Raw genomic sequence first — 57,671 nt, 5'->3', positions numbered from 1 at the left:
TTCGCGATGCTGGTGGGATCAGCGATCGTGGTCTTCGCCGCCACCCGGTCGGCGACGGTCGGCCGCTCGGTGGCCGCCGACCTCCTCACCGTCGGCGAGGACACCACGGTCCGCGTGCGGCTGGAGCTGCGCACGAACCTCGGCGCCCCGGTCGGACGCTGGCACGACGTGCTCCCGCGCGCGGTGCACGGGGATCCCGCGGGTCGTTTCCCTCCGGACACCGTCGAATCCGTTCCGGGCGGGGTCGCGATGAGCATGACGTACCCGATCGAGGGGGCCCGCCGCGGTCTCGCGGCGCTCGGACCGCTCCGGCTGGTCACCTCCGACCCCTTCGGCCTGTACCGGCGCATCGACGAGCTCGGGGATCCGACCCCGATCACGATCGTTCCCCCCGTGCTGCCCCTTCCCCGGCTCGCGGATCGGACGGGGAGGGCCGGGGGCACCGCGCAGACCTCCTCGCACCGCCTCGGACAGGGCGCGGATAACCTCGCGCCGCGGCGCTACGTGCCCGGCGACTCGATGCGACGGATCCACTGGCGCGCGACCGCGCATCGCGGCGACCTCATGGTGCGGCAGGAGGAGCAGGAGTCCAGCCCCGACGCGCTCGTCGTCCTCGATCGCGCGGGCACCCGCTGGCCGAGCCGCGCCGCATCCTCGGGAGCGTCCGGATCCGCGCGGGACGGCGGATCCCCGGCGGCCCCGGACGAGGACGGCGGCTTCGACCGCGCCGTCACCGCGTGCGCCTCCGTGGCACTGCACCTGGTGGACCAGGGCTTCGCCGTCGACGTCGTCGATGCGACCGGAGTGCTCCTCGGCCGGCTGCGCGGCGCGGAGGACGAGCGCGAGGGGCTGCTCGTCACGCTCGCCGGGATCTCGCCGCGCCTCGGCGAGCGCGACGCGGGGCTTCCCGCGGCGGGCGAGGGCCACACGGTCGGGCCGCTCGTCATGATCACGGGGATGCTGGACGCCGGGGACGCCGCCGCACTGCCGCACGGCGGCGCGGGCACGCCGATCCTGCTGGCCACGGCGACCAGCCCCGCATCGCTGGCGGCCGCGGCCGAGCGCGGCTGGCGCACGGCCGCGCTCGGCGACGACCCCGCCGAGTCCTGGGCGACGGCCGCCCCCGAGGAACCGGGATCCGCCGCGACGTCGGCCGGTTCGGAGGGCGCCGGGTATGCCGACCGCTGAGCAGAGCCCTTTCGCCGGGCCGGAGCGCGCGCGGCGCACGTCGTCCGGACCTGTCGCGGCCGCGCTGCTCTGCGGACTCGGCGTGCTCGTCGCGGTCTGGCCCCTGAGCAGCGTGGTCGAGCCCGGCTCGTGGAGTACCGGCGCGTTCACCACGGCGAGCGCGGTGATCCTCGCCGGGCTCGTCGTCCGGGCGATGCTGCGCGGCCGCGGGGGCTGGCTGGCGATTCCCGCCGTTCCGATCGCGCAGTTCGTCGTCGGCGCCGTCGCGCTCGTCCTCTTCGCCCAGCGTCAGGTCGGAGAAGGCGGTCTGCTGCCGAGGCCGGAGGCGCTGTCCCTCGTCGACGGGATGCTCTCGGCCGCGGTCGCGGAGATCCGGGGCGGCGTCGCCCCGCTCGCCGCTACCCCGGCGATCGCGGTGTCGGCCGCGCTCGCGACCGGATTGCTCGCGCTCGTGCTCGACCTCGTCCTCGTGACCCTGCGCGCCTCCCTCGTCGCGGCCGTGATCGTCGCCGGCGTGTCCGCCGTGCCGACGGCCGTCGTGCACGATGCAGCGAACCCCGTCGCCTTCGTGGCATTGGCGGTCGTCATCCTGCTCTTCCTGCACGTCCGCTTCGCTCGCCCCGGCGGAGGCGAAGCGCATCGCGTCGACGAGCGCACGGTGCCGCGCAGCCGCCCCGTCACGACGCTCGTCGTGGGTGCGGTCGCGGTGGTCGCGGCCCTCGTGATCTCGCCGCTGCTGCCGCTGTCCGCCTCCGGCATCTCGGCAGGCGGAGGATCCACCCGCCTGAGCGCGACGCTCGACCTCGGTCGCGATCTGCGCCGCCCCTCCCCCGTCACGGCGCTCACGCTCATCTCCGAGGACGGCGTGGCGCCGTATCTGCGCATCGCGACCCTGTCGAGCTTCGACGGGAGCACCTGGCAGCCCGACAAACCGCCCGCGCTGCCCCTCGGCCAGGGCCTCGGCCCTGTCCGCCCGCCGGACGGCGTCGCCACCCGCAGCACCCGTACGACGATCCGCTCCGCCGCCGTGTCCGGGCCGTGGCTCCCCGTGCCCTATCAGGCGACGTCGGTGCGGGGCGTCGACGGGACCTGGGACGCCGCGGCCGACAACCGCACGGTCGTCGCCGCGAACGGCGACGCCGCCGAGCAGAACTACACCGTCGACAGCACCGCGCTCGCCCCGACCCTGGCGCAGATCCGCTCCTCGACCGCGAGCGGCTCGGACGCCCCCGCCGCCCTGCGCGCGCTCCCGAAGGACCTGCCCGCGGTCGTCGCGCAGGATGCGGCCACGGTCGCGGGCGGCGCCGACACCGACTACGACAAGCTGATCGCGCTGCAGACGTGGTTCCGCGCCGGGTTCCGCTACTCGCTCTTGACGCCCGTCGAGGACGGCTTCGACGGGACGAACGTGCAGGCCGTGGCCCGGTTCCTCAGCGTGCGGGAGGGCTACTGCGTGCACTTCGCCGGTGCCTTCGCCCTCATGGCGCGCTCGCTCGGCATGCCGACGCGCATCGTCGTCGGCTACCTGCCCGGCACGGCGACGGATCGGCGGTCCACGGATGGCAGGGTCGTCTTCGAGGTCGGCACCGACGAACTGCACTCGTGGCCCGAGGTCTACTTCTCCGGGATCGGCTGGGTGCCGTTCGAGCCCACGGCGACGCGCGGCACGCCCACCGCGTTCGCCGACGTGGCGGCCGGCGGATCCGGAGACACGACCCCGACGGCGGGCGTGACTCCGCAGCCCACGACGAGCCAGGCCGCGCGGGACCCCAACCGCCCGGACGTCCCGGACGCCGGTGCCGCTCAGGGGCCGTCGACCCGGCCGTGGAACGCCGCACCGGTGGCCGGGGTGGCGCTGGGCGTCGTCGCGCTGCTGCTCGTTCCGGCGGCGCTCCGACGCCTCCTCTCCGCGCGACGGCGGCGCAGGGCGGCGCGTGGCGACGCTCTGGCCGCCTGGGACGAGCTGCGCGCGACGCTGCAGGATCTGGGCCTGCCGGCCTCCGCGGCGGAGTCCCCGCGGGCGCGCGGCGAGCGCCTGGTCCGCGACCGGGGCGTCGACCGCGAGGCCGTCGCGGCGCTCGTGCACGCCGTCGAGCGTGCGAGCTACGCCCGTCCGGGTGTCGGGAGCCCGGATCCGTCGCGCACGGGCGTCCCCACGCCGGATCCGCGCACGCCGGACCCGCGCACGGCGGGCACGCGCACCGAGGATCTGCGCCGCGCGCTGGACACCGTCGACAGGGAGCTGCGCCGCGGATCCGCCCGCCGCGATCGGATCGCCGCGATCCTCATGCCGCGGTCCCTGGCGGGGGCGCGGCTCGCTCCCGCGTCGACCGCGTGACGCGCGTCGGACCGCCTGGCGCCGTATCCGGATCCGACCCCGGACGTGCGGGCTCCTCGTCGCCCCGCCGACGGTGCCACCAGCGCAGCACGTGATCAATCCCGAACCCGAGGAGCACGGCGAAGACGACGGCGATGCCGACGCCGAGCAGCGGATTGTCGTGCACCCACTGCCCCGCAAGCACGCCGATCGCGATCGCGTAGCCGACCCAGGTGAGGCAGGCCAGCGCGTCGTAGAGGAGGAACCGCCGGTGCGGGTAGCCCGTCTGCCCTGCCATGTAGTTGACGGCCACCCTGCCCCACGGGATGTACCGGGCCGTGAAGATGAGCGTGGCCCCGCGTCGGTCCAGCTCATACCGCGCCCACGCGAACGAGCGCTGCACGCGCGGCCGCCGCATCCACGCCCAGCGCTCGGTCCCGATCGTGCGCCCCAGCAGGTAGGCCATGTTGTCCCCGGCGATCGCGCCGACGAGCGCCGTGAGACCGAGCGCGACGAGGTTCGGCTGCCCGCCGTGCAGCGAGAGCGCCGCGAGCGCGACGAGCGCCGTCTCGCTCGGCAGGATCGTCGCGAATCCGTCGACGAAGAAGAAGACGAGCAGCACGGGGAAGAGCCAGAGCTGCCCGGCGGCATGCAGCAGCCAGGCGTTCAACAGGTCCATCGGCGCTCCCGGGTGTGCGGATCGCTCTCACGCTACGGCGCGAGGAGCCGCGGCGCGTCATCCCGGAGAGGGATGTTCCGCACTGTTCACCTGCGCGGTTCGCCCTGTCGTGCCCCTCGGCTCCGGGCTCTCGGGCGTCAGGCGGGGACGGCGTGCTCCACGCAGCGCACCGCGACGCACGCCGCGCAGACGACGTCCTGGTGACGGCACGACGGATCGGGGCAGTTCGCGGTGCGGCGGGTGGGCGTGCCGCACCCCGCGCACACGCCGACGACGGCGGCGTGATCCGAGAAGTCCACGGAACCGCGACCGTCGAACACGTAGAGCGAGCCCTCCCAGAGACCGTCGTCGCCGAACTGCTGCCCGTACCGGACGATGCCGCCGTCGAGCTGGTACACCTCGCCGAAGCCGCGCGCACGCATCAGGCTCGACAGCACCTCGCACCGGATCCCGCCGGTGCAGTAGGTGACGACGGGCCGCCCCTTGAGGTCGTCGTACGCCCCCGAGTCGAGCAGGCCCACGAACTCACGGGTGGTCTCCACCGGCGGGACCACGGCTCCGGCGAAGCGTCCGATCGCCGCCTCGAGGGCGTTGCGACCGTCGAAGAAGACGACGTCCTCGCCCTTCTCCGCGACGAGGGCGTGCAGCGCATCCGGGGACAGGCGGGTGCCGCCGCCGATCACGCCGTGCTCGTCGACGCGCAGTTCGTCCGGGGCGCCGAAGGACACGATCTCCGCGCGCACCTTCACGCTGAGCTTCGGGAAGTCGGCGCTGAAGCCCTCCGCGTCCACGGCCGTCCCCTCGCTCCATTTCACGTCGGCGTCCGCGAACGGCGCGTAGGAGCGGAAGGAGCGCAGCCACGTCTTGAGCGCGGGGAGATCGCCGCCGAGGGTCCCGTTGATCCCGTCCGCGGAGATCAGGATCCGGCCGCGCAGGTTCAAGGACGCGCACAGGTCGCGCTGCCAGAGGCGGATCGCCTCCGGATCGGGGAGCGGCGCGAAGGCGTAGAACAGCACGATCTTCGGGGTGGGCATCCGAAGATCCTAACCGTCCGTCCCGTCCTCGGAGCGTGCCGTCCCCGTGGCGGAGCCCGCCGCGCGAGCGGCATCCTTCTCCGGCCGCGACCTGCGCCGCGCCCACGCCCCCGCCGCGTCGCTCGACAGTGCCAACAGAGCAAGGCACTGCAGGGACGCCGAGAGGAGCGTGCCGTTGAACCCGAGCACGGCTTGCCCGTCGAGATAGTCGATCGCGGTGGAGACGATCCCGATCGCGAGCAGCACCATGAGGAGGGCCCGTGATCGCCGTCCGCGACGCAGGACGAACCAGGCCATCACGAGCTGCGCCGCGGAGACCGCGGTCGCGAACGCGAGCAGCAGGAACAGCGAGATCCGCACCTCCGCCGCCCCGTCCGCGACGATCCTCCGGATCTCCGGATCGGTCGCGGCACCGAAGAACAGGGCGGCGAGGTCGAGGAGTCCTCCGAGCACCACGACGGCGACACCGAAGACCGTGGCGAGGGGTGCGCGATGCAGCGAGCGATCCGCTGTCGTGCGCAGCGACTCCCCGTGACCCTCGACGTCGGCCGGGGCGGTCGGCTCCGCCTCCTGCTCGACCGGGACGTCCGAGACGTCGATGATCGGCAGATCTCCGTCGGTGATGAAGCGATCGCCCCCGCCGTTGCGCGAGTGATAGCCGGTGGTGAAATCGTGCAGCTCGCGTACCCGCACCGCCGGATCGGCGTCGCGCGCGCTGCGCACGACGAAGTCCCGCTCAACGTCGGTGTTCTCGTCGATGCGGTGGGTCACCTGCAGGGTGAACAGGCTCAGCCCCACGTCGGTGTCGTAGGTCGCGGCACCGAGCCAGTCGGTCTTCGCGCCTCCGGGCAGCAGCCATCCGGGCGGACAGTGCCAGAAGCGCACGTGATGACGCTGCTTCGGATTGCCCGCGACCTCCTGCTGGTAGGCCACGTCGTGGCGTCGCCCGAACAGCATGAGCGGCGAGACGGGAGCGGTCGGATAACTGCGCCGCGTGAGGGTCGAGACGATGATGCCCCAGGTCGATGCGGCCGTGATCTCGTCGGCGCGATGCCAGCCCGCACCGGTCATCACCGCGTCGAGCTGCGCGGCGGAACCGTCGACCCCCAGATTCACGGGATCGCCGAGCAGCCCGTCGGCCGTGCGCGTGCGTCCGAAGAAGTAGTCCGGAACGTACAGGTCGCTGAGCATCCGGTGCAGGCGCGGCAGGACGAGATACGCCATGATCGCCCACACGGGGATGAACAGCAGCACCGACCAGGGGTACCGGAATCCCTGGATCGCGATGATGACGGCGAGCCAGACGGCGGAGGCCGTGGCGAGCAGGAACGCGATCCGGTCGACGACCGTCGCGGCGGGCAGCGGCTGCTGCATCTGAAGGGCCCAGCGACGGCGGGACGGATGCGACTCTTCCCCAGGCACGCGCACCTCCTTGACTCGCTCTCATCCTGGCACGGTGTCGGCGCGGAGGAGGAGCCTCGACGGATGCGGTGTCCTGATGCCCTCTTCGGATCCGTTAGACTGGTCCGGTTGTCCTCCTGGTGACGTGTCCGAGCGGCCGAAGGAGCACGCTTGGAAAGCGTGTGTTGTGCAAGCAACCGCGGGTTCGAATCCCGCCGTCACCGCCACCAGCGAAGCGCCGCCCCGATCACGGGTGCGGCGCTTCGTCCTTCCCCGGGCATGTCGTTCTCCGGGCACGTCGTTCGCCGATGCCGTCGGCCCCCACGCCGCCGATCCGTCAGCGCGACCGGCCCGCCGGCGTGGCGATCCCGTACGTCGTGCTGCCGTCGCCGCTCGCGAGCTCCTGGAAGCCTAGTCGCTCGTAGAACGCTCCGGCCGGGGCGTTGTCGGCGTTCATGGCGAGGTGCAGAGCGGGAACGCCCCGTCGGCCGAGCTCGGCGAGCAGCGTCTCGATGAGCCGGCGTCCGAGGCCCTGACCCTGGGTCTCCGGCAGCAGGTCGATGTGCAGATGGGCGGGGTAGTCCCGCGGGATCGCGTCCTCGCTCGGAGCGACGCGCTCGCCGTAGGCGAGGAAACGGTCCTGAGCGGTGGGCTCCGCGGACCCGGATCCTCGGTAGAGGCCCTTTCGGGACGGCCACCAGGTGTCGCGGAACCAGGTCGAGAACGCATTGGTGTCGTCCGTGGCGACGACATAGCCGATCACCCGCCCATCGTCGGACTCGACGACCCAGCACAGGTCAGGGTGGCGCTCGGCGTACGGCACCGCGAACAGATCGCCCCACAGGCGGTCGTCCTCGAGCATCCCCGTCGCGTCCTTGCCGACGTCGGCGGTGCGCAGGCACACGTCGTACAGGCCGGGAATGTCCTCAGGACGGAACGGGCGGATGCGGGACACGGGACCCCCTCGATCGCGGGCGGGTGGATGCCCTCAGCCTAGCGAGCGGGGCGGAGGCGACACCGCGTCCCCGGAGGGGGCGTGCGCGCGGTCGGCGCGGCCGGCGCCGCCGCGCGCCCAGCTCCAGAGAACGGCGGCGGTCAGCAGCGCCATGCCCGCGCCCAGCAGCGCGCCGCCGACCGTGTCGCTGAACCAGTGCACGCTGAGCACGGTCCGGGAGAAGCCCATCGCCACCGTCCACACGAACCCGCCGACGGCCACGCCGATCGACGGGAACAGGAACCACAGCACGACCCCGAGGGTCGCGGCGTTCGCCGTGTGTCCGGACGGGAAGGATCCGAAGTCGGAGGCGATGAGCAGATCCTGGGGTCGTGCGCGCCCCAGGGCGTTCTTCACGATCTGCACCGCCCCGGCGCTGACGACGAAGGCGATCAGCACGAACGCCCCGCCGCGCCACCCTCGCCGCATCGCGCCGAGCGCGGCGACGACGAGCGGGGTGACGAAGGTCGCCACCCACCCCCCGCCGAGGAAGTTCATGCCGAGTGCGCCGCCGACGAGCGGCGGCCAAGAGCGCCACTCCCCCATCTCGAGGTTCCATGCCTCGTCGAGTCCGGCGATCCATCCCGGATGCACCGCGATGATGGCGCCGGTTCCCGCCGCGATCGCCACGAACACGAGGCCGAGCAGGAGAGCGGTGCGACGGGTCATCCCGCCATTCTGCCGTGACGTCCGAGGGAGAACCCGTGAGCGGGCCCGCCCTCGGACGCCGACGGGTCAGCCCTTCGTCGCTCCGGCCAGCAGGCCGCGGACGAAGAAGCGCTGCAAGGCGAAGAACACGACGAGCGGGACGATGATCGAGATGAACGTTCCCGCGGACTGCAGGAACCACTTGTCGCCCCACGACCCCGACAGCGAGTTCAACGTCTGCGTCAGCGGCAACGAGGTGTCCGGGGCGAAGATCGTCGCCACGAGCAGATCGTTCCAGACCCAGAGGAACTGGAAGATCCCGAACGACGCGATCGCGGGCATCGCGAGCGGCAGGATGATGCGGAAGAAGATCTGCCCGTGCCCTGCCCCGTCGACCCGCGCCGCCTCGACGACCTCGCCGGGGATCTCGGCGATGAAGTTGTGCAGCATGAAGATCGCGAGAGGCATCGCGAAGATCGCGTGCGCGATCCAGACCGTCGCGAAGCTGTGATCCACGTCGCGCAGGGTGAAGCCGGGGAAGATCTGCGTGCCGAACAGCGTGAGCCCGCGCGAAAACAGCGACAGCAGGGGCACGAGAGCCATCTGGATCGGCACGATCTGCAGGGCGAACACGAACACGAACACGAGGTTGCGCCCCTTGAAGTTCATCCACGCGAAGCCGTAGGCGGCCAGGGACGCGATGAAGATCGGGATCACCGTGGCCGGGATCGTGATGGCGAGCGAGTTGATGAACGACGCACCCAGCGTCAGCGCCGTGCCTCCGGAACTGAGCGCGTCCGCGTAGTTGCTGAGCGTGAACGAGGGGTTCACGAACACCGTCCACCACCCGGTGCTGTTGGAATCGGCACCGGGACGGAACGAGGTGACGAACAGCCCGAAGGTCGGGATCGTCCAGAAGATCGCGATGACGACCGCCGCGATCGTGGCGCCCTTCGACGTGAGCCGCTTCTGCGCGGTCGCCTCGTTGCGGCGGGTGTCCCGCGCCACCTGGCGCTTGGTGCGGTTGTCGGTGACGACGGCCTGTGTGGCGCTCATCAGCGGATCTCCCTCTGCTTGGCCATCTGCCGGGCGTTGTAGACGATCAGCGGCAGCACGAACAGGAACAGCACGACGGCGAGCGCCGAGGAGTGCCCGTAGCTCTGGAACCGCTGCTGCTGGTTCACCATCTCGAAGCCCAGCACCGTGCTGTTCGCACGGCCTCCGGTCATGACGGCGACGATGTCGTAGACCTTGAGCGAGGCGATCGTGATGGTCGTCAGCACGACGATGAGGGAGGAGCGGATCCCGGGGACCGTGACGTTGCGGAACCGATCCCAGGCGTTCGCGCCGTCGAGCGCGGCCGCCTCGAGCTGCTCGGTCGGCACGGCCTTGATCGCCGCCGACAGGATCACCATCGCGAAGCCGGTCTGCGTCCAGATGAACACGACGAGCAGGCAGATCGTGTTGACCAGCGGCGTCGTGTCGAGCCAACCGATCGGCTTCGCCCCGAACATCGTGACGATCGCGTTGAGCAGGCCGATCTGGTCGCCCTGGCGGTAGTCGTAGATGAACTTCCAGATGATGCCGGCGCCGACGAACGAGATCGCGACCGGCATGAACACGAAGACCTTGAGGATCTTCTCGCCGCGCGCCCTGTCGATGAACACGGCGTAGGCGAGGCCGAAGATCGTCGAGACGATCGGTGCGATCAACGCCCAGATCAGCGTGTTGATGACCGACCAGAAGCCCTCCGGGTTCGTGAACACCCACTGGTAGTTCTCGAAGGCGACGAAGTCCTTCCCGGTCTTGTCGAAGAACGACTGGATCACGGTGCTCACGGCCGGGTAGATGAGGCCGATGAACAGCAGCAGAACGGCCGGCGCCATGAACAGCGTGAGCTGGAACAGGTAGCCGGAGCCCTCGCGCGCGCGGTAGTCGGCGAAGAACAGCAGCCCTCCCGCGACCAGGGCGATGATCATGACGTAGACGACCGCGTTCTGATACGGACGCAGCAGCATGAACGCCAGCACCGGGATGGCGAAGCAGGCCACGAGGCGCAGCCAGAAGTAGCCCTTGCCGTGCCGGGGCGCGTACTCGATGAGCACCAGCAGCACGCCGGCGACGATGCCGAAGACGATCAGCACGAGCGGGATCTGCAGAAGCGGGTTCAGGCCGCCCAGCCAGATGAAGAACGAGTTCAGCGAGAAGCCGAGTGAGGTCGGCTTCGGGCTCTCCGCCGGGCCGCCGGCGATGAGAGCGATGAAGACCCCGACGATCACCACGGCGCCGACGATGTAGGCGCCGATCGTGACCGATCGGGAAGCGGTGGTGCGTCCGGAGCGCGGTGACTCGATCGTGCGATCGGATCTCGCGGTCTCGGTCGCTGTGGACTGCGACATGGTGGAGCCCCTTCCGGGTTCGACGGTGAACGCTGGCAGGATCGGCCGGTGACGACTGCGGGGCCGTCCGCGGATGACGCGGACAGGCCCCGCAGCACCACAGGGTGGTGGCCAGACTAGTTCTTGTAACCGGCCTGGATGTCGCTCAGCACCTGATCGGTCGACTTTCCGTCGATCCAGCTGACCATGCCCTTCCAGAAGGATCCCGAGCCGACGGTGGACGGCATCAGGTCGCTCGCGTCGAAGCGGAGCGTGGTGTTCGGGTCCTGGACCGTCTTCATCGCGTCCTGCAGGAACTCGCTCGACGCCAGCGAGGCGTCCGCGTTCTTGTTCGCGGAGATGACGCCGCCCAGCTTCACGCGTGCGTTGGCGAAGTCGGCGGAGGACATGAACTCGAGGACCTTCTTGGTCGCCGCGCTGTCGCTGAACCCAGCGACGAACTCGCCACCGCCCTCGATCGCGTTCTCGCCTTCCTTGATGCCCGGGAGCACGAATGCGTAGACGTCGCCGTCAGGGGCGACCTTCGGCGCCGCGCCCGCCTTCGTCTTCACGTCGAGGAAGTTCGACGAGAGGAAGGAGGCCTGGTGGGTCAGCGCGCAGGAGCCGTCTGCGACCTTGGCCGCGACATCGGCGAACGCCGTGGAGTTGATGCTCTTCACGTCGCCGAAGCCGGCGTTGACGTACTTCGGGTCGAGGAGGATCTGGCCGACGGCGTCGAAGGCCTCCTTGATCTGCGGGTCGGTGAACTTCACCTTGTTCTCGACCCACTGGTCGTAGACGTCCGGGCCGCTCTGACGCAGCACGAGGTCCTCGATCCAGTCGGTGCCCGGCCAGCCGGACGCGTCACCGGAGGCGAAGCCCGCGCACCACGGCGCCTGCCCCGTCTTCTCCTGGATCGTCTTGGTCAGCGTGAGCAGCTCGTCCCAGGTCTTGGGGACCTCGACGCCGAGCTCCTTGAACTTCGCCGGGGAGTACCAGACGTAGCCCTTGACGTTGGCGAGCATCGGAGCGGCGTAGAACTTGCCGTCGAACGTGCCGTACTTCTTCCAGTCCTTGGACCAGTTCTTGTCGACGTTGGCCTCGACCTCGCTGGGCGCGGTCTTGACGTCGCCCGTGTCGACGAGGCTCTTGAGCAGACCCGGCTGCGGCACGATCGCGATGTCGGGGGCGCTGCCACCCTGCACCTTGGTGACGATGTTGCCCTCGAAGCTCTTGTCGCCCGTGTAGACGACCTTGATGCCCGTGTCCTTCGTGAACTGGTCGAAGGACTTGTTCAGCAGGTCGGCCTCGGATCCCGTGATGCCGCCGGAGATCTTGACGGTCTCCCCCTTGCCGGACGAGTCCCCCGACGAGCTGCCGCCCTCGGCGCAGCCGGCGAGGGCGAGGCCCGAGACGGCGAGCAGAGCCAGCGGCACCACCAGACGACGTCGCTGAGACATTCCCATACGTTTCTCCTTTGAATCGCGCGAAGACGGGTTTCCCCGCGCTGGGGGCTCCTCCCAGGAACCGTTTCCAGGCGACACTAACGAGCCGAAGACGGCCGCCGCAACGTTGTTCTGGTCACAACTGCATAACCGGATGTGTTTCCGGGATATATCGTGGGAGCGTTTTCAGGAAACCGGTTCCATATGCGTCCGCCGATCGCTAAGGTGAGGTGGTCGTGAGGAGAAGCGGTGACAGGGATCATCGATGTGGCGCTGCGTGCGGGTGTCGCCAAGTCGACCGCGAGCCGCGCCCTCAGCGGCAACGGCTACGTCTCCGCCGAGACCAGGGAGCGCGTGGAGCGCGCCGCCCGCGAACTCGCCTACTCCGCCCATTCGAGTGCGTCGAGTCTGGCGACCGGCCGCACGTCGACGGTCGGCGTCATCATGCCGACCGTCGATCGCTGGTACTTCGCGGAGCTGCTCAACGGGATCCAGCGCGCGCTCGTCGACGACGGGCTCGACCTCAGCCTCTACGGCGCGGCGGAGGGGAGCACAGAGCGCGCCCGGATGCTGAACCACGCGCTGGCGGGGCGGAGGTTCGACGGCATCATCGCGGTGTGCCTCCAACCCGGCGCGCACGAGCTCGAACGCCTCGAGGGGACGGGTCTCCCCCTCGTCTCGGTCGGTCCCTACACGGGCCGGGCGGACACGGTCACGATCGACGACGTCGCGGCGGCCCGGGTCGCGACGGAGCACCTCATCGACCTCGGACACGAGGAGATCGCCTTCCTCGGTGCCGTGCCCGACGCCGACCGGTTCAGCTACGGCGAGCGCAAGCGCCTCGACGGATACGTGCAGGCGATGACGGCCGCCGGCCTGGGACAGCGCATCAGGGTCGTTCCGACCCCCTCCACGATCCCCGAGGCGTTCGCGACGGCCGCCGCTCTGCTCGCCGACCGCCGACGGCGCCCGACGGCGATCGCCGCGGTGTGCGACGAGGCCGCGGTCGGGGCGATGCTCGCGGCGCAGCGCCTCGGCATCGCGGTTCCCAGCGAGCTCAGCGTGATCGGGATCGACGACCACCGCTACGCCGCGATGTTCAGCCTGACCACGATCCGGCAGTCTCCGAAGGAGCAGGGGGCGGTCGCCGTTCGCCTGCTCCGCGCGCGCATCCAGGATCCGGATGCGGAGCCCGAGCACGTCGTCGCCCCGGCGATCCTCGTGGCCCGCGCGTCGACGGCGGCGCCGCGCCTGGATCCCGCACGTTGAGCCGCCCTCGTCGCCCGGCCTCGCCCGGACAGCACGAAGGCCCCGGGAGAACCCGGGGCCTTCGCGAAGAGCGTTGCAGGAACGCGATTACTTGAGGGTAACCGTCGCGCCGGCCTCCTCCAGAGCGGCCTTGGCCTTCTCGGCGGCCTCCTTGTTGGCGCCCTCGAGGACGGCCTTGGGGGCACCGTCGACGACGGCCTTGGCCTCGCCGAGGCCCAGCGAGGTGAGCTCGCGGACCGTCTTGATGACCTGGATCTTCTTGTCGCCCGCGGCCTCGAGGATGACGTCGAACGAGTCCTTCTCCTCCTCGGCCTCGGCGGCACCCGCGCCACCCGCAGCGCCGGCGACGGCGACGGGAGCGGCAGCGGTGACCTCGAACTTGTCCTCGAACGCCTTCACGAACTCGCTGAGCTCGACAAGGGTCAGACCAGCGAACTGGTCGAGCAGCTCCTCAGTGGTGAGCTTCGCCATGATGTTTCTCCTAATAGATGGGGTTTGTGGGGTGAAGACCGTGCCGGGCTCAGGCAGCCGCGGCGGTCTCCAGCTTCTCGCGGAGGGCGTCGATGGTGGCCGCGGCCTTGCCCATCGTCGCCTTCATCATGCCCGCAGCCTTCGCCAGCAGAACCTCACGGCTCTCCAGGGAGGCGTACTTGTTGACCTCGTCGGCACTGAGGGCGTTGCCCTCGAAGATGCCGCCCTTGATCACGAGAAGCGGGTTCGCCTTGGCGAAGTCACGCAGAGCCTTGGCAGTGGCGACGAAGTCACCGTGCACGAACGCCACGGCCGACGGACCCTTGAGGTCGTCGTCGAGCGCCGTGATCCCCGCGTTGTTCGCGGCGATCTTGGTCAGCGTGTTCTTCACCACGGCGTAGTCCGCGTCCTGACGGATGCTGTTGCGCAGCTGCTTGAGCTGGGCAACCGTCAGACCGCGGTACTCGGTCAGCAGGACGGCGTTCGAGTTCTCGAAGTTCTTCGTGAGCTCGGCGACCGATGCATCCTTCTGCGCCATGGTCACTCCTTGATGGGTACGGGATGCCCCACGGCGGTGGGGCATCGGCCTCGTCCGCGGCACGCTCTGCGAAAAACAAAAATGCCCCGGCGCAAGCGCACGGAGCAGAATCCAGGAGAATCTTTCGTGTCACCTGCGCGGGCCCCTGCTCAGCAGTGCTTCGATCGTCCTGCGCTCACGCGCACGACGACGACCGGCGGTCTTCGGTTGACACCAGCTTACGGGATGCCCGTGGTCCCGCCAAATCGGCTGGTCCGGCCGATTCGGCGCAGCCCGGGTCGCGCCCGCCGAGCGAACCCGGCGTGCCAGGGCGGACGCGTCGGTCGTCGGAGGTAGCCTCGACAGGTGACCCCGGAACTCGAAGCGCGCATCGTCGCCGACTCGCGCGACCGGGTCGCCTGGCTGCGCGCCAGGGCTCGCGGCATCACCGCGACCGATGTCGCCGGACTCACGAGCGAGACGTCGATCCGCCGTGCCGCGGACGCCAAGCTCGGCGCCGGTCCGCGGTTCGCCGGCAACGCCTACACCGATCACGGACGCCGCCGAGAGCCCGAGATCGCCGCCTGGGTCGCCGCGACCCACGGCATCCTGCCGTCGTCCGCGCTGTTCCGCGCCGAGATCGAGCCGCGCCACCTCGCCACGCCGGACGGGATCATGCAGGACGCGGACGGTCGGGTCACGCTCGCCGAGATCAAGACGACGAACAAGTCCTGGCGCGGGATCCCGAAGACCTACCTGCGCCAGGTGTGGTGGCAGCAGCACGTTCTCGGCGCGGAGCGCACGCTCTTCGTCTGGGAGGAGCACCTCGACTTCGAGCCGGTGCACGACGAGCCCCACTGCGTGTGGATCGACCGGGACGACCGCGAGATCGCCTCGCTCGTGGGGCTCGCGACGCGCCTCATCGACGAGCTCTATCAGCGCACCACGGGGCGCACCCCTCCGACGCGTGCGACGACGCCGGTCGAGAGCCGCCGCGACGCGCTCCGCGAGCGCGACATGTTCCGCGCGCTGGCCCTCGCCGACTGACCACCTCCGCACGCGGCCCGAAGAGGGCCGCGTCACGGACTGGGTGCGGTGCTCATGGAGCACGTCGGATTGATGCCGGCGACCCCCGCCGAGGCCGTCGCGACGATCCACCCGGACGTCCACGAGCCGGGTCCCTTGAGACGGATGCCGAACTTCACCGAGCCCCCCAGCACTCCCCCGAGCAGCCCCGCGGACACCACCGTGGTGTACGCCGAGGGCGTGCCCGTGGTATGGATGCTGCCCAGGAGCGCACCGGTGATCGGCGTCAGGATCCCGCCGACGATCCACCCGTACTCCGCGTCGGCGCTGCTGTACCCCGTCGCCCCCGCCGGGATGCGCCAGGTGATCGTGACCTCCGGGTTCGCTCCGGCGAGACCGGTCGTCAGCACGCAGCCGGGCGCGAGGGACTGCGGCGCCGGCACCGCGGTGGCGGTGAGGGTCGCCGCCGCGTACTCGCCGTCGCCGAAGGCCGCGTCGGTGCGCGGCACGGCCGGGGCCTGCAGCCCCACGAGCAGGGCCAGGGCTCCCAGGAGCGCGACGATGCGGGAGCCGTTCCTCATCGGGAGCCCTCACCTCGGCGCCCGCGACGGATCCAGGCCCGCAGCGTGCCGGTGCCCGCCGCGATCAACAGGCCCGCTGCGACGATCACGACGACCGGCGGGGCTGCACCCGTCGTCGCGAGAGCGGTGGGATCCGTGGGGCCCGTCTCGAGCCGATCCCCGAGGCCGTCCGCGTGCACGCGGAGCTGTGTCGAGGCTCCCGGTGCGCCAGCGCCCTCCATCCGCACGTCGATCCGGACATGGGCCACGCGATCGGACGGGACGGCGTCCAGAGGGACGGTCACGCCGTCCCTCGGGATCGCCCAGTCGGTGCGCAGGGTCTCGGTCGGGCTCGTGCACGCGCCGTCCGCGGTGGCGGAGGTGCACAGCGAGACGTCGGCCACGAGCGCGACCGTGCCCGTTCCGCTCATCCCCAGCCGGATCCGGCCGGGGTCGGGGGCGTCGGCGCTCACGGTCAGCTCCCAGCGCACGCTCGCCCCGGCCAGTGCGGAGGCGGCCGCCCAGTCCGCCGTCGACACGATGCGGACGTAGCGTCCCTGGATCACCTCGGTGCTCTGGCTCGCGCGGGCCGGAGCCCCGGGGAGCAGCCAGAGGACGGCGGCCGCCAGTGCCACCGCGACGACCCGCCCGCAGCGCCTCATGACGACGGATCCGTCCTCCTCCGCCGGCGCGCGACCGACCGCGGCCAGAACGACCAGGTGACCAGCCCTGCGGCGCCGAGCGTCAGCCCGCCGAGCACCAACGGATGCCCGAGGGCCACGATCGCCGGAGCGAGGCCGGGGATCGCGAAGCGCACGATGCGCACCTGGGACACCGTGTAGGGCGCGAGGTCGTCCTGGGCGTTCGCGTCTCCGCGCAGCGTCAGCACGCGCTGCGCTCCGCCCTCTCCCGGTGCCACCGCGCGCACGCGGTGGGTGACCGGGAGCTGTCCGGCACGATCCACGGTGACGACGTCGCCCACGTGCACCCGGTCGGCGGGGATCTGCTGCACGATCGCGACGGATCCCGCGGGGATCGTCGGCGCCATCGATCCGGTGCGGAACAGGATGAGCGTGATGTGCGCCGTGAGCGCGAGGATCACCAGGACGATGCAGAGCGCGCCCGCCACCGCGGCCGCCCACAGCAGGGCCTCGCCGACCACACCGGCCCCGGGGTTCCGCCGCGCGTGCGCCGATTCCGACAGAGGCTCGCGCGGCGGGCGCCGCTCGGCGGCCTCCCTCTGAGCACGACGGGTGCGGATCGGGGCGATCGTCTCGGCCACGAGGACTCCTCTCTGGGCACCGGTCTCAGCTGGACGTTCCGGCGAACTGCCACACGGGGCTCACGGTGAGCGACTGGGCCGCATTCCCGACGCCGCTGCCCATGCTCACGGCGAGGCAGTAGTTCACCTGGTTGGCGCCGTTGGCCTGCACGGTCTGGGACGCCGCGGCACCCACGTTGAGCGCGGTGCCGTCGGCGATGAGCGTGGTCCCCGCGGCATAGTCGGCCGCGGACGCGCACTGCGCCGTCGAGACGGTCTTCACGCCGTAGGTGAGGTAGTCGGCCAGAGTCCCCGCACCGTAGGTGGCACCCTGCAGCCGGACGGTTCCGGCGACCGACCCGCTCGCGGTCTTCACGCTGAACAGCGCGTATACCGTCTTGCCCGGAGCCAGAGCGGAGGCGTCCGCCGCGAGGGCGAAGGTCAGGGTCGCCGGCGCCCCCACGGGATGACTGGTGAACGTCCCCGTGCTCGCCGCGAGCCCCAGGATGTCGAAGCTTCCCGCGGTGAACGTGCCGCGCGCGTACTCGCCGTCGTTCCAGCTCGCCAGCGTCACCCCGCTGCCCACGCCCAGCACGAGGCCTCCCGCGAGCGCGGCCCTGAGTCGTCGGGACGCGAGGCTGTGCCGCCTCCTCGGCCGATCCCGCAGCGACCGTCGGGTCGGCAAGCGCGCGCCGGGACGCGAGGAGGACGGGTCCACGACGGGCTCAATTCGAGGTGGCCGTGAACTTCCAGACCGCAGTCGCCGTGGCGCCCTGCTGCAGCACCGCCTGGCTGCCCGCGGTCACCACAAAGCACAGTTTCTGCGGCGTCCCCGGGTTGCCGGCCGTTCCCTTGCTGAGGGGGAAGGTCGTCGCCCCGGTTCCGGTCGAGAGAGTCGTGCCGGTCAGGATCACGGTGCCGCTCTGCACGCCGGTCGCGTCGCAGGTCGTCGCCGCGCCCACGGTGTAGACCTTGTACGAGATGTTCGGCGCGTTCGCGCCGCTCGACGAGTCCAGCGACGGGGTGACCGTGGCGTTGGCCGTGGTCGTGCCGGTCAGCTGCACCCAGTACGGCGCGTAGACCACGTCGCCCGGCGACAGGTTGCCGAAGTTGGCGGAGAAGGTCAGGCCGAGCCCGGGGCTCGTCGCGTGGTCGGCGTAGGTGGTGCCGTCGCCCGAACCCTGCATGTTGAACGACCCGGCCGTGAACGTGCCCGTGGCGAACTCGGAGTCGTTCCAGGCGGCCAGGGTGATCGCTGCGCCGACGCCGAGCACGAGACCGCCGGCGAGAACGGCCAGGATCTTGCGACGATTGCGGGTCGACGAGGAGGGTGTGGCGTTCATGTGATCGTCCTTGCGGTCAGTGCGATGTGCCCTGATCCTGCATCCCGAAATATCGGCATGCAAGGACGGTGTCCCGTTTCGAGCGAGACCTGTCGCCGATTGATTTCCCGGCGCGCTCCTGTCGTTTTCCGATCGCCGCGGTCGGTAAGGCTCCCCGCTGCTCAGTCGGTCGGTGCGAGAGCGACCACGGAGCCGAGCGCGTCGCGATGCACCGCGATCGCCGGCCCTGCCGCGTCGATCAGCACGCCCGTCATCTCGGGGTGCTCGGCGATGACCGCTCCGAGCTGCTCGGCGCTGAACGGCATCGGCTGATCGCCGCGGCCCAGCGCGATGATCTCCAGCGGGTGGCTGAACAGCTGCAGGTAGCGGGATCCGTCCGGGGTGTGCGCCTCCGCGATGCCGAACTGGCCATTGCCGTCGACGTCGCTGACCGCCACCCACAGCCGCGCCGTGGTCAGCGCCTCGGCGATGCCGACCTCGGATCCGGCGTCTCGCGGCGCCGCGAGCAGCGTTTTGAGTGCGAAATCGGGGTCGCCCTCCTCGAGCGCCTTCTGCAGGATCTCGGACGGGAAGACGACCCGGTTCGGCGCCGACGCGTTGTCGATGATGAGGCCGGCGAACGGTCCCTGCACGACCTGCTGGTAGACGGCCTGGACGGGCTGGATCACCGCCGAGGTCTCCGTCGGGTCGGCCTCGTTCTGCAGCACGGAGTCCCGCACGGCGGCGGCGGTGCTGAAGGCGAGCATGAAGGAGTTCTCGCCGTCGTTGACCACGGCGATCGAGAGGGGCTTGCCCTCCTTGATCTGCTCACCGGCATCGCCGTGCACGCTGAGGAACAGGTTGCCCTGCAGCGACTGTCGGAGCACCCCGAGCAGCTCCGCCTGGCTCGCGTCCTCGCCGAGCATGGCCAGGGCCTCGCGGAGCAGCACGTTGTCCGGCATCCCGGGGATCGACTCGGTCGGCTCCGGCGGATCGGCGGGGGCGAGCGGAAGCGGCGGGCGGCCTCCGGCCACGGGCGCCTGCGCGGGGTCCACCGTCTGCGGCACGTCGTCCGGCACGGGGTCGAGCAGGTCCGATCCCGCCTCCGGTGCGTCGACGGGGGCACTCACGTCGGGGCCCGCGGGCGTACCGAGCCCGCGGAAGGCCTGCACCGACACGTTCACGACCGGGGCGGACGCCTCGTCGACTGCGCCGGCGGCAGCGTGCGCCTCCGTCTCCGTACCGTCGACCGCCGCGGCGGCATCCCCCGATCCTGAGGCGTCGTCGTGGTTCTTGCGTCGCGAGAAGAGAGCCATTGCGCCAGCCTAACCGGATCCTCGGCGAGGGCTACGGCGATCCCGGCGAGGTCAGATCTTGGCGATGGGAGCGATCTTGACGAGGAGCTTCTTCTGGCCCGCGGCGTCGAAGCGGACGTGGGCGATGCGCTTGGCGCCCTCGCCCGTGATCGCCTCGACCCTGCCCTCGCCGAAGTCGTCGTGGCGGATCCGATCTCCCGCCGCGAGCTCGAGGTCGCCGTTGTCGCGCACCTTCGCGGTGACCCGGTTCGGGAACTTGTCCATCGCGGTCGAGAGGGGGGTCAGACCCTCGCGCTTCGGCAGCGCCCGCGCCGCGAACCGGTCGCCGGACCCGCCGCCGGATCCGCCGAAGCCGCCCGGGCGCCGGGCGTTGAGCGCCCGCGACTGCGTGCCCCCGCGCGAGTTCACGTCGCCGGGCGACTGACGCCAGTCGATGAGCTCCCCGGGGATCTCTTGAAGGAAACGACTGGGCATCGCCACGGACACCTCGCCGAACTGGGCACGAGTCATCGCGAGCGACAGATGCAGACGCTGCCGGGCGCGGGTGATGCCCACGTAGAACAGACGCCGCTCCTCCTGCGGCCCCCCGGGCTCGTTCGCCGAGATCCGGTGCGGGATGAGGTCCTCTTCGACGCCCGTGACGAACACCGCGTCGAATTCCAGCCCCTTCGCGGTGTGCATGGTCATGAGCGAGACCACCCCGGACTCGTCGTCCAGATCGTCCGAGTCGGCGACCAGCGCGACCTCGGCCAGGAAGTCGGCGACCGTGCCCTCCGGGTTGTTCCGCGCGAACTCCCGGGTCACGGCGATGAGCTCGTCCACGTTCTCCAGACGCGCCTCGTCCTGCGGATCCCGGCTCGCGCGCAGTGCGTCCAGGTAGCCGCTCTTCTGCATGAGCAGGGTCAACCCCTCTGCGACGGCGGTGGGCGGCGCGACCTCGCCGCTGGAGGGAACCATGATGTCCGAGGCCTCGCGGAGCACGGCGTCGAGCTGGGCGATCGACGCCTGCAGCTTGGGGCCGACGCCGACCTGAGCCGGATGCGCCAGCGCATCCCGGAAGCTCAATCCGTGCTCCTCCGCGAACCGCGCGATGGCCGTCTCCGTGACGTCGCCGATACCCCGCCGCGGTCGGTTGAGGATCCGTCGCACCGCCATCTCGTCGGCCGGGTTCGCGACCGCGACGAGATAGGCCAGCGCGTCCTTGATCTCGGCACGCTCGTAGAACTTCGTGCCGCCCATGATCTTGTAGGGAACGGCCGCGCGGATGAAGATCTCCTCCAGCGCGCGCGACTGCGAGTTCGTACGGTAGAACACCGCCATCTCGCCGTAGGGCATTCCCGCCCGTCGCAGCGCCTCGACCTCGTCGGCGACGAACTGCGCCTCGTCGTGCTGCGAGTAGCCCGTGAAGCCGACGATCGCGTGCCCCGCGCCCTTGTCGCTCCAGAGCTTCTTGTCCTTGCGGTCGAAGTTGTTGCTGATGACGGCGTTGGCGGCGGAGAGGATGTTCTGCGTCGACCGGTAGTTCTGTTCGAGCAGCACGACCTTGGCCCCCGGGAAGTCGCGCTCGAACTCACTGATGTTGCGGATGTCCGCGCCGCGGAACGCGTAGATCGACTGATCGGAGTCGCCGACCACGGTGAGCGCGGCCCCCGGCTCCGCGCCGGCGGCCTCCTGCGGATCCGGCTCGAAGATCATCATGCCGTTCGAGGCATACGGTTCGGGCGCGCTCCCCTGCACCGGTCGGGTGAGCTCGTGGATGAGGGCGTACTGCGCGGCGTTGGTGTCCTGGTACTCGTCGACGAGGATGTGCCGGAACCGACGCCGGTAGACGTCGGCGACCTGCGGGAAGGCGCGGAAAAGGTAGACGGTCTGGCCGATCAGGTCGTCGAAGTCGAAGGCGTTGGCCTTCTGCAGCCGTCGCTGATAGTCGGCGAAGACCTCGACGAAGACCCGCTCCGCGGGATCGGACATGTTCGCCTGCCGGGCGTAGGACTCCGCATCCTGCAGTTCGTTCTTGAGCTTCGAGATGCGGGACTGCACCGCAGCGGGCGTGAATCCGAACGCATCCGCCTCGTGGTCCTTGACCAGTCGTTTGATGAGCGCCCGCGAGTCGCCCGAGTCGTAGATCGTGAACGATCTGGTGAACCCGAACTGCTCGGCCTCGCGTCGCAGGATGCGCACGCAGGCCGAGTGGAAGGTGGAGATCCACATGCCCCGCGCGGCGTCGCCGACGAGCTGCTCCACGCGCTCGCGCATCTCGCCCGCTGCCTTGTTGGTGAAGGTGATCGCGAGGATCTGACTCGGCCACGCCTCCCGCTGGCGCAGCAGCAGCGCGATCCGACGGGTGAGCACGCTCGTCTTCCCCGATCCCGCGCCCGCGACGATGAGCAGCGCCTGCCCGCGATAGGTCACGGCGTCGAGCTGCTGCGGATTGAGCCCGGCGAGCAGGTCGTCCGACGGCGCACCGGAGGGGGACGGAGCGGATCGGGGACCGGATCCGGGCGGTAGGACGACGGGGGAAGGGGCTTCGCTCATGACCCCTCAAGTCTAGATCGGGCCGCCGACACCGCGCCGGGATCAGGCGATCCGCGTCCCGGGGGGAAGTCTCCTCGCCGGCGTTCGCGTGCGCGCCCACGCGCCGGCGAACAGGGCGGCAGCGAGGACCAGCTGGATGCCCAGCCCGACGAACCAGCTCGGCACGGTCGCTGCGACCGTCTGCTCCGGAGTCTTCTGGATGTTCACGCCGGGGTGGCAGTCGTCCCAGGGTGCGTTCTGGGGCGGCAGTTGCGCGGAGCGGATCCCCACCTTGAGCGTGGAGAACAGGTCGGTCGGGTAGCCACGCTCGTCGAAGGTGCTCGGTGTGGCGTCGGCGAGGACCACGAACGGATTCGCCGCCAGGATGCCCCAGACCGCGTCGTATCGCGGCGTCTGGCTCGTACTCCGCTCCCAGTGATCGCAGATCGGCGCGCCGGTCTCGTCGTAGAGGCGGTACTGGTACGTCGTCCCGGTGCGGATCAGCGCCCCGCCGAGACCGAAGGCGATGAGGGTGCCGACGGTGAGCGCCGCGATCACGAGATAGGTGTTGGCGACCGAGAACAGCGGCCTCGACACGAGTCCGCTCCAGCCCACGCCGATCGCTGCGACGATCACGATCTCCGCCGCCAGCACGAGCAAGGAGACGAGCAGGACGTCCGGGCGCACGACCCCGGCGAACATCGAGACCACGAGGAACGGCACCGACACCAGGAGGAACGCCGTGCCGGTGAGGACGGCGCCCAGCAGCTTCCCGAGCAGGATGTCGCCGGTGCTCGCGAGCGTCGTCTGCACCGAGGCGAGCGTCGCCGCATCCCGGTCGCCGTTGATCGAGGAGCCGCTGAGCGTCGGCGAGATGAGGACGACGAGCAGCAGCACCAGCATGACGATCGCGGAGAAGACCCACGAGCCGGGTGCGGCGCCGCCTCCGCCGGCCGAGGCCGCGAAGGCGAGGATCGTCAGCACCGTGACGATCAGCAGCACCAGCGCGAACACTCCGAGCAGGATGTACCAGCCGACGCTGCGGAGCCGCTGGGTGAGCTCCAGGCGGGCGATGGTCCAGATCCGTGCGGCGCTCATCGTCCCTCCCCCAACGCGAGGAAGGACTGTTCCAGCTCGCTCTGAGCGGGAGCGAAGGCGCTCACCCGAAAGCCGCCGGCGACGAGCGCGGCGAGTCCGTCCGCCGCCGCGCGCTCGTCCGCGAACGTGACGAGCAGATCGCCGCGGTCGCTGCCCACCGCGTCCCTCGGGATCCGGAGCGCGCGGGCGACGCGCCCAGACACCCGCTCCGCTTCGTCGACGTCATCCGGGAGTGCGGGATCCCCGATCGTGCGGATCCGCCACGGCCGCGCCTGCGGCGACGGCGGAGGCACGACCTCTCCGGCGACGAGGAACACCGTGTCGTCGACGACCTCTTCGAGCTCCGACAGCACGTGACTGGAGATGAGGATCGTGCGTCCCTCGGCGGCGAGGCGGCGCAGCAGCTCACGGAGCTCCACGCGGGCGAGCGGATCGAGGCCCGATGCGGGCTCGTCCAGCAGCAGCACACGCGGGTCGTGCACGAGCGCGCGCGCCAGTCCGAGCTTCTGCTTCTGGCCGCGCGACAACACCTTCGCGGGCGAGGCGGCGAGGTCGCCGAGACCGACGAGAGCGATGAGCTCCTCGGCCCGGTGCCGCGCGTGGTCGCGCCCGAGGTCGTAGAGCCGGGCCGTCGTCTCGATGCTCTCGCGGACCGTGAGCGACGGCCAGGCGCCGAGGGCGTCGGGCATCCACCCGAGCACGCGACGCGCAGAGGACGGATCGGTGACCGGATCCGTCCCGCCGATCCGGATCCGTCCGCGGTCCGGCGCGAGCAGGGACGCGAGCATGAGCAGCAGCGTGGTCTTGCCTGCGCCGTTCGGTCCGACGAGGCCGGTGACCCGCCCTTCCGCCGCGACGAAGCTCGCGCCCCGGACGGCGTGCACGGCCCCGAAGGCCCGCGCGACGTCCTCGACGAGGATCCCACCCCCTGGATCGACGTTCATGGCATCAGCATAGGAGACGCAGAGAGAACACCGGGGATTGCTGCCCGGTGCTCCGAGCCCCGTCGACGCACCCCTCTCCCCTCCTTCCCCTCGGCTCCCCCTTCCCCTCGGCGCACGACTCGCGCGCGCCGGCGTGCACAACGCAGGAGATTCAGGCGGAAACGCCGTGAGGCGGCAAGCGAAACGCCCGGAACTCCTGCGTTGTGCCAGGGGGCAGCCGTGGGTGTCCCGACCGTCAGCCCGGAAGGACGGACGCTCAGCCCCGGAAGTCCGGACGCTCAGCCGTGGAAGGCCGGACGGTCAGGGCCGGAAGAACGCCACGCCGAGGTCCGGCTGATCCACGAAGACACCGTCCACGCCGGTCGCGGAGATGGCCGCCCACTCCTCCCGGAAGGCTCCGGGATCGGCCTCGCCGCCCGGGCCGCGGAAGCGGGGATCGAGGAAGGCGTTCTCGGGCCGGCACGTCCACACGAAGACCATGAGGCCGCGCGCCCGGGCCGCCTCGACGAGCGCCGCGCCGTCCGGCCGCAGCAGGAGGAGCTTGTCGACGCTGATGCCGTCGACCGCTCCGACGAGTCCGTCCAGACCGGCCGGGGTGAGCGCGTCGGCGTAGGTGGCCGCGACCGTTCCGTCCCGGGCGACGAGGTCGGCCGGGGCTCCCGCGGCCTCGACGAGGAACACGCGAGGCGCGACGACATCGCGCAGGGCGAGCGCGCCGAGCACCGTCTGCTCGAACGACTCGATCCACAGCGGATGCTCGCCCGCCGCCCAGCCTGCCTCGCGCAGATCGCGCGCGAGGAGCGCGGCGAGGTCATGCCCGATCGACGCGAAGTACGTGGCGTGCTTGACCTCCAGGACCACGCCGAGCTCGCGTCCGTGCTCGGCCGACGCCTCCCCGACCAGGGCCAGCAGGTCCGACAGCCGGAGGATCGGCTCGCTGTCGTCGAACCCGGCGGACCCCGGCCGCAGTGCGGGCAGCCGCTCCCGGCAGGAGAGGGTGCGCAGTTCGGTCCAGTCGAAGTCCTCGGTGAACCACCCGGTGAGCGTCTCGCCGTCGATGACCTTCGTCGTCCGCCGGTCCGCGAACTCCGGGTGATCGGCGATGTCGGTGGTCCCGGAGATCTCGTTCTCGTGGCGGATCACCAGCACCCCGTCCCGGGTGGCGACGACGTCCGGTTCGACGGCGTCCGCGCCCATCGCGAACGCGAGCCGATAGGAGGAGGCGGTGTGCTCCGGACGGTAGCCGGGAGCACCGCGATGACCGATCACGAGCGGGTGCGGGCGGGGAGGGCCGTCGAGAGGGGTCCTTCGGGTCACGCTCTCAGCGTACGCCTGACCAATCCACGGCTCCGGCCGCTATCGTGGAGGGAAGATGACCACCACTTCTGAGGAGTGAGGCCGACCATGAGCAACTTCGCGTTCAACAACCCCGCGTTCAAGAAGCAGGATCCGCGCGCCGTTGCGACCTATCCGGGCAACCCGGCCGCCGGCCAGTACGCGCCGCCGCCGCCCGCCGGACAGGCCGCCGCCGCCCAGCAGGCCGCCGTGAACGCCCAGCTCGAGGGGATGTACTCCGCGCCGTCGGCAGGATCCCTCGAGACCAACCGGATGTCCGTCGAGGACACCGTGTGGAAGACCGCCGGCCTGTTCGGCATCCTTCTCGTCTTCGCCGCGATCGGGTGGTTCTTCACCCTCGGCGGCGTCGCGGTCCCCCGTGCCGACGCGACCAGCACCCCGGCCGTCGCGATGTGGCCGTGGCTCGTCGGCGCGCTCGGCGGCTTCGTCCTCGCGATGGTCGTGACGTTCACGTCCCGCAAGAAGGTCCGCCCCGCGCTGATCTTCGCCTACGCCGCGTTCGAGGGCCTCTTCGTCGGCGGAATCTCGGCGTTCTTCGAGGTGCTGTGGCCCGGCATCGTGCTGCAGGCCACCCTCGCCACCGCCGCGGTCGTGGCCGTGACCCTCGCGCTGTTCGCAAGCGGCAAGGTCCGCGCCTCGGCGAAGATGACCAAGATCGTGATGATCGCGATGCTCGGCTACCTCGTCTTCTCGCTGCTCAACGTCGTGCTGATGGTCTTCAACGTGCTGCCCGCCAACCAGATGTTCGGCCTGTACAGCGCGAAGGTCGCCGGCATCCCGCTCGGCCTCATCATCGGCGTGCTCGTCGTCTTCCTCGCCGCGTACTCGCTCGTCATGGACTTCGATCAGATCCAGCAGGGCGTGCGCAACGGCGCTCCCCGTCAGTACGGCTGGCTCGGCGGCTTCGGCATCATGGTGACCGTCGTCTGGCTCTACGTGGAGATCCTGCGCATGATCGCGATCGCCCGAAGCAACTAATCCGGCTCACGTCCCCGCGGTTCCGGGATACGCACGACGGCCGCTCTCCCCCGGGAGGGCGGCCGTCGTCGTCCGCGCTTCGTCCCGGGGTAGCATCCGGGGATGATCGATGGGCTGCCCTCCGAGATCCGCGCCGCCCTGCGTGCCGCGGCCGATCCGGTCCGCGCTTCCGGCCAGCGGGCCTACATGAAGTCGGAGATGCCGTTCCTGGGCGTCCGCGTGCCCGAGGTGCGGCACATCACCGGCGAGGTCGTGAAGGGGGTCACCGACCCCGAGGAGCTGCGAGACGCGGCCCTCGATCTCTGGCGTGCGGCGGAGTACCGCGAGGAGCGCTATGCGGCGCAGGCGATCCTCGCCCTTCCGCTGCTGCGCGGAGACCTGGAACTCCTGCCCGTCCACGAGGAGACGATCCGCACGGGCGCCTGGTGGGACCATGTGGACGAAGCGGCGCATCGGCTCGTCGACCTGCTCGACGCACATCCCGCGGCGATGTCCGTCGAGCTGCGCGTCTGGGCGGGCGACGAGGATCTCTGGATCCGCCGCGCCGCGATCATCTCGCAGCTGCTGCGGCGGGAGTCCACCGACCGCGCGCTCCTCACGGACGTGGTCGAAGCGAACCTCGACGATCGGGAGTTCTTCGTGCGCAAGGCGATCGGCTGGGCACTGCGCGACTATGCGCGGAGCGATCCCGAATGGGTCCGATCCTTCGTCGAGGCGCATCCCACGCTGTCCCCGCTGAGCCGCCGCGAAGCGCTCAGACGCCTCGGCTGACGCCGGGGCCGGCCCGCCGGGCCGACCGGATCACTCCCACTCGATGGTTGCCGGCGGCTTCGACGTGACGTCGAGCACGACGCGGTTGACCTCGCGCACCTCGTTCGTGATGCGGTTCGAGATCTTGGCGAGCACGTCGTACGGCAGACGCGTCCAGTCCGCGGTCATGGCGTCCTCGCTGGACACCGGCCGCAGCACGATCGGATGGCCGTACGTGCGGCCGTCGCCCTGCACACCCACGGAGCGCACGTCGGCGAGCAGCACGACGGGGCACTGCCAGATCGCCTGGTCCAGGCCGGCGAGCGAAAGCTCCTCCCGGGCGATCGCGTCCGCGTCGCGCAGGATCTCGAGCCGCTCACGGGTGACCTCGCCGATGATCCGGATGCCGAGACCCGGCCCGGGGAACGGCTGACGTCCGACGATGGCCTCGGGGATGCCGAGCTCGCGGCCGATCGCGCGCACCTCGTCCTTGAACAGGGTGCGCAGCGGCTCGATGAGGTCGAAGTCGAGGTCGTCGGGGAGGCCGCCCACGTTGTGGTGCGACTTGATGTTCGCCGTGCCGGATCCGCCGCCGGACTCGACGACGTCGGGGTAGAGCGTGCCCTGCACGAGGAACTTCACCTTCTCGCCGGTGGCCTTGGCCTCCTCGACGAGATCGCGCTGCACCTTCTCGAACGCGCGGATGAACTCGCGTCCGATGATCTTGCGCTTGGTCTCCGGATCGGTGACCCCGGCGAGGTGTCCGAGGAACGTGTCCTGCGCGTCGACCGTGATGAGCCGCACGCCCGTGGACGCCACGTAGTCGCGCTCGACCTGCTCCCGCTCGCCCTTGCGCAGCAGGCCGTGGTCGACGAACACCGCGGTGAGCTGGTCGCCGATGGCCTTGTGCACGAGCGCCGTGGACACGGCCGAATCGACGCCGCCGGAGAGCGCCGAGATCACGCGTGCGTCGCCCACCTGGGCGCGGATCCGCTCGACCTGCTCGGCGATCACGTTGTCGCTGTTCCAGTCGGCGGGGAGGCCCGCTCCCTTGTGCAGGAAGTTCTCGATGATCTCCTGGCCGTGGTCGGAGTGCTTGACCTCGGGGTGCCACTGCACGCCGTAGAACCGCCGCTCCTCGTCGGCGAACGCCGCGACCGGCGTGGCCGGGGTGGACGCGAGCACCGCGAAGCCCTCGGGCGCCTGCGCGACCTGATCGCCGTGGCTCATCCATACGTTCTGCTCCGCCGGCTGGCCGCCCAGCAGGGACGAGTCGTTGATCGGGATCATCGCGTCGGTCGCCCCGTACTCGCGCAGACCCGTGTTGGCGACCTCGCCGCCGAGGGTGCGCGCCATGTACTGGAAGCCGTAGCAGATGCCGAGCGTCGGCACGCCGAGCTCGAACACGGCCGGGTCGAGCTGCGGGGCGCCCTCCTCGTACACCGACGACGGACCGCCGGAGAGGATCAGCGCGACCGGGTTCTTGGCGGCGATCTCGGCGGCCGTCGCGGTGTGCGGCACGATCTCGCTGTAGACGCCGGCCTCGCGCACGCGGCGGGCGATCAGCTGCGCGTACTGCGCACCGAAGTCGACGACGAGGGCGGGGCGCTGCTCGGTGTCGGGAGTGTTGTCGGTCAACGGGCACCTTCCGGGGCGGGAGTGGTCGAAGAGGTCGGATCGGAGGCCGCGGCCTCGCGCTGCGCGAGGTACGCCTTGACCTCACGGGCGACGCGGCCCTCCATGAAGAAGGACAGGAACGGCACGACGCCGCCGAGCGCGAGCAGGATGAAGCGCAGGAAAGGCCAGCGCATGAGGCTCCACACGCGGAAGCATGCGAAGAGGTACACGACGTAGAACCAGCCGTGCGCGACGAGGATCCCCATCGAGAGGTTGAGCCCGTCGCCGGTCGATTCGAGTCCGCCGTGCAGCCCCTCGACGACGGGTGCGAACGACAGGAACCCGCCCGATCCGCCGGCGAAGAGCTCGAGGTGGATCGGCGTGTACTTGAGGATCATCTCCGTGACCAGGAGCAGGAGCATGACGCCGGTGATCACCGAGGCGATCTGGTAGAACTTCAGCGCCCCGCGGATGGCCGGGAAGCTCGCGGCTTTCGGTTCGGGCATGCCTCCAGTCTAATCGCCGCGCGCTCGGCTCTTTCCGGGCGTGCGCACGGCGCCACGGCCGGCGGTGCTCAGCCTCGCCGCGCACGCACGAAGGCCGCCGGAACGTTCCGGCGGCCTTCGTGGGCGGGTGCGGCGTCAGCCGAGCAGGCGCTTGAGCAGATCCCAGAGCCAGCCGAGGATCTGTCCGAGCCATCCTCCGGAGCCGGAGGTCGTGACCTTCACGGACGCCGTCGCCCCCTTGCCGTCCGCCTGAGTGGCGGCGACCGTGTAGGTGCCCGCGGCCGTGTTCTTCGGCACCGTCGGGGCGGCGGCGAACGTGCCGTCGGCGCCGACCGTCACCGACCCGAGGGACGCCTTCGCGCCCGCGGAGGACCGCAGCTCCAGGGACACCTTCTGTCCCGGCGTGAACCGGTCGCCGCGCAGGGGCAGCGCGGAGCCGGCCTTCACCGTGGCGGCGCCGAGGGTGATCGCGCCCTGGAACGGAACCTCACCCGCGACCGTGATCGGCAGATCCAGCGCGGTTCCGGTGCCGGCCACGGCGACGTGCAGCTTCTGCGCGCCGTTCAGGCCCTGGGGGACGGTGAAGGTGAGCGTCGCGGTGCCCGCCTCGTCGAAGGCGTCGACCTTGACCGCAGCGTCGACCGCGGAGGAGGCGAGCGCCGTGCCGCCGATCGAGACCGCCACGTCGCCGGGAGCCTTCTCCCCCGCGCTGAACGCGAGCGAGCTGAGCTTCAGCGTGACCGATTCGCCCGGCTTGTAGCCGGCCGCGTCCGCCGGGGCGGACAGGACGGCGCCGACGGCCCGCTGGGCGAGATCCGGCGTCGCGGTCTTGTTCGCCGCGAACCAGTCGACCATGGACTGCAGGTCGGCCTTCCCGGTGTCCTTCTTGCCGGTGCCCTTCGCGAGCGTGCCGAAGTTGTCGCCGCCGGCGGCGAGGAAGGAGTTCGCCGCGACCGTGTACGACGCAGCCGGATCGACCGATTTGCCGTTCAGGGTCATCGACGTGATGTGCGAGCCCTGCGCCGCGGCCGGATCGTACGTGTAGGTGAGCTCCTTCGAGATGCCCAGCTTCAAGAAGGGACGCGCGGCCCCTGCCGGCTGCCACTGCTCTTCGAGCACGGTCTTGAGCTGGGCGCCCGTGAGCGACAGCGTCATGAGCGTGTTGGCGAAGGGCTGCACGGTCGCGGCCTCGCGGTAGGTGACGTTGCCGTCGGGATCCGAGGCGCTGCTCGACGCGTAGGTGAGGTTCGCCCGGAGGCCCCCGGGGTTCATCACCGCCAGGTCGGCCCCCGTGGACCACTTCTGCACGTCGGCGACGAAGTTGCCGAGCGTGGACTCTCCGCCGCGGTTCTCCGTCTTGCCATCGCTCTGGCGGGCGCGGTTGAGATCGCCGGTGATCGACCCGAGGGCGACACCGCCGAGCTCGTCCGCCTTCTTCTTGGCGGCGTCCACGATGGCCTGCACCTTCGGATCGGCCGGGTAGGCGCCGACGACCTTGCCGTCGACCGTCTTGGTCAGCGGCTTGATCTCGTTCGTGATCGAGAGCAGCTTCTTGGACGTCGGGTCGACCTTGATGTCCATGAGACCCAGGTTCTCGCCGTACTGCCCCGCGGAGACCACCGGGCGCCCGTCGATCACGTGGTTGTACGCCAGGTGCGTGTGGGCGGAGACGATCGCGTTGACGCTCTTGTCGACGCCGTTCACGATCTTGCCCAGACGGGACTCCGGCGTGATGCTCGCGACATCGGTGGTGGTCGCGCCCTCGTGCACGAGGAGGAGGATCACGTCGGCCTCGCCGTTGGACGGATCGCCGTCCTTGAGCTGCTTCGCGACCTTGTTGACCGAGTCGGCGATGCTGCGGACCTCGAGCCCCTTCATCCCGTCCGGCGAGACGAGGCTCGGCAGATCCTCGGTGACGGCGCCGATGAAACCGACCTTGACGCCCTGCACGTCCTTCACCCAGGCGGGCGTGAGCGCGGGCTCTCCCGAGTCGGTGAGGAACACGTTGGCGCTCAGGTACTTCCAGTCCGCGCGCTTCTCCACACGGTCGCGCAGATCCGCATAGCCCTGGTCGAACTCGTGGTTGCCCGCCGCGCTGACCTCGAGGCCGGCGGCGTTGAGCGCGTCGATCGTCGGGTTGTCCTGCTGGATGAAGGACGTGAACGTCGAGGCCCCGATGAGATCGCCCGCCGCGGCGAAGATCGTGTTCGGGTTCTGCGCCCTGATCTGCTCGACCGCACCCGCGAGCACCGCGGCGCCGGCGGCGGCACCGTCCGCCTCGATCCGGCCGTGGAAGTCGTTGATCGTCGCGACGTCGATGTCGATCGGATCCGCGGCGCCCTTGAGGCCGACGAGGATCGGGTCGTGGTCGCTCGAGCGGTACGGCGTTCCGGCCTCGGTGGCGGGGAACGCGTAACCGCGGTCGCTCCACTCCGGCGAGTTGATGTTCCAGACGCCCGCACCCGTGATGGCCTTCGCCGCCGACGGCGAGGCGATCACGTGATCGAGGGATCCGAGTTCACCGTCGAAGGAGTACGTGTACTGCCCCTTCGCGAACGTCGGCTCGACGTCGGTCCACCCGGCCTGGGCGAACACGTCGATCGGGTCCTCCTTGCCGTAGGCGTTGAAGTCGCCGACGAGGAACACGTCTCCGCTGCCGGAGTTCTTCTGGATCTGCTGCGCGAACGCGAGCTCGGCCTTGGCCTGCTTCACCCGGTCCTCGTTGAAGAAGCCCTGACCGTCGGAGGGCTCCGCACCGGCGTTCTGCGGCGGGGACTTCGACTTCAGGTGCGTCGTGATGAGTGAGAGCACGCGACCGCTCCTGGTCTGGAACGTCTGCGCGATCGGCTCGCGGGCGTTGCCCCACACCGTCTCGTCGATCACCGTGGAGGCGTCGCCCTTGAGGGTCACGGCGCTCTTCTTGTAGACGATCGCCGTGGTGATCGCGTCGGTGATGGCCGGGTTGTCGAGCGCCTTGGGCGTGCGCACGTAGTCCCAGACGTCGGATCCCGCGGCGTCGTTGAGCGCGCCGACGAGGTTCTGCAGCGGGGCGTCGAGGGCGAGTCCGAACTTCGGCCCGTTCTCGACCTCCATGAGCCCGACCACGTCGGCACCCAGCCCGTTGATCGCGGCCGCGATCTTGGAGCGCTGGATCTGGAACTGCGCCGCGGTCTTGGCGCCGCGCGCGTCGGCGTTCTCGGAGCTCAGCGTGGTGAAGAAGTTGTAGACGTTGAACGACGCGACCTTGACGTCGCCGCCGACGGTCGGCGGGGTCGCGGGGCGCGGGTTCTCGGCACCGAACGTCGGCTTGTGCGAGGCGTCGCTCGTGCCGTCGATCGGCACGACCGGCTGCAGGCGCCAGTCGCCGAAGCCGTACTGCAGGATCTCGCCCTCGGCGGGGAAGGCCACGATGTCGCCGTTGCGGACGACGGTGTCCTTGGTGAAGTACGGCTGACCACCCGTGTGGCCGCTCTTGCCGATCTGCGCGGACCAGCCGTCGTCGAGCAGGATCCGCTTCGCGACGTTCTGCGCGGTGATCGCGTCGGCCTCGGGGCCAGGCCGGGACACCTCGGTGGCCTTGACGTTGAGGTCGCCGGCGTTCAGCCACAGCGTGCCGTAGTTGTAGAGCTGGTGGCTCGAAGCGAGGCGGTACGTGCCGCGCGGCGCCACGAGCATGTTCTCGTAGGCCTCTCGGGCGCTGCCGAGCACCGAGTCCGGGAGGGCGACCGGCGCGGGCACCCCGACCTTGGCCGTGACGACGGCGACGTCGCCGACCGCCGTGGGGCTGATCTGCGTCTGCCCGTTGAACTCCGAGACCGTTCCCGTGACCGAGACGAGGTCCCCGATCGCGACCGACGGCGCAAGGGCGTTCAGGTATACGAAGACGCCGTCCGAGGCGCCGTCGGTCTTCACGTCGCCGCCGGTGCCCTGCGTCTGGATCGCGATGCCCTTGAATCCACCGGTCCGGTAGTCACCCGTGACGACGCCCTGCACCGTGACCTTCTTGTCGACGAGGGGCGAGACGTCACCCGTGCCCTGCACCTCGGCGATCGTGTTCGTCACGGCGGGGAGCCCCGTGCCCGGATCCGTTCCGGGGTCCGTGCCCGGATCCGTTCCCGGATCGGTCCCCGGGTCGGTGCCGGTGTCCTTCGAGCTCTGCGGGGTGATCGACGCGGAGAGGGCGAAGTCGGAAGCGTTGACGTCGGAATCCTTGCCGTCGGCCCTGTTCAGCGACTTCACGTCCGCGTTGCCCGCGGGAGCCTTCGCGACGGAGCCTTCGAAGGTGTTCGACGTGCCGTAGCCCAGCAGGTCGACGACGCCCGCCGTACCCGCGACGGATCCGGTGGGCAGCGTGATCGCGGCCGTGCCCTGCACGAGGGCGAGCGTGCCGGTGGTGCCGCTCGGGTTCAGGCCGCTGGTCTGATCCGGCGTCGGCAGCGCGGTGCCGTTCGCGCCGTTGCTGCCGCCCTGCACGAGGAAGTGCCCGTGCGCCGGGATCGAGCCCGTGAGCGGCACGACGCCGGAGGACGCGCCCGCGCTCGTCGCCGAGCGGTACTGCAGCGACATGCCGTCGAGGACGATCGCGTCGCCGGTGGGATTGTAGAGCTCGACGAACTTGTTCGAGAACGCGGCGCCGGCGCTGCCGCCGGAGAGGTACGCCTCGTTGATCACCACCCCCGTCCCGGACGGGTCGGCGACGGCGGGCACAGCCGCGAGGGAGCCGAAGCCCACCGCGGCGACCGTGGTCACGGCCAGAGCGCACAGCCGCGCTCGCTTTCTGGGGGTGGCGACGGGAACGTCGTGGTTCGCGTCGTGGAGCACGGGCGTCATCGGTGCGATCTCCTCGGACGGGGGGCCGGCGCCCACGTCGGGGCCGCCGACGGCGCCGGCCCGACCGGGCAGCGCCAGTCCCGACGATAAGCGACGCTATGCGTGATCTTCAAGGAAGTTATGCGAGGGCTGAATGCCTGTTCACCGTCAGGACACGGAATCGTCACCCCCTCGCGCGCGAACGCGCAGCCCGTCGGGATCCGCTGCTCAGAGGAGCACCCGAGGATCGGGGACCGTCGACGAACGGGGGCTCAGATCGCCTCCGGGGCCACCCGATCCTCGAACTCCTCGACCTCCCGCTCCCAGGCGTCCTTGGCGAGGCGGTACCAGAGGTAGAACGCGAACCCGGCGAAGACCGCCCACTCGATCGCGTAGAAGATGTTCAGCCAGTTGATCGGGGACTGCTGCACGGGAGCCGGCGAGGAGATCGCCGTGAGCCCGGCCAGCGGGGTCTTCGATGCCAGGTACGGACGGTAGACGTCCAGCCCCGCCGTGTCGTGCCAGAAGCCGAGGAGCGCGGCCGGCGACATGCGATCCATGCGGTTCGGCTGATCCTGCGGAGGCGCGACCGGCCCCTCGTCCGAGATGAGCCTGCCGGTGACGTCGAGCTCCGCGCCCGCCGCGGTCTCCTCGAGCCGCTGCACGGCGGCCTTCGCCGCGCGCTCGTCCCGCGCCCAGCCGATGGCGACCGCGAGCGAGGTGGGTTGCGCCGTGCCCGAGAGCCGCAGCTGCCCCGTGACCCAGTACCCCTCCGCGCCGTCGTTGAACCGCGAGGAGACGACGAGGAAGTCTCCGGGCACCCAGGATCCGCGGGCCTGGACGCGCTGCCCCACGAGCGGACCGTTCAGGTACTGGCCCGGCTTCACCACCTGGTCGATCGGGGTGACCGACTCGGTGAGGTCGGGCGGCGGAGGATTGGAGTCGATCGCCCGTCCCAGCTGCCACTGCCCGAGCCAGGCGAAGACGCCCGCGACCACGAGGCACAGCAGCAGCATCGCGATCCAACGCCCACGGACCATGACCTCGCGCAGGGTCGGCGGAAACTCCGGATCCGGACGGGAGGGGCCGGGATCGACCGGGAGCTGCGGCGACGACACGGGACGGATCAGAACCGCTCGTACGGCGAGAGCACGACCTCGACGCGCTGGAACTCCTTGAGGTCGGAGTAGCCGGTGGTCGCCATGGACTTGCGCAGCGCCCCGATGAGGTTGGCGGTGCCGTCGGCGACCGGCGCGGGACCGTAGAGGATCTCCTCGAGGGTCGCGACTCCGTCGACGGCGACGCGACGGCCCCGCGGCAGCTTGGCGTGATGCGCCTCAGGCCCCCAGTGGAATCCCCGTCCCGGCGCGTCGGTCGCGCGGGCGAGCGCGACGCCGAGCATGACCGCGTCCGCGCCCATCGCGAGCGCCTTGACGATGTCCCCCGAGGTGCCCACGCCGCCGTCGGCGATCACGTGCACGTAGCGGCCGCCGGACTCGTCGAGGTAGTCGCGGCGGGCCGCGGCGACATCGGAGACGGCGGACGCCATGGGTGCGTGGATGCCGAGCGTCGCGCGGGTCGTCGAGGCCGCTCCGCCGCCGAAGCCGACGAGCACGCCCGCGGCCCCGGTGCGCATGAGGTGGAGCGCCGCAGTGTAGGTCGCGGCACCGCCGACGATCACGGGGACGTCGAGGTCGTAGATGAACTTCTTCAGGTTGAGCGGCTCGTCGACGCTCGACACGTGCTCCGCGGAGACCGTGGTGCCGCGGATGACGAACAGGTCGACCCCCGCCTCGACGACGGTCTGGTAGAACTCCTGGGTGCGCTGCGGGGTGAGGGATCCCGCCACGGTCACGCCGGCGTCCCGGATCTCGGCGAGACGGCTCTTGATGAGCTCCGCCTTGATCGGTTCGGCGTAGAGCTCCTGCATCCGCGTCGTCGCGGTCGCCTCGTCGAGGCCCGCGATCTCGTCCAGAAGCGGCTCGGGATCCTCGTAGCGCGTCCACAGCCCCTCGAGGTCGAGCACGCCCAGGCCGCCGAGCTGACCGAGCATGATCGCCGTGCGCGGGCTGATCACCGAGTCCATCGGAGCACCGAGGACCGGGATCTCGAACGGGAACGCGTCGATCGTCCAGGCGGTCGAGACGTCCTCCGGGTTGCGGGTGCGCCGCGAGGGCACCACGGCGATGTCGTCGAACGTGTACGCGCGGCGCGCGCGCTTGCCTCGGCCGAGCTCGATCTCCTGGGTCACGTGTTCAGCCTACCGGCCCCGCTTCGACCCCGAGCTCAGCGCTTGTAGTTCGGCGCCTCGACCACGATCTGCACGTCGTGCGGGTGGGACTCCTTGAGCCCGGCCGCCGTGATCCGGACGAACTTGCCGCGGGTCTTCAGCTCCTCGATCGTGCGCGCGCCCACGTAGAACATCGACTGCCGCAGACCGCCGATGAGCTGGTACGCCACGGCCGCGACCGGGCCGCGATACGGGACCTGGCCCTCGATCCCCTCCGGGATGAGCTTGTCGTCGCTGGGGACGTCGGCCTGGAAGTAGCGGTCCTTCGAGTACGAGGTCTGCTTGCCCCGGGTCTGCATGGCACCGAGCGATCCCATGCCGCGGTAGAGCTTGAACTGCTTGCCGCCCTGGAAGACGATCTCGCCCGGCGACTCGTCGGTGCCGGCGAGGAGGGATCCGAGCATCACGGCGTCGGCGCCCGCGACGAGCGCCTTGGCGATGTCGCCCGAGTACTGCAGGCCGCCGTCCGCGATCACAGGGATGCCGGCGGCGCGCGCAGCGAGAGAGGCCTCGTACACCGCGGTGACCTGCGGGACGCCCACGCCCGCCACGATACGCGTGGTGCAGATCGAGCCGGGGCCGACCCCGACCTTGACCGCGTCGACTCCGGCGTCGACGAGCGCCTGGGCGCCCTCGCGGGTCGCGACGTTGCCGCCGATGATGTCGATGTGCGCGAAGGAGGGATCGGCCTTGAGCCGCGTGACCAGGTCGATCACGCCCTGCGACTGGCCGTTGGCCGTGTCGACGACGAGGATGTCCACGCCCTTGTCGCGCAGGGCCTCCGCCCGCTCCCAGGCGTCGCCGAAGAAGCCGATCGCGGCACCGACGCGGAGCCGGCCCTGGTCGTCCTTCGTAGCCAGCGGGTACTTCTCGCTCTTGTCGAAGTCCTTGATGGTGATGAGGCCCGCGAGCATGCCGTCGTCGTCGATCAGCGGAAGCTTCTCGACGCGGTGCTTCGCGAACAGCTCGATGACCTGCTCCGCCGGGACGCCGACGGGAGCGGTGACGAGGTTCTCGCTGGTCATCACGTCGCGCGCGAGGGTGGTCTGCGTGGCGGATCCGGAGATGAAGCGCATGTCGCGGTTGGTCACGATGCCGACGAGCCGCCCCTCCGGGTCGACGACGGGGAGACCGGAGATGCGGTACTTGGCGCACAGGGCGTCGATCTCGGCGATCGTCGCGTCGGGCGTCGTCGTGATCGGATCCGTGATCATGCCGGACTCGCTGCGCTTGACCCGGTCGACCTGGGCGGCCTGGTCGGCGATGGAGAGGTTGCGGTGCAGGATCCCGATGCCGCCCTCGCGCGCCATCGCGATCGCCATCCGCGCCTCGGTGACCGTGTCCATCGCGCTGGAGAGCAGCGGCGTGGCAACGGAGATCCGGCGGGTCACGCGCGACGAGGTGTCCGCCTCGCTGGGGATGACGTCGGTGTGCCCGGGAAGGAGCAGGACGTCATCGTAGGTCAATCCGACAAAGCCGAACGGGTCGTGCTGCTCCATGGGGTGGGGGGCTCCTCTTCTCGCGCGCGTGTATCGATTCTAAGCGCCGCGCCTGGGCGTTTCATTCCCACGGACGCCGCCTCGCGGGCGTGCGGACGACTGCCGTCGCAGCGCACGTCCCGTCACACCGGATCGGGGACCGCGTCGCCGGGATCGACGTCCGGAGCGTGACGCGAGCGGCGGGCGGCGAGCGCCAGATCCGCGAGGAACACCGCGATCGCGATCCAGACGATCCCGAATCCGATCCACCGCGACAACGGCATCTCCTCGTGTTCGAGGAACACCCCCACGAGGAACTGCATGACGGGGGTGATGAACTGGATCATGCCGATCACGGTGAGCCCGATCCGGCGCGTGCCGGCGGCGAACAGCAGCAGCGGAACCGCTGTGGCCACGCCTGCGAACGCGAGCAGCGTCGCGTGCAGCACCCCGTGCCGCCCCATCGTGATCCCCGTGGTCGTCGCGACGAGGATCAGCTGCACGACGGCGACCGGAAGCAGCCAGAACGACTCGAGCGTGAGACCGCTGATCGCATCGACCGAGGGGCCGATCTTCTTCTTGACCAGGCCGTAGACGCCGAAGGACGCCGTCAGCGAGAGCGCCACCCAGGGGAAGGAGCCGTGCGCGAACACGATCACGAGCACGGCGACGATCGCGATCCCGATGGCCGCCCACTGCAGCGGACGCAACCGCTCGCGGAGCACGAAGACGCCGAGCAGCATGGTCGTGATGGGGTTGATGAAGTATCCGAGAGCGGTCTCGACGATGTTCCCGTTCAACGTGGCGAGGACGAACACCTGCCAGTTGACGTAGATGAGCACGCCCGCGAGGGCCGTCAGCGCGAGCAGGCGGGGTCGCCGCAGGATTGCGAAGAGGGGCCGCCAGCCACGAGTGATCGCGAGCAGGATCAGGCAGAACACGAACGACAGCCCGACGCGCCACGCGACGAGCTCCCATCCGCCGGTGGGCGCGAGCAACAGGAAGTACAGCGGCAGCACGCCCCAGAGGAGGTACGCGCCGACCGCCGCCAGGACGCCGAGGGACGAGGCGCTGCGCGGGGCGGTGTTCACCGCTCCACACTATTGCCGGCACCGGAGACGACGAAGGGCCCGGATGCACGCGGCATCCGGGCCCTTCGCGCGAACTCGTGACGAGGTCAGCGCACGACCACGGCGAGCACGTCGCGGGCGGAGAGCACGAGGTACTCCTCGGCGCCGAACTTCACCTCGGTGCCGCCGTACTTGCTGTACAGCACGCGGTCGCCCACGGCGACGTCGAGCGGGACGCGGTTGCCGTTGTCGTCGATGCGGCCGGGGCCCACGGCCACGACCTCGCCCTCCTGGGGCTTCTCCTTGGCGGTGTCAGGGATGACGAGGCCACTGGACGTGACCTGCTCAGCCTCGACCTGCTTGATGACGATGCGGTCCTCGAGCGGCTTGATGGAAACCGACACGGTCTACCTCTTTCTTGACGGTTCAAGACTGGTTAGCACCCTCAGCCCGAGAGTGCTAACCACAGTCTAGGCGCATCGTTGGCACTCATGCAATCAGAGTGCCAACGATGACGGCTCCCCGACCCCGGCGTCCGAGGATCCCCGGATCGGGCCGTGCGGCCACGCCGATAGCCTGGGAGGCGTGGACCTGAGCGAACTGCGGACGCTGCTGACCCCCGAGGCGCTGCGCGCGCTCGACGGGATGGGGCCGATCGCGTCCACGGACGCCGCGGCGCTCGCCGTGATGCGGATGCGCGCCGAGGGGCTCTCGCCCGAGTTCGTCTCGGCCGTCGTCGGCCAGGCACGGCTGCGCACGAAAGCGGTCGCCAAGTTCGGCGACTTCGCCGCCCGCATGCTGTTCACCCGCGCAGGGCTCGAGCAGGCCACGCGCCTCGGCGTCGCGGCACGGCACGCCGGCCGGATGCGCTCCGCCGGCGTCGCCCACGTCCGGGATCTCGGCTGCGGCATCGGCGGCGACGCGCTCGCGTTCGCCGGGGCAGGGATGCGGGTCACCGCGGTCGACGCGGACGAGGTGACGGCGGCCTTGGCCGCCTACAACCTCGCGCCGTTCGGGGACGAGGTCGAGGTCAGGCACGGGTTGGCGGAGGACAATGCGCCGGCTCCGGCGGGTCCGGTCGAATCCCCCGCCGCGCAACACGCGCCGGGGGCGGGGATCGACGCCGTCTGGCTGGACCCGGCCCGACGCACCGCGGGGCACACCGAGACCCGGAAGGTCGCCGCCGAGGACTACTCGCCCTCGCTGGACTGGGCGTTCGCGCTCGCGGAACGGGTCCCCACCGGCATCAAGCTCGGCCCCGCGCACGACCGCGACGAGATCCCCGACTCCGTGGAGGCGCAGTGGGTGAGCGCGGACGGCGACGTCGTCGAGCTCGTGCTCTGGTCAGGAACTCTCGCCCGGCCGGGGGTGAGGCGGGCTGCGCTCGTGATCCGCGGCGATCGGGCGCACGAGCTGACCGCCCCTGCCGACACCGAGGATGCGCCGGTGCGCCCTCTCGGCGCGTACGTCCACGAGCCGGACGGCGCGGTGATCCGCGCTCGGCTGATCGGCGATCTCGCCCGCCGCCTGGACGCCGGGATGCTGGATCCGCACATCGCCTATCTGACCTCCGACGCCGCCGCCGGCAGCCCGTTCGCCGCCTCGTTCCGCGTGCGAGACGTGCTGCCCGTGAACGCGAAGGCGATCAGCGCCGCCCTGCGGACGGCGGGGATCGGACGGCTCGAGATCAAGAAGCGCGGCGTCGACGTGGACCCCGCCGCGTTCCGCAAGAAGCTCGCCCTGCGCGGATCAGGAAGCGCGACCCTGATCCTCGTCCGCATCGGCGACGCCCGCCACGCGATCCTCGCCGACCGGGTCTGAGCACACTGCACCGCCCGGCGGTGCCGCACGAACCCCTCAGGACGCCGGGGCGGGACCGAACGTCGAGCCCGCCCCGGTGGGGGATCCCTCGGTGATGACGAGGTAGGACGACGCCCCCATCCAGTAGTCCAGACGAGAGGCCTCGCGCCCGGGCTCCGCGGGAAGCTCCAGCGTCAGCGCGGGCTTCTGCTCGGCGTCCGCCGACGCGAACCGTGGGGTCCCGCAGATCGCGTGCAGGATCGTCGTCTCCACGACCAGGCAGGAGTCACCGCCGTCCCGCGAACCGACCCAGACGGGCGCTCCCTCGACCCTGCCCACCACGGTCACGTTCCGCAGGCGGTACTCCGCGGTGATCCGCCGCAGCGACGCGAGCTCCCGCGCGGTCAGGCCGCGGTCCGCGGTGACGGTCGTGCTCCAGTGCTGCAGGAAGCCCACGGGAACCCCGGTCGCGGTCAGGAACACGATGCCGTTGTCGCCACTGACCGTCCCGTCGGCGACGGGGCGGCTCTGGCTCGAGACGGACAGGGGCTGCCCGCCGGTCGCCTCTCGCGGCACGCAGTTGCGCTGTGCGGGGATCTCTTCGGTGTCGACGACCACGCACGCGAACGCACCGTCGCCCTGGGTCGCGTACCAGAGCAGTGCGCCCTGCGAGCGCGCGAGCAGGATGAGGGATCCCGGATCGAACGAGGCCGTCGCGAGCACATGCTCACGACGGGCGTCCTCACCGGGCAGGAGGGCGAGAGCGACCGACGGAGCACGGGGAACCGCGAGTCCGAGCGCGACGCCGATCAGCAGGACGGCCGCGAGACCTCCGATCACCCACCGGGGCCGCCTCCACGCACCCGCCGCGATCCAGGCCGCGAGGCGGGGAGGGAGACGCCGCCGGAACCCGTCGCGGGTCGGGTTCTGCGTCGGATCCATCCCGGGCGGCGGATCCGCGACGGCACCGGACACGCCCGGACCACCGCCCGCCCGCGCGCCGTCGTCCGGGTCGCCCTCCGCACCGTCGTCCGGAATCGCATCGGCGTCCGGCATCGCACCGGCGTCCGCCGTCGCACCGGCGTCCGGCATCGCACCGTCGTCCGCCGTCGCGCCGTCGGTCCGACGAGGGACAGCACCCCACCCGTCCGCGCGATCATGGCCCTCTCCCGGCGCGTCGGCGTCGAGCGCCGCGCCGGGCGAGGGCCTCGTCAACGCGCCGAGCCGCGCCTGCTCGGCGAGCGTGAGCCCGGATCCTCCACGCCCGTAAGCCCGCCGCTCCAGCTCACGGCGTTCCCGTTCGCGCGCGTCGCGGTCCACGCCTCAGCCGAACCACCCGAAGCGGAAGGCCGCCCACACGAGCCACCCCGCACTGTAGAGCGTCGCCAGGCCGCCCAGCACGAGCGCCCAGACCCCCACCGCCCTGCTCTCGTCGGGCCGGCGCAGCGTCATGATCGCGGCGATCACCGAGATCGCCGCGACGGGGATCCCCCAGCCGACGAAGAAGGAGGCGAAGAGTGCGACGATCGCCGACAGGAGGGCCCACGGCCCCAGCCGCGGCTCCGCCGCGACGACCGCCGTCCCGGTGGTCGTCGCGTCCGAGGGGGTCCATTCGGAGTCCTCGGCGACGAAGCCGCTCTCGCTTAGAGACGGACCGCTCTCCACGCGCACGGGCGTCGGAGCGGTCGGCAGCCGGTGATAGCGTTCCGGATCCGTCTCGTGCGCGGCCACGCTCAGCCGTCCCCGACCGTTCCTGCGCGCTCCGCCACCTGGATCTCCGTGACGGGCAGCGTCGAGTCCGCCCCGAAACCGAGCGTCGACGGGCGCCGCCCCGAGGCGATGAGCTCGGCCGCGAGGGCGGCGATCATCGCGCCGTTGTCCGTGCAGAGCGACAGCGGAGGGATCCGCACCGTCACGCCGGCGGCCTCGGCACGGGCGAGCGCGACCTCGCGCAGGCGGCGGTTCGCGACGACACCGCCGCCGAGGAGCAGCCGCGGGACGCCGCGGTCCTCGCAGGCCGCGAGAGCCTTGGTCACGAGCACGTCCACGACGGCCTCGCGGAAGCTCGCGGCCACGTCCGCGACGGGGACGGTCTCGCCCGCCGCCTCGGCCCGTTCGACCCAGCGGGCGACGGCGGTCTTGAGCCCGGAGAAGGAGAAGTCGTAGCGGTGCTTCTCGCGATCGGAGGCGCGGGACAGCCCGCGCGGGAAGCGGATCGCGTTCGGATCGCCGCCGACCGCCGCGCGATCGATCTCCGGACCGCCGGGATACGGCAGGCCGAGCAGCCGGGCGACCTTGTCGAAGGCCTCCCCCGCCGCGTCGTCCACGGTCTCGCCGAGCAGCTCCACGTCGGTGGTGAGATCGCGCACGTGCAGGAGCGAGGTGTGCCCGCCCGAGACGAGCAGTGCGATCGTCGGATACTCCAGGGCAGGCGCATCCGGATCCAGGATGTCGGCGGCGATGTGGCCGACGAGATGGTTGACCGCGTAGAGCGGGGTGTCGAGGGAGGCGGCGAGGCCCTTCGCGGCACCGATCCCGACCATGAGCGCCCCGGCGAGCCCCGGCCCGCTCGTGACCGCGACGGCGTCCAGATCCGAGAGCCGCACCTGCGCCTCCGCGAGCGCCTGCTCGATCGAGGGCTGCAGCGCTTCGAGGTGCGCCCGCGCGGCGACCTCGGGCACGACGCCCCCATAGCGCGCATGCTCGTCCATGCTCGACGCGATCGTGTTGGACAGCAGCGTCCGCCCGCGCACGATCCCGATCCCGGTCTCGTCGCAGCTCGTCTCGATCCCGAGCACCAGCGGTTCAGACATCGGCGTCGCTCTCGTTCTCAGGATGGATCGGCGGAATGGTCGCGGGGAGGCGGGGCTCGGCGCCGGACGGCCGATCCGACCTGAGAACGCTCGGAGGCCAGGAGCGCAGGTCGAGCTTCATGACGACGGCGGCGACGTCGTCCGGCTGATAGTAGCCGGGCCGGCGACCGATCTCGACGAACCCCTCGGAGCCGTACAGCCCCTGCGCGATCGGGTTGTCGGCGCGCACCTCGAGGAAGACCTCCCGCGCGCCGCGGTCGGCCGCCTCGGCGAGCAGCGTGCGCAGCAGGGCACGTCCCCGCCCGGATCCCCGGGCGGGCGCATCGAGCGCGATGGTCTGGATGTCGGCGTCCCCGGACCCGCGCAGCGCCCTCACGCCCCCGTAGCCGACGACGCGGTCGCCCGCGGCGTGCGGCTCCACGTCGACGAAGTAGCGGCTGTGAGCACCGGCCAGCTCAGCGGCCATGAGCTCGGCGCTCCAGGCGTCCGTGGGGAAGGATCGGCGCTCGATGTCCATGATCGCCGCGAGGTCCTCCCCGGTCGCCGGGCGGATCACAGCCCCACCCGTTTCGGCGGCGCAGGGGTCCGCGCGTCCGGCGGACGCAGGTACAGCGGCTCGGGTCCGGTCAGCACGCGGCCGGCGTCGAGCGCCCGACGGGCGACGCGGGCGAGCGCGGTCCCGGACAGGGCGGTCACCTCGAAGCGGCGCAGCGCGCCGAGCCTCGCGTCGACCTCGTCGCGGGGCACGAGGACGGTGTCGACGACCGCGTGCGGGATGCCGTCGACGTCGATGCCCTCGTAAACGGTCACCGCCGTCTCGCGGCGGCGGGCGTCGGTGAGGATCGCGAAGGGCTCGGCGGGCGCCTCCGTGTCGATCACGGCGAGAGCCGCGGCATGGTGGCTGGGGACGGGCACCACGGGGATTCCGCGGCCGAGCGCGAACGCGCGTGCCGCGGCGATCCCGATCCGCAGCCCGGTGAACGGGCCCGGACCCATGCCGGCCGCGACGTGCGCGATCGGACCGTCCGCCGCGCCGACGACCTCCGTCAGCAGTTCCCCGACGACCTCGGCGTGCCCGAGCGGCGCGGTGCGCGCCGCCTCGGCGACCGCCCGCCCGTCGCGGCCGATCAGCCCGACGGCGGTGCCCAACGAGGTGTCGACGCCCAGAATCACTCTCCCAGGGTAGCCGCCACCTCGGAGGCGCGTTCCCATCGATCGCCGCCCCGCTCGCGGGCCGCCTCCGCCCCGGCCGCGGCATCCAGTCGCAGTGCGTCGAGGTCGAAGCCGGTCGAGACGACGCTCGCCCAGCCGATGCTCGCCGACACCCGGACCGCCGACTCGGTGCCGCGCTCGTCGATGCGCGACACGTGTGCGAGGAGCTCGCGCAGGTGGTGCCGCACCGCCTCCTCCGATCCCGGCAGCAGCGCGATCGCCCGCTCCCCCGCGAGCCAGATCATGTCGGCGGAGGCGGGGAGCGCCTGCCGGACGTGCTCCTGGAAGGCCGCGACGACGCCCGCGTAGACCGCGGGCCCCGAGGCGTCGTGGAGGTCCGACGGGTCGTCGAGACGCACATCGAGGAGCGACCAGGAGTTCTCCTGTCTGCCCCTGGCGCGACGCAGCCTGGCGCGCAGCTCGCCGAACTCGTCCTGGTCCGCGCGGACGAGGTTCGTACGCAGCAGGCTCTCGCCCCGGGCCAGCAGCACGATCGTGATCGACGCGCACTGGCTGGTCAGCACCGTCCCCACGCCGTTGATGTCCCGAAGCATGCTGAGCTCGTCTCCGGGCGCCGACCCGATCCGCGCGACCCCCGCCACGAGACCCACGACGGCCACGACGACGAACGCGCACGACACCAGCGCGAGGGGCAGGACCACGTCGTGGGTCGTGAGACGCAGTCGGAACAGCTCCCAGGCCGCGAGCCCCGCGTACACGGCCGCCGCGGTGAAGACGACGCGGAACACCGTCGCGTACTCCTCCGAGCCGGAGAACAGCACCAGCACGGTGGGAGCGAACATCGGGAAGGCGAGGGCCGCGAGCCACGGTGGTCGCTTGCCGGCGTAGAAGCGGACGCCGAGCCACAGGAGCGGCTCGAAGCACACGAGCAGACCCGAGGAGATGGCCCGCAGCGGTGCACTGTCGAACTGCATCGCCGCGACCCACACGTAGGTCGCGATCATCGCGATGCCGAAGGCCGCCGACCACGTGATCGTCGCCCGACTGGGCCGGGGAAGCAGCGCGAGGCCGAACACGATCGCCGTCGACAGCGTGACGAGGGCGACCAGGATCACCGAGGGGTTGACGGAGATCCCTACGGGACCGGTGATCGAGCTCATGCGGCGGAAATCCTCTCCTGGCGGCGCGGAAAGCGCAGGAACATCCGGGTCCCGCGCCCGAGGGCGCTGTCCACGTCGATCGTGCCGCCGTGCGCGGTCACGACGTCCTGCACGACGACCATCCCGAGACCCGTTCCCGGTATTCCGCTGCGTTCCGCCCTCTCCGAGCGGAAGTAGGGCTGGAACAGACGCGCGACGTCGTCCGGCGACATGCCGGATCCGGTGTCGGCGACGACGACCTCCGCGCGGCCGTCCTGCGCGGTCGCGAGGACGATGTCGACGTGGCCCCCGGCGGGCGTGTACTTGACGGCGTTGCTGACGACGTTGTCGATCGCCTGACGCAGCCGGAACGCGTCGCCGTAGATGAGCAGCGTCTGCGCGCCGGACACCTTGACCTGGAGACGGTTGGCGGCGGCGGTGGGCTGGAACGAGTCGACGGACGCCTCGACCAGCCCCCGCAGGTCCACCGGCTCCGAGAGCTGCCTCGCCCGTGCGCGGGAGGTGTCGAGCGCGGTCGTCACGAGGCCCTGCATGCGCTCGCTCGCGCTGGCGACGATCCGCAGCTGGTCGGCGGCGCGCGGCGGGAGGTCTTCGCGCTCGAGCAGCAGATCGACGTGCCCGACGATGGCGGTGAGGGGGTTTCGCAGCTCGTGGTTGAGGATCGCCGTCACCGTGCGCCGCTCCTGCGCCAGGGCGAGCGCCTCTGTCACGTCCTCGATGCGCACGAGCGCCACCTCGCCCTCCTCCTCCTCGCTGGCGATCGCCTGGATGCGCACCTCGAGCGCCCGCCAGGTGCCCTCGACGTCGTACAGCCACACGCGCTCGCCGTCGACGTGCTCGCCACGGCCCGCCCGCGCGATGACCGTGCGATCGACGGGGATCGGCTCCCCCTCGCGATCGTCGTACTCGACCGCGGGCGCGGGGAGCGCCGCGCCGTAGCCGTCGCGGCCGTAGAGCCGTCGGTACGCGTCGTTCATCTTGAGGATCCGTCCGCCGTCGCCGACCGCGACGAGCGCGGTGTCGAGGGCGTCGATGATCTCGGTGACGCGGCGCTCGTGCGTCTCGGCGCGTCGCGCGATGCGGTTGATCTGCTCGCTGCGTCGGTGCAGCAGCCGCCGTGCCGCCCCCGACTGCCGCTGGCCGATCCTGATCGTCGCACCGAGGAAGCCCAGCGCGAAGGCGGTGATGAGCACGCGCAGCGCCACGTCCGAGATCAGGCCGCTCTGGTTGCCGAGCGTGAAGAGGAAGCCCGCGCAGACGGCGATCGACGCCATGACGGCGAGCATGGAGAAGTACGTCGCGATCCAGGTGATCGGGATGACCCAGAGGAAGCCCAACCGGATGTCGGGCGCCGCCGTGGTCAGGCCGATCGCGATGACGTCCGCGAGCGGAGCCGCGATCGCGGCCCACGGCGGCAGCCGATCCCAGGGCACCACGACCGTCGCCGTCGTGACGACCAGCGCGAGCAGGAGTCCCGCGGTGAAGAAGGGGACGCCGAAGAGGGTCGGCTTCAGGGCCGTGACGAACACCGCGATCGCCACGACCGCGGCGATGAAGATCAGCTGCCAACGCCAGATCGACGCCCTGCGGGACATGCCGGTCCTCTCTCCGACGCCCGGTCGCGCAGCGCGGGGAACGATACGGGGGCGGCGTCGCCGGCCCCGTTGCTCAACTCTCCCGCAAGGTTATCCAAAGAACGCCGCAAAGGGCCTCGCCCACGCGCTGCGCCCTCTTAGCATCGACGCAGAGGGCGGATCCGCCGCCCCGGACGACCGCTCACCGGCGGTGAGTCAGGAGGACCGATGCCCCGCACCACGACGACGCCGCGACGCCGTGGCGTCCGCCGTGACGGAGTGCGCCGCCAATGGGGCACGGAGCGACCGCGGTCGCCCCTGCCCGCTGTGCACCTGCGCCCGTCGACCACGAAGCTCATCCTGAGCCGGGCCGCGATCTGGCTGACGGTGCTGCTGTGGGCCCTCTACGTGTTCACGGTCGTGGTGACGCTGTTCCTCTCCGGGCAGTTCGAGACCCCGTGGCAGTTCATCGAGGGTGCGTCCTACCTCCTGGTCGTGACGTTCCTGACGTTCTCCGCGTTGATGTACCTGCTGGCCCGCTACGGCGCGTACCGGCGCTTCCGCGAGCACCGCAGGGCGGCCCGCGCCGAGATCGACCGCCACTTCTCCACCCCGCATCGCCCGCTCACCGTGCTGGTGCCGTCCTACGCCGAGGAGCCCGCGGTCATCCGCAAGACCCTCTGGTCCGCGGTGTTGCAGGAGTACCCGTCGCTGCGCGTCGTCCTGCTGCTCGACGACAACCCGGAGCCGACGGATCCCGCCGCGATCGCCCGGCTCGACGAGACCCGCCTCGCGGTCGCCCAGATCAAGGGGGATCTGGACGCGCCCCACGAGCGGCTGGTCTCCGCGCTGGACCTCTTCGACTTCGACCCCGAGGCCGTGGAGGCCCTGGACGATCTGATCGAGGAGTACCGCTTCGCGATCGACTGGCTGCGCGACTTCGCCGGGGAGCAGCCCCGCGAGGACCACGTCGACGGCTTCTTCGTGGACGAGGTGCTGCTGGGCCTCGCGGAGGACCTGGAGACCACGGCGCTCGCCCTCGAGTCGGCCCGCACGGAGGGCGCGACGCTCCCGCCGGAGCGGATGCGCGAGCTGCTGCGCCGGCTCGTCTGGATCTTCTCGGCCGAGGTCACCTCGTTCGAGCGCAAGCGCTACGCCTCCCTCTCGCACGAGGCGAACAAGGCCATGAACCTGAACTCCTACATCGGCCTGCTCGGCGGACGCTTCGTCGAGCAGCACACTCCGGAGGGGCTGATGCTGCGACCAGCCCGGGGCGGCGCGCACGCCGATCTGGACGTGCCGTACTCGGACTTCGTTCTCACCCTCGACGCGGACTCGGTGCTTCTGCGCGACTACTGCCTGCGGCTCGTGCACTTCCTCGAGCAGCCCGCCAACGCCCAGGTCGCGGTCACGCAGACCCCGTACTCGTCGTTTCGGGGCGCGCCGACGCGGATCGAGCGTCTCGCGGGCGCCACGACCGACGTGCAGCACATCCTGCACCAGGGCATGACCGAGTACGACGCGACCTTCTGGGTGGGCGCGAACGCCGTGATCCGGATGGAGGCGCTCGACGACATCCTCGAGATCGAGACGGTCGGCGGGATCGAGGTCCGTCGCTACGTGCAGGACCGCACCGTCATCGAGGACACCGAGTCGAGCGTCGACCTCACCGTCTTCGGCTGGAAGCTCGTCAACTACCCCGAGCGCCTCAGCTACAGCGCGACCCCGCCGGACTGGGGATCCCTCATCGTCCAGCGGCGCCGCTGGGCCAACGGCGGACTGCTGATCCTGCCCAAGATGTGGCGCCGGGTGCGGGAGATGCGTCGCGCGCACACGCCGCTGTCCTTCGGCGAGGTCGCCCTGCGGCTCAACTACATGGTCTCGATCGCCTGGGCCAGCTTCGGCCTGATCTTCCTGCTGGTCTACCCGTACGACAGCCGTCTGGTGAGCCCGCTCATCCTGGCCGGCGCCCTACCGTACTTCCTCGCGATGGCCAGCGACCTCAAGTACTGCGGCTACAAGCGCAGCGACATCTTCCGGATCTACGGCTTCAACCTGATCCTGCTGCCGGTGAACCTCGCCGGCGTGCTCAAGTCGCTGCAGCAGGGTCTGACCGGTAAGAAGATCCCGTTCGCGCGCACGCCGAAGGTCAAGGACCGCACGAGCTCGCCTCTGCTGTACGTGGTGTCCCCGTACATCATCATCGGCTTCTCGGCGTTCGTCGCGTGGCGCAGCTGGACCGACGGCGCCTGGGGCACGCTCGCGTTCTCCCTGTTCAACGCGATCTGCGCGCTGTGGGCCACGATCGCGAACATCGGCGTGCGCAACTCCCTGGTGGACACCTGGATCGGTCTCACCGACTGGATGTACGTCGACCTCGTGTCCGCACCGCGCCACAGCGCCCCGCAGCCCGAGCCCGGCGACGACTGGCGGACCATGCTGCACGAAGGGCACCCGGCTCCTGGTTCCACCGGATCGATCGCCCTGCGCAAGGAGCGCACCGGATCCCCCTATCCCTCACTCTCCCCGACCTCCTCCGCGCGCACGTCCGAGAAGCGCGGCGAGGCCCGGCCTCAGAAGGCGAGCACCCTGCGATGACCAGCACTTCCACCGGACGTCATCCCGGTAAACGACTGTCCCCCTGGCGGGTCGCGATCGGAGTCCTGATCGCCTGTGCGCTGATCGCCGGCGTCGTCGTGATCCCGTGGTACCTGTTCACCTCGCGCCCGGCGGTGAGCGCCCCCATCGGTCCGCGGTGGTTCGGCGCCTACTACGACGTCACCGCCGCCGACGCCGCCGACACGAGCGCCTCGTCCTCGGCCTCCGCGTCCGACGGCGTGCTGCTCTCGTTCGTCGTCGCGGCGTCGTCCGACAGCTGCCAGCCCAGCTGGGGCGGGGCGTACTCGCTCATGGACGCCGGACGCTCCCTGGATCTCGACCGCCGTGTCGAGGGGATGCGCCGCGAGGGCGCCCACGTCGCGATCTCCTTCGGCGGCGCGAAGAACACCGAGCTGGGCACCGCCTGCTCCTCGGTCAACGACCTCGCGAACGCCTACTCGACGGTGATCGACCGGTACTCCGTGAGCACGGTGGACCTGGATCTGGAGAACCAGAACCTCAGCGACAGCGCGGCCGGCGATCGCCGCGCCCAGGCGCTCGCGAAGCTCCAGGCGTCGCGCCGTGCCGACGGCTCCGACCTCACCGTGTGGCTCACGCTCCCGGTGGGACTGGACGGCTTCACGCAGGACGGGCTGCGTGCGATCCGTCAGCTCCTGCAGGCCGGGGTGAATCTCGCCGGGGTCAACGCCATGACCATGGACTTCAACGTCCCGCTCTCCGGGAAGTCGATGGCGGACGCCGCGATCGGCGCGCTGCAGGGTGCCCACGACCAGCTGGAGCGTCTCTACGCGGACCAGCACGAGGCGCTGCCCTCGGACGGCGCCTGGGGAGTGCTCGGCGCCACCGCGATGATCGGCCAGAACGACGTGCGCGGCGAGGTCTTCACCCTGAAGGACGCGGCGAAGCTCAACGACTTCGCCCAGGATCAGCGTCTGGCGCGCCTGTCGATGTGGTCGGCGAACCGCGACCGCACGTGCGGTCCGAACTACCCCGACCTCACCGTGGTCTCGACCTCGTGCAGCGGCGTGGACCAGGGCGATGCGAGCTTCGCGGGGACGCTGCGCCGCGGATTCTCCGGACTGCCCGGCGGCGACGCGACGCCGAGCGCCTCTCCGACGGCGAGCCTGCCCGACGACGCCGAGACCGCGCCCTACCCGCTGTGGACCGAGGGCGCCGCGTACTCGGCGGGCGTCCGCGTCGTCTGGCACGGCTACGTGTACGCGGCGAAGTGGTGGGTGTCCGGGGGGTACCAGCCCGACGATCCGATGCCGACCACGGATCAGACCGCGTGGCGCCTGATCGGCCCCGTCCTGCCGACGGACGTGCCGTTCTCGCTGCCGACCGCGCCGGCCGGGACGCCGGTGTGGGCCTCGGATCAGCCCTACGACAAGGGTGCCGTGGTGTCTTATCAGGGCGTGCCCTACCGTGCCAAGTGGTGGACGCGCGGGGACGTGCCCTCCGACGGCATCACGGATCACGATCGTTCGCCGTGGGCGGTGGTGGAGGACACCGCCCCGACGACGACTCCTTCACCGAGCGCGGGCCCGTAACCCGGGCGAGGTGGGGAAACGCCGGTGGGGACCGGCGTGGCTCCCGGATCGGTACCCTGTCCGATGCGGGAGCGGCCTCGAAGAGATCCGAGGCCGGGTCGCGGGACAGGCACCGCGACCGCACCCGAGGGGGCGTCAGTTCGAGGCTGGCGCCCCCTCCGTGCGTCTGCGGGCGTGCCGGCCGCAGACGTGCAGGGTCGCACGTGCAGCCCCGCACGGCGCGACGGGCCAGGTCGCGAGGACGATGCGGGTCAGGTCGCGAGGCCGACGCGGGTCAGCGCGAGGACGACGTGCCGTCCGTGCTCGGCGTGAGACGGTAGCCGACACCGCGGACCGTCTCGATGTAGCGGGGCTCGGCCGTGCTGTCGCCGATCTTGCGCCGGAGGTTGGCCATGTGCGCCTCGATGGCGCGCTTGTCCGGTTCGCCGACGTAATAGGAGGAGCCGAACGCCTCGCCGCGGAGGACGAGGGCGAGATCGGACTTGCTGCGCACGCGGCGCTTGGACTCGAGGAGCGTCGCGAGCAGGTCGAACTCGGTCGGCGTGAGGTCGACCTCCTGCTGCGCCACCAGCACGGTGTGCGTCGCGAGGTCGAGACTGATGTCGCGATGCCCGTGCCACTGCGCGCCCTCCGCGTCCGGGGGCAGCGGGATCGCGGCGGTCGCGGAGGGGTTGCGCGCCGGGGTCGGCCGGTCGCCGCCCGCGCCGGATTCGGCGGCGCCGACGAGAGCGCCGACCAGTTCCGCGGGGGCCTCGAGCCTCGGGCGGCGCAGCAGCGCCTCGATCCGGGCGCGCAGCTCGCGGGGGCGGAAGGGCTTGACCACGTACTCGTCCGCCCCGGAGGAGAGGCCGAGCACGATGTCGCTCTCCTCGCCAAGCGCGGAGAGCATGATGATGAACGTCGGGCTGAGCTTGCGGATGCGGCGTGCGGCCTCGAAGCCGTCGATGCCCGGCAGGTTGATGTCAAGGGTCGTGATCAGCGGCTGATGCTCCGCAACAGCGGCCACCCCGTCGAGACCGTTCGCGGTCATGACCGTGCGGAAACCGGCGGATTGGAAGACCTCGTCCAACAGAGTGCGGACATCGGGGTCGTCCTCGACGATGACGGCGATCTGCGCCGTGGCTGCGACTTCGCTCATGTTCACATTCCTCGCTCGGAACCCCGCGGGACGCGGTGCGGGGAACATCGGCATCATACCGATATCTCTGTCCCGCCCGACGCGGGCGACGGATACCCAGGAGGAACGATGCGATGATCGGCACGCGCGGCCGGGATCGCGCGATCGGATGCAGCGGGCGACGCGCGTTCTCAGCGAGCGACGCGCGTTCTCAGCGAGCAGCGGGCGCTCTCAGCGGGCGACGCGGCGTTCTCAGCGAGGAGCGGGGCGTTCTCAGCGAGCAGCGGGCGCTCTCAGCGGGCGACGCGGTCGATCGTGACGATCCGCGGCGCGTCGGCGTCGAGCTCCTCGTCCGGCGCGTCCGCATCGAGGCCCGCGCCCACCGGACGCTCGAACGCGATGTCCCACCAGGCGTCCGCGAGGTCCTCTGCCAGTCCGCGGCCCCATTCGACCACGACGACGGATCCGAGCACGTCCACGTCGAGGTCGTCGAGCTCCGCGGCGGATCCGAGCCGGTAGGCGTCGACGTGCACGAGCGGGGCGCGGCCGACGAGCGAGGGGTGGGTCCGTGCGATCACGAAGGTGGGGCTCTGCACCGGACCGCGCACGCCGAGTCCTTCGGCGAGCCCCCGGGTGAACGTGGTCTTCCCGGCGCCGAGGGGGCCGGTGAGGATCAGCACGTCGCCCGCGCCGAGGTCGGCGCCGATCGTCCTGCCGAGCTGCTCCATCTCCTCGGCGGTCGCGACCGTGTGCCGGCCCTGCAGGGCGTCGAGCGCGCTCATGCGATGCCCCGCCGCGGCACGCGCGGGCCGATCCGGGTGACGACCTCGTAGTTGATCGTGTCCGCGGCATCGGCCCAGTCGGTGGCCGCGGGGAACCCGAGCGTCGGATCCCCGAACAGGACGACCTCGTCTCCCACGCCCACGTCCGCGTCGCCCACGTCCACGACGAACTGGTCCATCGCGATCCGCCCGGCCACGCGGTACCGCCGTCCGCCGATCTGCACCGGGCCACGACCCGAGGCCTGCCGCGGCACGCCGTCCGCGTAGCCGAGCGGGACGAGGGCGAGCGTCGTCTCGTCGGTCGTGCGGTGGTCGTAGCCGTACGACACGCCCGTTCCCGCCGGGACCCGACGCACCGCGGCGACCGCTCCGCGCAGCGTCATCGCCGGGCGCAGGCCCAGATCGGAGGAGCTGCGATCGGCGAACGGGCTCAGTCCGTAGAGTCCGATGCCGATCCGCACCGCGTCCAGGCGGGTCGGGGGCAGCTCGATCGCTGCGGCAGTAGCCGCGAGGTGGCGCAGCTCGGGGCGGATCCCGAACGACTCCGCCTCGGCGCACCCCCGGTCGAACGCGGCGAGCGCGGCGAGGTCGTCGGCCTCGCTCGTGTTGGAGAGGTGGCTGAACAGGCCGACGATGCGGATGCGGCCGATCCGCTCGAGTCGCGCGGCCTCGGCGAGCACCGGGGCCGCGTCCGCGGGCGCGATGCCGTTGCGGCTGAGGCCCGTCTCGAACTTGAGGTGCACGCCGACAGGGTGCGGTCCGCGCACCGCCGCGACCGCTTCGAGCTGGGCGAGCGACGACACGCCGAGCTCGATCCCCGCCTCCGCGGCGTCGTCGAAGCGCTGCCCCGGCGCGTGCAGCCAGGCGAGGATCGGCGCGGTGATGCCGGCGCGGCGAAGCTCGAGCGCCTCGTCCACGGTCACGACGCCGAGGCGGGTGGCGCCTCCCGCGAGCGCGGCGACCGCCGCGTGCACGGCGCCGTGCCCGTACGCGTTGGCCTTCACGACCGCGATCACGTCGACGCCCGTGAGGCGGCGCAGGTGTCGGGTGTTGTCGGTGATCGCGTCGAGGTCGATCGTCGCCTCCCGCAGCGGCACGCTCATGAGGCCGCGCCCATCGTCGGGTCTGCAGCGGCGTCCCGCGCGGGTTCGCCTCTTTCCCCCCGCTGCACGTCTTCGCCTCCCCGCTGCTGCGTCGAGAGAGGGAGGGAACGATGCCCCGGGGAGGGGAAGGCGAGCCCGGAAGACTCCCCCGCCGCGCGATCGCCGCCCGACGTCCTCGTGCCGGAGCCGTCGCGGGCCTCCGCGACGACGTACGCGGCCGCGAGACCGGCGTCGTGCGTGAGGGACAGGTGCAGGGTCGTGATGCCGCGCTCGGCCACCACGTCCGCCGTGCTGCCGCTCAGCGCGAAGTACGGCCGCCCCGACGCCTCGGACGCGATCTCGATCTCGGTCCAGTGCACCCCGTCGGATCCTCCCAGCGCCTTGATCAGCGCCTCCTTCGCGGCATAGCGCGCCGCGAGCGACGACACCCGCAGACCCTGCTCGGCGGGGGCGAAGAGCCGGTGCAGGAGACGCGGCGTGCGGGCGACCGTCCGCTCGAATCGCGGGATGTCCACGAGGTCGATGCCGGTGCCGATGATCACCGATCCAGCCTACCCGGCGGGGTCTGCGGAGCTCGGACGCCGCCGGCGGTCCACCTCCGTCCCCGTGGACTGCCACCCGCGGGACGGGCCCCGGGCCGGTCCGTTCTCAGGACGGAATCACGCGATCTGCGGAATCCGTTCTCCTCCGCCCCCGTGCGGACGATCCGTCCTGAGAAAGGGAATGCCCGAGAACAGGACGAGACGGGAACGCCCTTACGCCCGACGGCGCGGCGTCACTCCACCGTGACGGACTTGGCCAGGTTGCGCGGCTGGTCCACGTCGAGCCCCTTCGCCGTGGCGAGGGCCATCGCGAAGATCTGCAGCGGCACCACGGCGAGCAGCGGCTCGAACAGCGCACCGGCGAGCGGGATCCGGATGACCTCGTCGGCAAACGGCAGCACGGCCGCGTCACCCTCTTCCGCCACCACGATGACGCGCGCTCCGCGGGCCCGGATCTCCTGGATGTTGGAGACGACCTTCGCGTGCAGCAGGGCGGAGTGACGCGGCGACGGCACGATCACGAAGACGGGCTGGCCCGGCTCGATGAGCGCGATCGGGCCGTGCTTGAGCTCTCCCGCCGCGAAACCCTCGGCGTGGATGTACGAGATCTCCTTGAGCTTGAGCGCGCCCTCCAGCGCGATCGGATAGCCCACGTGACGGCCGAGGAACAGCACGGATCGCGTGTCGGCCATCCATCCGGCGAGCTGGGAGACCCTCTCCTGCTCGGCGTCGAGCACGTCGTCGATCTTGGCCGGCAGGTTCTCCAGCTCCAGGACTGCGGCGGCGCTCTCCTCGGCCGGCAGCGAGCCGCGCACGCGGCCCATGTGCAGCCCCAGCAGCAGCAGCGCGGTGATCTGGGCCACGAACGCCTTGGTCGACGCGACCGCGACCTCGGGTCCGGCGTGGGTGTAGACGACCGCGTCCGACTCGCGCGGGATGGTCGCGCCCTGGGTGTTGCAGATCGACAGCGTGCGCGCACCGCGCTCGCGGGCGTACTTGACCGCCATGAGCGTGTCCATGGTCTCGCCCGACTGGCTGATGGAGACGACGAGCGTGCGCTCTCCGATCACCGGATCCCGGTAGCGGAACTCGTGCGCGAGCTCGACGTCCACGGGGACGCGGGCCCACTGCTCGATCGCGTACTTGCCCACCATCGCGGCATAGGCGGCGGTGCCGCACGCCGTGACGATGATGCGGTCGACGTCGCGGAAGAGATCGTCGAGGCCGTCGAGCTCGGGGATGACGACCGCCGAGTCCTTGATCCGGCCGCGGATGGTGTTGGCGACGGCCTCGGACTGCTCCGCGACCTCCTTCGCCATGAAGCTCGGCCATCCGCCCTTCTCGGCGGCGGCGGAGTCCCAGGAGACCTCGAACGGGGTCGACTCCACGGCGTTGCCCTCGAAGTCGGTGACGACCACGGCCTCGGGCGTGATCGCGACGATCTCGTCCTGGCCGATCGCCAGCGCCCTGCGCGTGTGCTCGACGAAGGCGGCGACGTCGGAGCCGAGGAAGTTCTCGCCCTCGCCGAGGCCCACGACGAGCGGGGAGTTGCGCCGCGCCGCGACGACCAGGCCCGGCTCGTCCTGGTGCAGGGCGAGCAGCGTGAAGGCGCCTTCGAGGCGGTTCACGACAGCGCGGAACGCGGTGCGGAGGTCCCCCGTGCGCCGGTACTCGCGGCCGATCAGGGCGGCGGCGACCTCGGTGTCGGTCTCGCTGCGGAAAGAGACGCCGTCGGCCTCGAGCTCGGCGCGGAGCTCGGCGAAGTTCTCGATGATGCCGTTGTGGATCAGCGCGAGCCGGTCCTCGTCGGCGAGGTGCGGATGCGCGTTGGCGTCCGTCGGGCCGCCGTGGGTGGCCCAGCGGGTGTGGCCGATGCCCGTCGTGCCGTCGGGCAGGGGGTGCTCGGCGAGCGAGTCCCGCAGCGCCTGCAGCTTGCCGGCCTTCTTGCGGGACCCGAGGGATCCCGCCTCGTCGATGACGGCGATCCCCGCCGAGTCGTACCCGCGATACTCGAGACGGGCGAGACCGGCGAGGAGGATGTCCTCGCTGGGGCGAGCGCCGACGTATCCCACGATTCCACACATAGCCCCAGGGTACGGGCGCGATTTTGCGCGGAACCCGAACGAACCCGCCGGCCGGCGGCCAGAGGGCTCAGCCGGGGCCGTCACCCGGATCCCCGGCCTCCGTCGCGGGCCGTGCGGC

General features: G+C 71.0%; 48 protein-coding genes, 1 tRNA gene and 1 pseudogene (1 of these 50 running past the window's edge). 10 read left to right on the top strand and 40 right to left on the bottom strand.

What is annotated here, in order from left to right:
* Positions 1-1,188, top strand: partial view of a DUF58 domain-containing protein gene (locus Q0P88_RS09135; protein WP_295013336.1) — the 3' portion only. It extends 141 nt beyond the left edge of the window; the window shows 1,188 of its 1,329 coding nt (coding positions 142-1,329); the start codon falls outside the window, past its left edge; it ends in the stop codon at positions 1,186-1,188.
* Positions 1,175-3,526 carry a DUF3488 and transglutaminase-like domain-containing protein gene (locus tag Q0P88_RS09130; RefSeq protein ID WP_295013334.1) on the top strand — a complete coding sequence of 784 codons (2,352 nt, stop codon included), beginning with the start codon at positions 1,175-1,177 and terminating at the stop codon, positions 3,524-3,526. Before Q0P88_RS09135 ends, Q0P88_RS09130 begins: the two co-directional genes overlap by 14 nt.
* Here the strand turns inward: Q0P88_RS09130 and Q0P88_RS09125 are convergent.
* The 3 genes from Q0P88_RS09125 to Q0P88_RS09115 all read right to left on the bottom strand — a co-directional run bounded on the left by Q0P88_RS09125 (position 3,474) and on the right by Q0P88_RS09115 (position 6,640).
* A complete protein-coding gene (locus tag Q0P88_RS09125; protein WP_295013332.1) occupies positions 3,474-4,184 on the bottom strand; it encodes a DedA family protein in 711 nt (236 codons plus the stop codon). The two genes, Q0P88_RS09130 and Q0P88_RS09125, sit on opposite strands and share 53 nt — an antisense overlap.
* A 137-nt stretch (positions 4,185-4,321) precedes the next feature.
* A complete protein-coding gene (locus Q0P88_RS09120; protein WP_295013330.1) occupies positions 4,322-5,218 on the bottom strand; it encodes a rhodanese-related sulfurtransferase in 897 nt (298 codons plus the stop codon).
* 9 nt (positions 5,219-5,227) lie between these two features.
* Complete coding sequence (locus tag Q0P88_RS09115; RefSeq protein ID WP_295013328.1) at positions 5,228-6,640, bottom strand: LssY C-terminal domain-containing protein; 1,413 nt, start codon at positions 6,638-6,640, stop codon at positions 5,228-5,230.
* A 118-nt stretch (positions 6,641-6,758) separates the two neighbouring features.
* Between Q0P88_RS09115 and Q0P88_RS09110 the strand changes: the two genes are divergently transcribed.
* Positions 6,759-6,846: transfer RNA gene (locus tag Q0P88_RS09110), tRNA-Ser, on the top strand.
* A gap of 110 nt (positions 6,847-6,956) precedes the next feature.
* Here Q0P88_RS09110 and Q0P88_RS09105 read toward each other — a convergent pair.
* The 5 genes from Q0P88_RS09105 to Q0P88_RS09085 form a co-directional block, all read right to left on the bottom strand.
* Complete coding sequence (locus Q0P88_RS09105) at positions 6,957-7,574, bottom strand: GNAT family N-acetyltransferase (protein ID WP_295013326.1); 618 nt, start codon at positions 7,572-7,574, stop codon at positions 6,957-6,959.
* Between the two features lie 33 nt (positions 7,575-7,607).
* Positions 7,608-8,282, bottom strand: a complete 675-nt coding sequence (locus Q0P88_RS09100; RefSeq protein ID WP_295013325.1) for a phosphatase PAP2 family protein — start codon at positions 8,280-8,282, stop codon at positions 7,608-7,610.
* Between the two features lie 66 nt (positions 8,283-8,348).
* Positions 8,349-9,317, bottom strand: a complete 969-nt coding sequence (locus tag Q0P88_RS09095; RefSeq protein ID WP_295013323.1) for a carbohydrate ABC transporter permease — start codon at positions 9,315-9,317, stop codon at positions 8,349-8,351.
* Positions 9,317-10,660, bottom strand: a complete 1,344-nt coding sequence (locus Q0P88_RS09090; RefSeq protein WP_295013321.1) for a carbohydrate ABC transporter permease — start codon at positions 10,658-10,660, stop codon at positions 9,317-9,319. The genes Q0P88_RS09095 and Q0P88_RS09090 overlap by 1 nt, the downstream gene beginning before the upstream one ends.
* 116 nt (positions 10,661-10,776) lie before the next feature.
* Positions 10,777-12,105, bottom strand: a complete 1,329-nt coding sequence (locus tag Q0P88_RS09085; RefSeq protein WP_295013319.1) for an ABC transporter substrate-binding protein — start codon at positions 12,103-12,105, stop codon at positions 10,777-10,779.
* 228 nt (positions 12,106-12,333) lie between these two features.
* Here Q0P88_RS09085 and Q0P88_RS09080 point away from each other — a divergent pair, with 228 nt between their 5' ends.
* Entirely contained in the window at positions 12,334-13,353 is a 1,020-nt protein-coding gene (locus Q0P88_RS09080; RefSeq protein WP_295013317.1) for a LacI family DNA-binding transcriptional regulator, read from the top strand.
* 87 nt (positions 13,354-13,440) lie between these two features.
* On the opposite strand, the gene rplL is transcribed toward Q0P88_RS09080, so the two are convergent.
* On the bottom strand, positions 13,441-13,824 hold the full coding sequence (rplL, locus tag Q0P88_RS09075) for a 50S ribosomal protein L7/L12 (RefSeq protein WP_295013315.1): 384 nt from the start codon (positions 13,822-13,824) through the stop codon (positions 13,441-13,443).
* A gap of 49 nt (positions 13,825-13,873) precedes the next feature.
* Positions 13,874-14,362: a 50S ribosomal protein L10 gene (rplJ, locus tag Q0P88_RS09070; RefSeq protein ID WP_295013312.1), complete on the bottom strand. Its 489-nt coding sequence runs from the start codon at positions 14,360-14,362 to the stop codon at positions 13,874-13,876.
* 345 nt (positions 14,363-14,707) lie between these two features.
* Between rplJ and Q0P88_RS09065 the strand changes: the two genes are divergently transcribed.
* Positions 14,708-15,388 carry a YqaJ viral recombinase family protein gene (locus Q0P88_RS09065; RefSeq protein WP_295013310.1) on the top strand — a complete coding sequence of 227 codons (681 nt, stop codon included), beginning with the start codon at positions 14,708-14,710 and terminating at the stop codon, positions 15,386-15,388.
* Between the two features lie 32 nt (positions 15,389-15,420).
* Here the strand turns inward: Q0P88_RS09065 and Q0P88_RS09060 are convergent, their stop codons facing one another.
* From Q0P88_RS09060 to Q0P88_RS09015, 10 genes are all read right to left on the bottom strand, one after another.
* Complete coding sequence (locus tag Q0P88_RS09060; protein ID WP_295013309.1) at positions 15,421-15,948, bottom strand: hypothetical protein; 528 nt, start codon at positions 15,946-15,948, stop codon at positions 15,421-15,423.
* On the bottom strand, positions 15,945-16,589 hold the full coding sequence (locus Q0P88_RS09055; RefSeq protein ID WP_295013307.1) for a hypothetical protein: 645 nt from the start codon (positions 16,587-16,589) through the stop codon (positions 15,945-15,947). Before Q0P88_RS09055 ends, Q0P88_RS09060 begins: the two co-directional genes overlap by 4 nt.
* Positions 16,586-17,209, bottom strand: a complete 624-nt coding sequence (locus tag Q0P88_RS09050; protein WP_295013305.1) for a signal peptidase I — start codon at positions 17,207-17,209, stop codon at positions 16,586-16,588. Before Q0P88_RS09050 ends, Q0P88_RS09055 begins: the two co-directional genes overlap by 4 nt.
* Before the next feature lie 25 nt (positions 17,210-17,234).
* Positions 17,235-17,906: a SipW-dependent-type signal peptide-containing protein gene (locus Q0P88_RS09045; protein ID WP_295013303.1), complete on the bottom strand. Its 672-nt coding sequence runs from the start codon at positions 17,904-17,906 to the stop codon at positions 17,235-17,237.
* Positions 17,907-17,913: 7 nt separating this feature from the next.
* A complete protein-coding gene (locus Q0P88_RS09040; protein WP_295013301.1) occupies positions 17,914-18,531 on the bottom strand; it encodes a SipW-dependent-type signal peptide-containing protein in 618 nt (205 codons plus the stop codon).
* A gap of 161 nt (positions 18,532-18,692) precedes the next feature.
* Positions 18,693-19,826 carry an SseB family protein gene (locus Q0P88_RS09035; RefSeq protein ID WP_295013299.1) on the bottom strand — a complete coding sequence of 378 codons (1,134 nt, stop codon included), beginning with the start codon at positions 19,824-19,826 and terminating at the stop codon, positions 18,693-18,695.
* Positions 19,827-19,877: 51 nt separating this feature from the next.
* Entirely contained in the window at positions 19,878-22,361 is a 2,484-nt protein-coding gene (locus Q0P88_RS09030) for an ATP-dependent helicase (protein ID WP_295013297.1), read from the bottom strand.
* A 42-nt stretch (positions 22,362-22,403) separates the two neighbouring features.
* Positions 22,404-23,438, bottom strand: a complete 1,035-nt coding sequence (locus tag Q0P88_RS09025) for an ABC transporter permease (RefSeq protein ID WP_295013295.1) — start codon at positions 23,436-23,438, stop codon at positions 22,404-22,406.
* Complete coding sequence (locus tag Q0P88_RS09020) at positions 23,435-24,382, bottom strand: ABC transporter ATP-binding protein (RefSeq protein WP_295013293.1); 948 nt, start codon at positions 24,380-24,382, stop codon at positions 23,435-23,437. Before Q0P88_RS09020 ends, Q0P88_RS09025 begins: the two co-directional genes overlap by 4 nt.
* 300 nt (positions 24,383-24,682) lie before the next feature.
* The gene (locus tag Q0P88_RS09015; protein WP_295013271.1) at positions 24,683-25,699 is read right to left on the bottom strand and encodes a glycerophosphodiester phosphodiesterase family protein; all 1,017 of its coding nucleotides are present in this window, start codon (positions 25,697-25,699) and stop codon (positions 24,683-24,685) included.
* A gap of 87 nt (positions 25,700-25,786) precedes the next feature.
* Between Q0P88_RS09015 and Q0P88_RS09010 the strand changes: the two genes are divergently transcribed.
* Both Q0P88_RS09010 and Q0P88_RS09005 read left to right on the top strand, forming a co-directional pair.
* Positions 25,787-26,716: a Bax inhibitor-1/YccA family protein gene (locus Q0P88_RS09010; protein WP_295013269.1), complete on the top strand. Its 930-nt coding sequence runs from the start codon at positions 25,787-25,789 to the stop codon at positions 26,714-26,716.
* 102 nt (positions 26,717-26,818) lie between these two features.
* Positions 26,819-27,487: a DNA alkylation repair protein gene (locus tag Q0P88_RS09005; RefSeq protein ID WP_295013267.1), complete on the top strand. Its 669-nt coding sequence runs from the start codon at positions 26,819-26,821 to the stop codon at positions 27,485-27,487.
* A gap of 30 nt (positions 27,488-27,517) precedes the next feature.
* Here the strand turns inward: Q0P88_RS09005 and guaA are convergent, their stop codons facing one another.
* From guaA to groES, 8 genes are all read right to left on the bottom strand, one after another.
* On the bottom strand, positions 27,518-29,104 hold the full coding sequence (gene guaA, locus Q0P88_RS09000; protein ID WP_295013265.1) for a glutamine-hydrolyzing GMP synthase: 1,587 nt from the start codon (positions 29,102-29,104) through the stop codon (positions 27,518-27,520).
* Positions 29,101-29,589: a DUF3817 domain-containing protein gene (locus Q0P88_RS08995; RefSeq protein WP_295013264.1), complete on the bottom strand. Its 489-nt coding sequence runs from the start codon at positions 29,587-29,589 to the stop codon at positions 29,101-29,103. The genes guaA and Q0P88_RS08995 overlap by 4 nt, the downstream gene beginning before the upstream one ends.
* A gap of 135 nt (positions 29,590-29,724) precedes the next feature.
* Complete coding sequence (locus tag Q0P88_RS08990) at positions 29,725-34,419, bottom strand: ExeM/NucH family extracellular endonuclease (protein WP_295013262.1); 4,695 nt, start codon at positions 34,417-34,419, stop codon at positions 29,725-29,727.
* 251 nt (positions 34,420-34,670) lie between these two features.
* On the bottom strand, positions 34,671-35,438 hold the full coding sequence (locus tag Q0P88_RS08985; protein WP_295013388.1) for an SURF1 family protein: 768 nt from the start codon (positions 35,436-35,438) through the stop codon (positions 34,671-34,673).
* Between the two features lie 86 nt (positions 35,439-35,524).
* Complete coding sequence (locus tag Q0P88_RS08980) at positions 35,525-36,649, bottom strand: GuaB3 family IMP dehydrogenase-related protein (protein ID WP_295013260.1); 1,125 nt, start codon at positions 36,647-36,649, stop codon at positions 35,525-35,527.
* Positions 36,650-36,684: 35 nt separating this feature from the next.
* Positions 36,685-38,187 (bottom strand): IMP dehydrogenase, encoded by a 1,503-nt coding sequence (gene guaB, locus Q0P88_RS08975; protein WP_295013258.1) that lies wholly within the window; start codon positions 38,185-38,187, stop codon positions 36,685-36,687.
* A gap of 122 nt (positions 38,188-38,309) precedes the next feature.
* On the bottom strand, positions 38,310-39,257 hold the full coding sequence (rarD, locus tag Q0P88_RS08970) for an EamA family transporter RarD (protein WP_295013256.1): 948 nt from the start codon (positions 39,255-39,257) through the stop codon (positions 38,310-38,312).
* A gap of 86 nt (positions 39,258-39,343) precedes the next feature.
* Positions 39,344-39,640 (bottom strand): co-chaperone GroES, encoded by a 297-nt coding sequence (gene groES, locus Q0P88_RS08965; protein ID WP_295013254.1) that lies wholly within the window; start codon positions 39,638-39,640, stop codon positions 39,344-39,346.
* 181 nt (positions 39,641-39,821) lie between these two features.
* Between groES and Q0P88_RS08960 the strand changes: the two genes are divergently transcribed.
* On the top strand, positions 39,822-41,057 hold the full coding sequence (locus Q0P88_RS08960; protein WP_295013252.1) for a class I SAM-dependent methyltransferase: 1,236 nt from the start codon (positions 39,822-39,824) through the stop codon (positions 41,055-41,057).
* Positions 41,058-41,093: 36 nt separating this feature from the next.
* On the opposite strand, the gene Q0P88_RS08955 is transcribed toward Q0P88_RS08960, so the two are convergent.
* From Q0P88_RS08955 to Q0P88_RS08925, 7 genes are read right to left on the bottom strand one after another with little or no spacing between them, the layout of a single operon-like run.
* A complete protein-coding gene (locus Q0P88_RS08955; RefSeq protein WP_295013250.1) occupies positions 41,094-42,356 on the bottom strand; it encodes a hypothetical protein in 1,263 nt (420 codons plus the stop codon).
* Positions 42,357-42,359: 3 nt separating this feature from the next.
* Complete coding sequence (locus Q0P88_RS08950) at positions 42,360-42,767, bottom strand: hypothetical protein (RefSeq protein WP_295013248.1); 408 nt, start codon at positions 42,765-42,767, stop codon at positions 42,360-42,362.
* Positions 42,768-42,769: 2 nt separating this feature from the next.
* Positions 42,770-43,849 (bottom strand): tRNA (adenosine(37)-N6)-threonylcarbamoyltransferase complex transferase subunit TsaD, encoded by a 1,080-nt coding sequence (tsaD, locus tag Q0P88_RS08945; protein WP_295013246.1) that lies wholly within the window; start codon positions 43,847-43,849, stop codon positions 42,770-42,772.
* Positions 43,842-44,405 carry a ribosomal protein S18-alanine N-acetyltransferase gene (gene rimI, locus Q0P88_RS08940; RefSeq protein WP_295013244.1) on the bottom strand — a complete coding sequence of 188 codons (564 nt, stop codon included), beginning with the start codon at positions 44,403-44,405 and terminating at the stop codon, positions 43,842-43,844. Before rimI ends, tsaD begins: the two co-directional genes overlap by 8 nt.
* Positions 44,402-45,022 carry a tRNA (adenosine(37)-N6)-threonylcarbamoyltransferase complex dimerization subunit type 1 TsaB gene (gene tsaB, locus Q0P88_RS08935; protein WP_295013242.1) on the bottom strand — a complete coding sequence of 207 codons (621 nt, stop codon included), beginning with the start codon at positions 45,020-45,022 and terminating at the stop codon, positions 44,402-44,404. The genes rimI and tsaB overlap by 4 nt, the downstream gene beginning before the upstream one ends.
* Positions 45,019-46,182 carry a hypothetical protein gene (locus tag Q0P88_RS08930; RefSeq protein WP_295013240.1) on the bottom strand — a complete coding sequence of 388 codons (1,164 nt, stop codon included), beginning with the start codon at positions 46,180-46,182 and terminating at the stop codon, positions 45,019-45,021. The genes tsaB and Q0P88_RS08930 overlap by 4 nt, the downstream gene beginning before the upstream one ends.
* Complete coding sequence (locus Q0P88_RS08925) at positions 46,179-47,777, bottom strand: HAMP domain-containing sensor histidine kinase (protein WP_295013238.1); 1,599 nt, start codon at positions 47,775-47,777, stop codon at positions 46,179-46,181. The genes Q0P88_RS08930 and Q0P88_RS08925 overlap by 4 nt, the downstream gene beginning before the upstream one ends.
* A 207-nt stretch (positions 47,778-47,984) precedes the next feature.
* Here Q0P88_RS08925 and Q0P88_RS08920 point away from each other — a divergent pair, with 207 nt between their 5' ends.
* Both Q0P88_RS08920 and Q0P88_RS08915 read left to right on the top strand, forming a co-directional pair.
* On the top strand, positions 47,985-50,354 hold the full coding sequence (locus Q0P88_RS08920) for a glycosyltransferase family 2 protein (RefSeq protein ID WP_295013236.1): 2,370 nt from the start codon (positions 47,985-47,987) through the stop codon (positions 50,352-50,354).
* Positions 50,351-51,925 (top strand): carbohydrate-binding protein, encoded by a 1,575-nt coding sequence (locus Q0P88_RS08915; protein WP_295013234.1) that lies wholly within the window; start codon positions 50,351-50,353, stop codon positions 51,923-51,925. Before Q0P88_RS08920 ends, Q0P88_RS08915 begins: the two co-directional genes overlap by 4 nt.
* 274 nt (positions 51,926-52,199) lie before the next feature.
* Here Q0P88_RS08915 and Q0P88_RS08910 read toward each other — a convergent pair whose 3' ends face one another.
* The 5 genes and pseudogenes from Q0P88_RS08910 to glmS all read right to left on the bottom strand — a co-directional run bounded on the left by Q0P88_RS08910 (position 52,200) and on the right by glmS (position 57,553).
* Positions 52,200-53,063, bottom strand: coding sequence for a response regulator transcription factor (locus tag Q0P88_RS08910; protein ID WP_295013232.1), 864 nt, complete (start codon positions 53,061-53,063; stop codon positions 52,200-52,202).
* A 272-nt stretch (positions 53,064-53,335) separates the two neighbouring features.
* Positions 53,336-53,824: a tRNA (adenosine(37)-N6)-threonylcarbamoyltransferase complex ATPase subunit type 1 TsaE gene (gene tsaE, locus Q0P88_RS08905; protein ID WP_295013230.1), complete on the bottom strand. Its 489-nt coding sequence runs from the start codon at positions 53,822-53,824 to the stop codon at positions 53,336-53,338.
* On the bottom strand, positions 53,821-54,927 hold the full coding sequence (gene alr, locus Q0P88_RS08900) for an alanine racemase (RefSeq protein WP_295013229.1): 1,107 nt from the start codon (positions 54,925-54,927) through the stop codon (positions 53,821-53,823). Before alr ends, tsaE begins: the two co-directional genes overlap by 4 nt.
* 194 nt (positions 54,928-55,121) lie before the next feature.
* Positions 55,122-55,469: pseudogene (locus tag Q0P88_RS08895) on the bottom strand (holo-ACP synthase); the annotation flags it as partial.
* A 233-nt stretch (positions 55,470-55,702) separates the two neighbouring features.
* Complete coding sequence (gene glmS / locus Q0P88_RS08890; RefSeq protein WP_295013227.1) at positions 55,703-57,553, bottom strand: glutamine--fructose-6-phosphate transaminase (isomerizing); 1,851 nt, start codon at positions 57,551-57,553, stop codon at positions 55,703-55,705.
* Positions 57,554-57,671 lie beyond the last annotated feature (118 nt).

This window comes from uncultured Microbacterium sp. (assembly GCF_945952435.1).
GTDB lineage: Bacteria > Actinomycetota > Actinomycetes > Actinomycetales > Microbacteriaceae > Microbacterium.
The sequence above is the reverse complement of the archived record's forward strand: the minus strand, read 5'-3'. Positions and strand labels throughout refer to the sequence as shown.

Coding starts and splice junctions, on each gene's coding strand:
- Q0P88_RS09130 (WP_295013334.1), top strand. CDS start 1,175: ATGCCGACCGCTGAGCAGAGCCCTTTCGCCGGGCCGGAGCGCGCGCGG.
- alr (WP_295013229.1), bottom strand. CDS start 54,927: ATGAGCGTGCCGCTGCGGGAGGCGACGATCGACCTCGACGCGATCACC.
- Q0P88_RS09090 (WP_295013321.1), bottom strand. CDS start 10,660: ATGTCGCAGTCCACAGCGACCGAGACCGCGAGATCCGATCGCACGATC.
- Q0P88_RS09085 (WP_295013319.1), bottom strand. CDS start 12,105: ATGGGAATGTCTCAGCGACGTCGTCTGGTGGTGCCGCTGGCTCTGCTC.
- Q0P88_RS08910 (WP_295013232.1), bottom strand. CDS start 53,063: ATGAGCGAAGTCGCAGCCACGGCGCAGATCGCCGTCATCGTCGAGGAC.
- Q0P88_RS08985 (WP_295013388.1), bottom strand. CDS start 35,438: ATGGTCCGTGGGCGTTGGATCGCGATGCTGCTGCTGTGCCTCGTGGTC.
- tsaE (WP_295013230.1), bottom strand. CDS start 53,824: ATGAGCGCGCTCGACGCCCTGCAGGGCCGGCACACGGTCGCGACCGCC.
- Q0P88_RS08995 (WP_295013264.1), bottom strand. CDS start 29,589: ATGCCCGAACCGAAAGCCGCGAGCTTCCCGGCCATCCGCGGGGCGCTG.
- Q0P88_RS09095 (WP_295013323.1), bottom strand. CDS start 9,317: ATGAGCGCCACACAGGCCGTCGTCACCGACAACCGCACCAAGCGCCAG.
- Q0P88_RS09025 (WP_295013295.1), bottom strand. CDS start 23,438: ATGAGCGCCGCACGGATCTGGACCATCGCCCGCCTGGAGCTCACCCAG.
- Q0P88_RS08990 (WP_295013262.1), bottom strand. CDS start 34,419: ATGACGCCCGTGCTCCACGACGCGAACCACGACGTTCCCGTCGCCACC.
- Q0P88_RS09055 (WP_295013307.1), bottom strand. CDS start 16,589: ATGAGGCGCTGCGGGCGGGTCGTCGCGGTGGCACTGGCGGCCGCCGTC.
- Q0P88_RS09125 (WP_295013332.1), bottom strand. CDS start 4,184: ATGGACCTGTTGAACGCCTGGCTGCTGCATGCCGCCGGGCAGCTCTGG.
- Q0P88_RS09040 (WP_295013301.1), bottom strand. CDS start 18,531: ATGAACGCCACACCCTCCTCGTCGACCCGCAATCGTCGCAAGATCCTG.
- Q0P88_RS09030 (WP_295013297.1), bottom strand. CDS start 22,361: ATGAGCGAAGCCCCTTCCCCCGTCGTCCTACCGCCCGGATCCGGTCCC.
- glmS (WP_295013227.1), bottom strand. CDS start 57,553: ATGTGTGGAATCGTGGGATACGTCGGCGCTCGCCCCAGCGAGGACATC.
- Q0P88_RS09060 (WP_295013309.1), bottom strand. CDS start 15,948: ATGAGGAACGGCTCCCGCATCGTCGCGCTCCTGGGAGCCCTGGCCCTG.
- Q0P88_RS08930 (WP_295013240.1), bottom strand. CDS start 46,182: ATGAGCTCGATCACCGGTCCCGTAGGGATCTCCGTCAACCCCTCGGTG.
- Q0P88_RS09100 (WP_295013325.1), bottom strand. CDS start 8,282: ATGACCCGTCGCACCGCTCTCCTGCTCGGCCTCGTGTTCGTGGCGATC.
- Q0P88_RS09010 (WP_295013269.1), top strand. CDS start 25,787: ATGAGCAACTTCGCGTTCAACAACCCCGCGTTCAAGAAGCAGGATCCG.
- Q0P88_RS09035 (WP_295013299.1), bottom strand. CDS start 19,826: ATGGCTCTCTTCTCGCGACGCAAGAACCACGACGACGCCTCAGGATCG.
- Q0P88_RS08920 (WP_295013236.1), top strand. CDS start 47,985: ATGCCCCGCACCACGACGACGCCGCGACGCCGTGGCGTCCGCCGTGAC.
- rplJ (WP_295013312.1), bottom strand. CDS start 14,362: ATGGCGCAGAAGGATGCATCGGTCGCCGAGCTCACGAAGAACTTCGAG.
- Q0P88_RS09120 (WP_295013330.1), bottom strand. CDS start 5,218: ATGCCCACCCCGAAGATCGTGCTGTTCTACGCCTTCGCGCCGCTCCCC.
- Q0P88_RS09005 (WP_295013267.1), top strand. CDS start 26,819: ATGATCGATGGGCTGCCCTCCGAGATCCGCGCCGCCCTGCGTGCCGCG.
- tsaD (WP_295013246.1), bottom strand. CDS start 43,849: ATGTCTGAACCGCTGGTGCTCGGGATCGAGACGAGCTGCGACGAGACC.
- rplL (WP_295013315.1), bottom strand. CDS start 13,824: ATGGCGAAGCTCACCACTGAGGAGCTGCTCGACCAGTTCGCTGGTCTG.
- Q0P88_RS09020 (WP_295013293.1), bottom strand. CDS start 24,382: ATGAACGTCGATCCAGGGGGTGGGATCCTCGTCGAGGACGTCGCGCGG.
- guaB (WP_295013258.1), bottom strand. CDS start 38,187: ATGGAGCAGCACGACCCGTTCGGCTTTGTCGGATTGACCTACGATGAC.
- Q0P88_RS08915 (WP_295013234.1), top strand. CDS start 50,351: ATGACCAGCACTTCCACCGGACGTCATCCCGGTAAACGACTGTCCCCC.
- Q0P88_RS08925 (WP_295013238.1), bottom strand. CDS start 47,777: ATGTCCCGCAGGGCGTCGATCTGGCGTTGGCAGCTGATCTTCATCGCC.